Below are 55,971 nucleotides of genomic sequence, written 5' to 3'. Positions count from 1 at the left end.
AGGTAAGTGGCCCGCCGGGGCCAGTCCCGGCTGGCATCCACGAAGAACGAACAGACCTGAATCACCGAAGAGAAGAAAACCCAGCAACGCAACAACTACCAGCCCAGGCACCCCCATGCTAGAAATCCTCTCCGAACACCCTTGCTTCAACGGCATCCAATCCTTCTACCGCCACGACTCGGAAGCCACCGGCCTCCCCATGCAATTCTCCGTCTTCCATCCCCCGGTGGAAGAACACCAGCTCGTCCCCGTCCTCTTCTACCTCGCCGGCCTTACCTGCACAGAAGAGACATTCATGATCAAGGCCGGCGCCCAACGCGCCGCCGCCCAGCGCGGCATCATGCTCGTCACCTGCGACACCAGCCCCCGCAACACCGGCATACCCGATGCCACCAAGGACTGGGACTTCGGCCAAGGCGCAGGTTTCTACCTCGACGCCACCCAGGCACCATGGAGCAAGCACTTCCGCATGGAAAGCTACGTCACGCAGGAACTGCATTCGCTCATCTTCAGCGAATTCAACGCCGACCAAACCCGCACCGGCATCTTCGGCCACTCAATGGGCGGACACGGCGCATTGACATTGGCACTGCGCCACCCCGACAAATACAAATCCGTATCCGCCTTCGCCCCGATTGCCGCGCCTAGCCGTTGCCCCTGGGGACAAAAGGCGTTCACCGGCTACCTCGGCAACGATCAGGAAAGCTGGCTGGAACACGATGCCACCGAACTGATGAAGAAGCGGCAGACACCTTTCCCGCAAGGCATCCTGATCGACCAGGGTCTGGGCGACAAATTCCTGAAAGAGCAGCTGCTGCCTGAACAATTCGAGCAAGCCTGTGCCCAGGCCAAGCAACCGCTTACGTTACGCCGGCATGAAGGATATGACCACGGCTATTACTTCATCTCGACCTTCATCGACGATCATCTCGCTTTCCATGAGCGGATTCTGAAAAGCGATTAACCTGGCAAGACGATACGAAGCCGAAAATAAAAAACGCGGAGTGCATCACATGCATTCCGCGTTTTTTATTATGAGGACGCTGTCGCGACGATGATTACAGCAAGGTCTTCGCCAACGCTTCCAGTTGCAAGCGATACTGCCTTGCATCAACCGGCTTGCGCGCCACCCCACTCTCCTGCGCCGCCGCCGCAATCCGCGGTGTCACTCCGATCAACAAGCGCTTGTCCAGCAAAGTCGGCACGATGTAATCGCGGCCGAACTGTTCGTCGCTGCGCGCCATCTCGGCAAGCGCCACCACGCAGGCGCGCTTCATGTCCTGGTTGATGGTCGTTGCGCCGGTATCGAGCGCGGCACGGAACAGGTACGGAAAGCACAATGCATTATTGATCTGGTTCGGATAGTCTGACCGGCCGGTGGCGATGATCGCGTCAGGTGCGACTTCGCGAATCAGCTCCGGGCGCAACTCGGGCTCCGGATTGGCCAGCGCGAACACGATGGGTCGGGCAGCCATCTTCTTAACATCCTCCTGGCTGAGCAAGCCGGGGCCGGACAAGCCGAGGAATACATCTGCCATGCCGATCACGTCGGACAGTGTCTTCGCATCGGTCGTCTGGGCCCATGCACGCTTCTCCTCGGTCAGTTCGCGGTCGGTTGTCAGTACGCCGCGGCTGTCGCAGACATACACGTTTTCACGACGCACACCCAGGTCAACCAGCATATCGAGGCAGGCAATCGCCGCCGCACCCGCGCCCGAGCACACCACCTTGGCCAGAGAAATGTCGCGGCCGGTCAGGTGCAGGGCATTCAGGAAGCCGGTGCCGACGACGATCGCAGTGCCATGCTGGTCGTCATGAAAGACCGGAATGGACAGGCGTTCGCGCAGCTTGCGCTCGACATAAAAACATTCCGGCGCCTTGATGTCTTCGAGGTTGATGCCGCCAAAGGTGGGATGCAGTGCGGCGATGATCTCGACCAGCTTTTCAGGATCGTTCTCGTCGATCTCGATATCGAAGGAGTCGATGCCGGCAAATTTCTTGAACAACACTGCCTTGCCTTCCATGACCGGCTTGCCGGCCAGTGCGCCGATGTCGCCCAGGCCCAGCACCGCGGTGCCATTGGTGATGACGCCGACCAGGTTGCCTTTTGCGGTGTACTCATATGCTTTGGCCGGGTCCTTGTTGATCTCGATGCAGGGCACGGCGACGCCCGGCGAATAGGCCAGCGAGAGGTCCGCCTGACTGGCGACCGGCTTGGTGACCTGGATAGCGATTTTGCCGCGCTGCGCGCCGGCGTGATATTCAAGTGCGTCTTGTTCCAGCTTGTTCATGGTTGTATTTTCTAAGAATAAGTTTCCGTACCGGCCGCTGTCCGATGCGGCCGATGAAAAAAGCCGCGGCAATAACGCCTTCAGCGCGTGCCGAAAAACGGCCGCGCGGCAATTTTCATTCTGGTCTGGCGCATTACATCGCCAAGGAATGCATTCCCTCGGCCGCATCGGTAAAGCAGACCGGGGACACAACAGGCATTGTTGTGCAAACGTTTCGCCATCGTTTGCGGTGCGTCTCCGGCCTGGTAAGGCCGGACGTTCCGTGGACAGGTCGGTGCCGCAAACCAGCGCGGTCCCGCCTTGTATTTCCCGTGATCGGGGAAGTGATCAAACAGCGTTTCCCATCGCCGCACATGCTCGGTGACCATGTTGACAACGGGAATCGTAGACTAGCACAAACCTGCAATGTGGCCAATCGAACATGGCCGGAATGCAGATGGCAGCACTTCGTTGCCGGTTTTGGGAGCGCCAGGCCGGATGGCTATTGCCTTATGCACATCTTTCCAGCTGCTATGCGCGAAGAGATATTGCGCCACCCTACATGTCCGAAGTTTATGGCTCCCTTCATGCCTTTTTATACCGGGTCGAGTCGTTTCACTCGGACTTAACGAAACGCTTCCGCTAGCGACATCACTCTCGGCGTGAATGTCACATTGAACTTGCCCAGCACGTCCTGCATCTGCGCGAGATTCGCTTCCTTCTCGGACTCCTTCCAGCCTTCGAAGATATCGGTTCCACCCTTCTGGAAATGGATGTCCATGATCTTCTTGCCGTCATGATGGGTATAAGGCTTGGTAAGCACTTGCTTGAAACCCATGTCCTCGATGGCACCAATGAAGTCGGCTGGCGGGTTGGCCGCATCGACGGCGATATAGATCATGAAGGTTTTACCCGGCGGCTTGGCGGCAACATCCACCGTAAATACACCTGGTGCGACCGGCGCTGCCGTACTTTTCAAAAATAGCATTGGATATCCCCCTGTTCCTCTTCTCTGTCTGGCAACACCGACGCGTGACGCGCTCGAAAAACGTTTATCTATAGCAATATGCCATAAATATGTTATGGCTTAAACCTTTGTGTTCCGGTTTAATCGCCGCAGGGAGCGAACGTGCAGGCTGCCCGCAACAGAGTTGACACGTTCCGCAAAAAAAGGAGGAAAACCATGTTCATCGGACATTATTCGGCAGCGTTTGCCGCCAAAAGGCTGGCACCGGAGTTGCCGTTGCCGGCTCTCTTTATCGCCTGCCAGCTGATCGACTTGTTCTGGGGTGGGCTGGTCTTGCTGGGCGTCGAAAAGCTAAGGATCATCCCCGGTTTCAACGCTTCAAACGACCTCGATCTGTACTTCATGCCGTACACCCATAGCCTGAGTTCGGCATTGGCCTGGGCACTGGCGGCCGCCTTCCTATGCTGGCTACTCCTTCCCAAAAACAATGCACGTAACCGGATAACGGCGGTCGTTGGGTTGACCGTGCTATCGCACTGGCTCCTCGACTTGCTGGTCCATATGCCGGACTTGCCGCTCTGGTTTGACAGCGCCAAGGTCGGCCTCGGCTGGTGGAATTACAAGGTCTTTGCCTTGCTGCTCGAGCTTGCGCTGCTGTGGATGGGTATCGCCTGGTGCCTGCCGCTGGCTGGGGATTACAACAAACGCTATCTGCTGCTCGGCCTCGCCATGAGCGCTGTCCAGGTCTACAGTTTGCTGGAGCAGCCGGATAACGGTACTGCCGTCGCGCAGCAATTGTTGCTGACCTATCTCGTGCTCGCCGGTGCGGCCTGGTGGATGCACCCGGTCCCGTTTAGAAGCACGCGGACCGCATGAGCTGCATCGTTCGGCAGACACTTGCATGCATGTGCAGACATGTGCAGACACTCGCATCGTCCAGATTTTGCATTGCCGCGCGTAGTTCTTACCTGACATGTAATTCAGCGACTGCAAAAGTTTCATCTGCATCCAGTGCGCTATAGAGGAGCCGATGACTTGGCGTGCATCGGCGCGGGCCTGGCACAAACGCTGCATGCACCGCGGATGCGGCAAGCGTGCGCAGGCAGCGGAAGATTTCGTCTAGCCGGTATAGATAGCCGCCCAGCCGCTGGTGTCGGCGGCGATTTCGGAGAGATGCCATGTGGCCATACAACTTCGTTCCTCAAGATATCCGCATTCGCCTGACTCGCGGTGTCGCGTTACTAACGTTGTTTGGCGTGACGGCCTGCGGCGGTGGCGGCGGCGATAGTGGCACTGGCAACGCAGCACTCACTCCCGCAGCAACGCAACCGGCGGTTCAGGTAGCGCAGGAAACTTTCGCGGCAACCCTGACGGGCTTGGATGAAGTGCCTCCTCGCGCAACGACAGCACAGGGTGCCGCAGTCGTGGTCGCCAATGCTTCAAGCCGACAGGCGCTGATCGTAACAACCACGACCAATCTTGCCGGCAGCTTGCTGCAGCTCGGGCAGGCGCCTCCGGGCACACTGGGACCAGTGGTCCTTTCGATTGCGGAAGCCTTGCCGGGCAGCGGCATCTGGGCAGCCAACACGGTGCTCACCGCAGACCAATACAGCAACCTGATCGCAGGCAACCTGCATTTGAACGCCCTGAGCCAGCAGTTTCCCGAAGGCGAAATACGCGGTCAGATCATTCCACAAGTGGCCGGTGCGGGCACTGCCACTTCTGTTGTCGGTACCGTTCTGCCTTCCACCGTCAGTTTTATTGCAGCGCTGAGCGGCGCGCAGGCCATACCAGCTACGACTACCGCGGCACAAGGTGCGGCGGCAATCACGATCAATCCGGTGAACCGGATATTTAGCGCTGCAGTGCTGACGACCGGCATGGTGAGCAATGGCGCTGAACTTCGGGAAAACCCAACAGGCTTCACTGTACCAGCGGTCATTGCTCTCGCCGAAACAAGTGCGGGCAGCGGCGTCTGGACCGCGCGCGGCACGCTGACGGAAACACAGTATGCGGCGCTCCGGCAAGGTAATTTCTTTATCAATGTGCGCAGCACATCTTTCCCCGCGGGAGAAATACGCGGCGCGGTATTGCCACAGACACGCTTTGCATCGAGTACCGTTCCCGCCAGTGCCACCGGAACGATTGGTGCCGGTGCGGGAACCCTCCCTACTGGTATTGGAAATGTCACTACGGGTATAGGGACCGGCGCCACCGGTACGGGAGTCGGCGCAGTAGGTAGCGGCTTTGGAACATCCGGCATCGGTACAGGCGTGACCGCGATTGGCAGCGGCACCCCTGGGGCTGCGACAGGGACGGGCATAACCGGAATCGGCACATCGGGACTGGGCGCCAGTCCGAGCGGGTTTACGACCGGCACCGGAGGGCTGGGCATCGGAACTATCGGGGTCGGGACGACCGGGATTGGCACTACGGGAATTGGTACTACCGGCATTGGTACTACTGGCATTGGTACCGGGACAACCGGCATCGTAGGAACCGGGACCAGTGCAGGCTTTAACACAACCCTGACTGGGACAGGAACCGGTACCGGCATGACTACTACCGGCCTGAACGTCAACTCAGGAGCGGCGTCACTTTTGGGCTTTTAGCGAGGCAAGCGAATTAATCGACCTTGCAACAAGCGCCGTCAGGTCCCCTCCCCCTGTTAGGAGGAAGGAGCCGTACATTCAAGAGCGAACGTACCTTAATTGCATTTGGACGCTCGGTCGCCGGCCATTTAAGTATTCTCTTTAGCGGTCAGGCTTCTGGCCCAACACAGATTAACGCCCTCCTGCCATCCCTTGCGCTTCATCCAGCTTGAACACGCTGACGACCCGTGCCAGGTTCGCCGCCTGATCCTGCAACGACTGCGCGGCTGCAGCGGCTTCTTCCACCAGCGCGGCGTTCTGCTGTGTCGCATTGTCCATCTGCGTGATCGTGAGATTGACCTGACCGATGCCGTCACTCTGTTCATGGCTCGCCGTGGTGATCTCGCTCATGATGGCCGTGACATTCTTGACTGACGCCACGATCTCCTCCATGGTTGTTCCGGCTTGGTCGACCAGTGTGCTGCCGGCCTCTACCTTGTCCACCGAGTCGTCGATCAGTGCCTTGATCTCCTTCGCGGCACCCGCGCTGCGTTGCGCAAGAGTACGCACTTCCGCGGCGACCACCGCAAAGCCCCGGCCCTGTTCACCTGCGCGCGCAGCTTCGACAGCGGCATTCAATGCGAGGATATTGGTCTGGAATGCGATGCTGTCGATAACGCCGATGATGTCGACGATCTTGCGTGAGCTGTCCTTGATGGACCCCATCGTCTGCACCACTTGGTCGACCACCTCCCCACCTTTGACGGCCTGGCTCGACGCCGTCATCACAAGGCGATTCGCTTGTTCTGCGCTTTCGGCATTGGCCCTTACCGTCGCGGTCAGTTCTTCCATGGCGGATGCGGTTTCCTCGAGGCTCGATGCTTGTGCTTCCGTGCGCGAGGAAAGGTCCATATTGCCCGCCGCGATCTGCGTTGAAGCAGCAGCAATCGTATCGGAGCTCTTGCGGATTTCACCCACCGTCTGGTTGAGTGATGAGACGAAGCGATTGAACGCATCGGCCAGTGCGCCGATTTCGTCAGCCGATTCCACCTTCATGCGACGGCTCAGGTCGCCGTTGCCGTCGGCGATTTCGCCCAACATGTTGGCAGCGCGCGCCACCGGCGCGGCAATCGCGCGACTGATCAGAAAGATCACCAGAAGGCCGATGCCTCCCCCAACCAGTGCAGCAACCAGCGCGGAAATCATCGCTGATCGGGCGACATTGCCCAGCACTTCCGCCTCGGGCACTTCAGCGATCACGTACAGGTTCAACTCGGGCACGAAGGACGACGCAACGATTTGCGTCCCATTCTTTGCCGAATAGGTGGCATGCGTAAATTTTGCGCCGCCCAGCAGCTTGCTGCTCAACTCTGCCGAAAATCCCGGACTATCCTTGATGAAGTGGTTACCGTCGATGACGGTCGGGTCGCGATGCACAAGGTAGCTGCCGTCGGCACGTACCAGGTACACAAATCCGGACTCACCGACGCGATAAGAGCGGATGGCATTCGCAAGGGCGTCGATAGACAGGCCGAGGCCAGCCACCACCGGTTTGTCGGTGCCGGCGTCGGCCCGCGTGTTGATGAACAACATGTAGGAATTGGCGCCCACATCCTTATTGACGTTGAGGGTATAGGGTTTGCCGCTGGACAGAAAGGAGTACAACCATTGATCTCTCGCTGCGTTCTTGTCGAGGGTGCGGTTCAGGCCCGCCTCCGTAAAATACTTGCCGGTCGCACCCGATACCCAGAACACTGACGCAGCCTTGTTCTTGTCCTTGATTTGTCTGGCGTAACGCAGCCAGGCATCCATGCCTGCATCAGGCAGGTCCTGCGCTTCCCAATCCAGCAAAAAGCTGTTCTGGGCAATGCTGCGCGACATGGCGAGCGGATCACCGATCTGACGCAGAATGTCGTTGCGAATCTCGCCGACCACCGCAGGCAATTCCTGTTCAACCACTCTTTCCCGGGCTCCCTTGCCGGTCAGGATGACACTCAGCGCGGACGAGATAATCGCATAGAGGAATAGGCATAAAGCCATGCTGCACAAAAGCTTTTGCTTGATGGAGAGTCGGCTTATCAGATTCACTACAAGGCTCCAGATGACGATGTGACGGTAGGAACGCATTAAAATTAGCCGTCCAATGGTGTAACGTGTATTTTATTTTTTGTATACAAATATTGCCGTAACTCAAGCGCTCCGTATACCGGCAACCGCTGAAAGTTGTCACACTGTTGTGGCAAACACACCTTCGTTGAAAGGCTGATTACAAGCCGGGGTACGAAAAGGAGCAGGCGGCAAGTGCGCTAGCTGTCAGGAAAAGTTCGTGTGCAGGCAGGACGAGGTGTCAGGCTTGCCAGACGCCATAACCGGATTCACGCAAGCCGATCGCCAGTTCGACTTCCATGTCGCGCGCACCGTTGTAGGGCATGGGGTTATACATGGCATAGAGTTGCGGCAGCAATCGCAGGCCGTACTCTTGTACAAAGCGATTGGCCTGTATGCCGGCCTTGTGCTTGTCAAAGCGCAGATCGGGATTCAAGCCCGTCATCCCGACATAGACACATGGCTTGCCGCTGACATAGTCGGGATTGGCTTTACGAAAACGTGCTTCGTACAGCACGTCGCCGGACAATTCAACGACGTAGACGTGATAGTGGTAACGGCGGCCCATGAATGACCAGCGCTCAGGCGGGCCAGGTCGGTTCGCGCAGTTCTTCGAAGGCCGGCCGCCCCAGCAGGTAGCCCTGGAACAGTTCGATGCCCATATCCTCCAGCGTGTAAAGCTCCTCTTCGGTTTCGACACCTTCCGCAATCACCCGGATACCGAGATCGTGGCATACCAGCATGACGCCGGAAACGATGGAGCGTCGCACGCGATCCTTGTCGATGTTGCGGGTGAGCGCCATATCGAGCTTGATGATGTCGGGCTGGAAGTTGGCCAACAGATTGAGGCCGGAATAGCCAGCGCCAAAATCATCGATCGCAGTCGAGAAACCTTGTCTCCGGTATTCCGTGAAAATGCCGTGCAGATGCGCTTCATCGTGCACCTGTTCGCCTTCGGTGACCTCGAACACCAGCCGACTGGTGGGTATGTTGAATTCCTGCGCGGCTTGCAGCGTGGCCCGGATGCATGTTTCAGGGCGGTACACGGCGTTAGGCAGAAAATTGATATGCAAAAGGCAATCCGGTTTGTCGGCAAGGCCCAGTCTGGCCGCAAGTTCGATGGCCTTGACACGGCAAGCCTGATCGAAACGATACCGGTTGCTTTCATTTACCTGTCCGAGCACCCAGCCTGCAGACTGCTGATCCACGCCGCGGACCAAGGCTTCATAGCCATAAACAGTGCGATGCTTGATATTCACGATAGGCTGAAATGCCATGGTGAAATCAAATTCGAGTCCCGCGCCGTCGCGGCATTCACGGCAGCCCAAGGGGACAAAGGTCGTGGAATTCATGCAGGCTTTCCGTATATATTAGTGCTGTCGTACTGCTGTTGCCTGTCTTGCACGGTTTGCCGACATAGCATTGTTGCATTCTATCAAACCGATGGCATTCGTCATCACCTTCCACCGGTTCGACGTTGTGTCCCCGCAAATTGCCGGTTCGACATGCATGATATGCTTGCGGGTCGCTTTTCCTACCGCCTATGTACACAGAATTCTTCCAGCTGCGCCAGGCACCGTTTTCCATTTCGCCCGATCCGCGTTACCTTTTTATGAGTGACCGGCACCGCGAGGCCCTTGCGCATCTGCTGTATGGCATCGACAGTGGCGGCGGTGTAGTGGTGCTGACCGGCGATATCGGGACCGGCAAGACCACCATATGCCGTTGTTTCCTCGAGCAGGTGCCGCCGAATTGCAATGTCGCTTATATCTTCAATCCCAAGCTCAGTGTCAGTGAGTTGCTGCAATCGGTCTGTGATGAATTCCATATTACGCTGGCCGACGATGCGCGTGGCGTACGTGGCAACAAGCATTACATCGATGCACTGAACAGCTTCCTGCTGACAGCGCATGCGGAGGGGCGCAACAACGTCCTCATCATCGATGAGGCGCAGAACCTGTCGGCAGAGGTACTGGAACAGTTGCGCTTGCTGACCAACTTGGAAACCAATGAGCGCAAGCTGCTGCAGATCATCCTGATCGGCCAGCCTGAATTGCGCACCATGCTGGCGCGCCCGGACCTGGAACAACTCGCCCAGCGCGTCATTGCGCATTACCACCTGACCGCGCTGACCGAAGAGGAAACCGCCAGCTATATCCAGCACCGCCTTGCCACTGCAGGCCTGAACACGACGTCGCCATTCCAGCCGGCGCTGATCAGGCAAATCCACCGGCTGACCGGCGGTGTTCCGCGCCGGATCAACCTGCTTTGCGACCGCGCGATGCTGGGCGCTTATGCCAACAATACCCAGGTGATCGACCGCAATATCATCGAGATGGCGGGTGAGGAGCTGCTGATCAATGAAGGCCGCATGCAGGCAGCGAAGCCAAAGCCCGCATGGCGAGGCGCGCTGGTTGGCGTGCTCGCGGGCGCGATTATCGCGGGCGGGATTGGCTATGCCGTCACTTCGCCGGACTTGCGGCAATCGCTTGCGATGAAACCGGCCACGACCAGCGGTGCTGCTGATCGTGAACGTGATCGCGCACGGACAACGCCGGCAAATCCGAAAAGTGCCGACACCGCGATTGCAGAGAAGGCTGCGCCGGCGCCATCGCCAGTCGCCGAGGTGACACTCGCAACATCAACGGAGGCGCGTGCCGACAGCGTTGGTGCTGGCACTGACACTGTACCTGCCCCCGCTGATTCGCAGGCCTTGTTTTCCGAGCAGGATGGCAGCTCGAGCGCCGGCCTTCGCGACGAACATGCGGCGGTCAGCCAGCTTGCCCGTTTCTGGGGTGTGACGCTGGAAGGTGACGACCCTTGCGAAGCCGCGAAAAAAATCGGCGTGCGATGCCACTGGAGCACTGGCGGCTTTGGTGAAATCCGCGCTCTCGACCGACCGGTCGCCATCAAGCTGCAGGATCAGCGCAAGCAGGTATTCCACCTTCTGCTCACCGAATTGAGCGACACCGAAGCGACGTTACGTGCAGGCGATGTTAAACAAAAGGTCAAGCTCGCCGTGCTGGGACGTTACTTCCGGGGCGACTTTGTTACCTTGTGGCGTACTCCCCCCGGCTTCACCGGCGCAGTCAAACTTGGCGATTCAGGAACACATGTAGACTGGCTGGCAACACAACTGTCGACCCTGAACGGCGTCGAACCACCGGTAGCCGGCACCACATATGGTCCACGCATGGTGAAACAGGTAGACATGTTCCAGCAGGCGCATGGACTGCATGTCGACGGCGTCCTCGGCCCCGTAACTGCGATGCATATCAATCGTGCCGTGGGCGTCGACGAACCGCGTCTGCGCGACACGATGAAGTGAGATACCGATGTCCTATATTCTCGACGCACTGAAAAAAGCTGAAGCCGAACGACGCGGCACCACGCCGCCGGTGACCCCAGCCCCCGCAACGTATTACGAACGCACGCAACGTGACTCGGTCTGGCACAAGCCATGGCCGTGGGCATTGCTATCGGCAGCCGTGGTCACGGTAGCAGGCGCAACGTGGTTCGCCACGCGTTCTGATCAAGCGGTGCAGGTACCTTCGCCTGAAACACCGCAAGTTGTTGCGCAAGCGCCGGTCGTCCCTGTCACGCCGCAGATGCCAGCACCTGCAGTCACGCAATCGGCCCCGCCCGCCGCTGCGCCACCGGCCCAGATTGCATCGCCAGCACCGGCGACTACGCAACCCGCACCACCGTCCCCTGCGCCGACCAAGGCGGAAGCAGCGCAGGTACCGCCTTCAGCCGTGACACCACCCAAGGCAACACGTGAAAGCCCGCCCGAAGCACCGCAGGCACGTACAGAAAAACCTGCGCGCAAACCAGTCGAGAAAAAGCCGGCGCGCGAGCCCGAGGCTCCGAAGAAATCCGTCCCGGCAACTGCGCCCGCCGCTTCTTCCAACGCTGCCAACTCTGATACCGCTACGGCCAGCACGACTCCAGCCGCTCCAGCCACCGAGCCGGCGGTGGGAAGCGTGCGCGATTTACCGCCGCAGATACAGCAGCAAATTCCGGCACTCACGATTGGTGGTTACATCTATTCGGCAAACAAGGCCGACCGTTCCGTGTTGATCAATAAGCGTTTATTACGCGATGGCGACGAGATAGCCCCCGGGCTGACCCTCGAACGCATGACCCCCAGCGGGATGATCCTCAATTACAAGGGGTATCGGTACAGGTCGTCGTATTAAGCCAGGCGACGTCCCCCAAAGCCGGCACAAGGAACAGCTGGAGCAGAGGTCCGCTGCCTGGACTCAATAACGCAGGAGGGTTCGTGCTGCTGACTGCGCGTAATCGTAAAACCCGACCCTGAGGTAAAGCCGGCGTGCTGCGGCACTGTGCGACATGACGCGCAGGAACGGACGTTGGCCTTGCAGAAGTTGATGCTGGAGAATCTTGATTACGAGGCGTCGCGCCAGACCTCTTCCCGTAAAGTCGGGATGGGTACAGACCCCGGTGATTTCACTGAATCCGCCTGCGCATCCGCGACTACCGGCCATTGCCACCAGCCGCATGCCATCAAAGATGCCGAAGTACTCTCCCAGCTCAAGGGCCCGGCCGGTAAATGGGCCCGGGTTAGTCAGGCCTGCCAATTCGACCGCTGCGGCGGCACTGCGTGAATCGAGCCTGACCGCTTCCGGCGCGGGGTCGTGCTCCATATCCACAGAACCTTGCCAGATCATCTTGTTCAGAAGGCTTTCCGAACTGATGCACCATCCCTCCGGCGCGCTGCTCGCAAAGCCATCGCAATACACACGTTCGCCCGGGTCCACCAGCCGGCCCAAGGCATGCCAGTCCGGATCCCGGGTATCGCGGAACGCCGCAATGGGTGGAAATCCCCGAGCGTACCGGCGCACCGAGTGGCCGCCAATCGTGTACGGATAATGGGGACCGACAAGGGTATGCCAGACGATATTGTCGAAGAGTGACATCGTCATGCCGCTAGCGGATCGCGATCCACATCTGACCTGGCAACACCTTCGCTCACACTTGCGCGCGACATTGCCGGGCCTTGTCGCTGTCGGCTGGGCCACAGCCCGGCAGGACGCACCAGCATGATCAGCACCATTGCCAGTCCAAGCAGCAACTGGCGCAGCACTTCGGGCAGCACTGCCAGAGTGACACTGCCCATCACCACCCCGGGCACATGCCCCATACCGCCAAGAACGACCATTGAAAGCACCGCAATGGACTCGTTCAGGGTGAAGGACTCGGGTGAAACGTAGCCCTGGAACACGGCGAACATGGCGCCGGAAACCCCGCCAAAGGACGCACCAAGTGCGAACGCCAGTAGCTTCACATTGCGGGTGTGGATACCCATGGCGCTGGCGGCGACTTCGTCTTCACGGATGGCGATAAAGGCACGTCCCATGCGCGACTGTGCAAGCCGGACCGACACGACCACGATGACGGCACACAGCGTCAGGAACAGGAAGTAATAAGCATTCACCGAGGGCATCGCATACCCCAAGATGTCGAGCGTAGCCCGCGAACCAGGTTCACCGGCAAGCGACACGCCGAAGACGCGTATCGGGTCGATCATGTTGATCCCCTTGGGCCCGTCCGTAATGTTGACAGGCGCATTGAGATTGATGATGAAGAGTCGCAGGATTTCACCGAATCCCAGCGTTACGACGGCCAGGTAATCGCCGTGCAGCTTGAGCGTCGGAGCGCCCAGCAGCACGCCGAAGAACGCGGCCAGCGCGGCATTGAGCGGGACGATAGCCCAGACGGATAAATGGATGCCGTGCAAGGCGATGCCCGGTCCCAGCAGATCCAGCATTGCATGGCCAAGGGCCGGGTAGGTATTGATTACCGACTCGAGCACGATCGCAAACTGCGGCGACGCCAGCAATGCCGTCGTGTACGCTCCGACCGCATAAAAGGCGATGTAGCCAAGGTCCAGGAGGCCAGCGTAGCCGACCACGATGTTCAGGCCAAGGGCGAGCATGATATAGAGAAGCGCCATGTCGGCGATGCGGACCCAGGAGTTGCCGAACGGCGCGGCGACGAAAGGAAAGAGGATCAGGAACAGCATGAGACCGATCGGAGCCAGGTAAGCGACTGCATTGGTCGTCAGTTTTTTGCGAGCACTAAAGTCCGGCATGATGTCCTTTGAACGAGATCTGTCCGCCATCTTAGAAAGCATGGCCGAGAACGGCTATCAAGATCTTGCTCAACTGTCTTCGCCAGCGGATGTGGTCAAACGAGACCAACAAGAGAACGAACAAAACGGCACAAACAGGAAATCAGCGATGGCCTGTCCGGCGGCGCCATTCGGCAGGCGCCAAACCGAAGTGCGAGCGGAAGCTCGACGTAAAGTGACTGTGATGAGAAAAACCGGAGTCGTGTGCGATTGTCGTCAGCGGCATGCGGGTCGCCTGCATGGCTTCCAGGGCTTTCCCGAGCCGCGTGCGAATGAGGTAGCGATGCACAGGCATGCCGACCTCCTCCCTGAATACGCGCGCCAGGTGATAGGGCGATGTGTTTGCCTGGTGAGCAAGGGCATCGAGCGTCCACGCCCGTTCAGGGAACAGCGTGATCATTTCCTTCACCGCCTCGACCTGGCGACGCCGGCGGTTCCGGGTATCGGCGGGGGTTTCCATCCGGTTGTCGGTGCGAGCCGCCCGGACGGCTGCTTCCATCATGGCGAGACTGATCTCTTCGATCGCCAGCGCACAGGGTGCGCCTTGCAGTAACTCCATGCACAGAAGGTGTCGGTCAAGCACGCAAGCAGCGGCGAGCAGGCAATGGGACTCGATGCGAGGCGAGAGCAGGTCCTCGACGCCAGCCACTTCGCCCAGCATGCGTGTCAGCACGCGTTTTGAAAACCTGAGGACGAGGCATTCGTCGCCGATACGCCCGGGAAAGCTCATGCGGTACGGCTGCCCCAGTCCAAGGAAGACCCCATGGTTGGGATTGGCGATGAAATGCTGACGTGGCGCTTCATGCAGGGCAAACACACCGGAGATCGGCAATAACAACAGGTCATCGGCCGCATAGGCGAGGTCACTGCACACAGCCGAAGTCGGGCGAGCGATCGCGTGGCGAACTGCCAGGAGTTCGTTTTCGAACAGGGTGCGCTCAATCAGATGCATAGGCCGGGTGCGTGAATGACTGCAATCTTAGCTGCCCTTTCGCCGGTGAAGTTTTCTCGGTTTCTCGTATCAGCGAAGTGTAGTTTAGTCGATTCAGCGCCTGTTGTTGCAGACGTCACAACAGTACCGGACACATGCTCGCATTACCTGCCCTGACTACACTTGATGTCACAGCCTCGCAACTGGCCGCGACATCAAGCCGTCACCGCTTTCAACTTCCGACGCACCGGCATGAACGCGAGCACGTTTCCTCCTAACACACAAACCAGTCCGGCAACCGCGAGCAGACTCCATACATAGCCTTCGTAGAACGTGGAGATCGTCAGCGCCACTACCGGGAACAACACTGTGCAGTACGCAGCGCGCTCCGGGCCCAATCTTCCCACCAGCAGCAGGTAGGCGGTAAAGCCGATCACCGAACCCGGAATCGCCAGGTACAACAACGATCCCATATAGAGTGGACTGGGATCGATCTCGAACGGCAGGCCGAGCACAAGGCCGATAATGGTAAGGATGGCGGCACCGAAAAACATCGCCCAGGTATTGGTGAGCCAGGGAGTCAGGCCAAGCGATTGCATGCGGCTCGACAGCAGGTTCCCGGTGGAAAAAAACAGCGTGCCAAGAAAAGCCAAGCCGAGTCCGCGCAGCATCGCCGTATCGCCCCAGTGCCCGCGCATTTGCGGCAGGAACAGCAGCACGATGCCCGTCAGGCCAAACAAGGCCCCCAGGATGACCTGCGGCTGGATTGCCCTGCCAAGAAAAATCTTTCCATTGATCGAATTCCACAACGGCGCAGTCGAAAATACCACGGCCACCAGTCCGCTCGGTACCCATTGGCTGGCGTAGTAGAAGCAAAGGAAATTGCAGCAAAACAGTGCCGCGCCTTGCGCCAGCAGATAACCCCATGCGGCGCGCGGCGGGCGTACCGGCTTGCGCATGACGACAAGGATCATCAGCAGAACCGCGGCCGCAATCCAGAAACGAAAGGCAATGGATACCGGTGCGGGCACCACGCCGAGCTGCCATTTGATGGCGATCCAGGTTGAACCCCAGATCAGCACGGTAAGAAGGTAGAGAAAGGCATTCATGGCGGCATCCTGTGAGAATTTCAGTATTTTGTGCAGGATGCCTTGCCGGCGTCGGCGCGACTTGTCTGGAATTGCTGCATTGTGTGCGGTGGAGACAAGGTGAAGACAAACGTCCCGACACTTGCCAAAAAGACCATTGGCGAGCTTGTCCATTCTTGCGCACTTTGTTGTACAGCGACGGACGGTCAGGACGCAAACGGCGTGAAAGTGATACATTTGACTTCACATTTCCAGGTATCCGACATGCATGTTCCTCCCGACACTGCGGCAAACCCGTCGCCTGACCCAGGCGGAATCACCCATGCGGTATTCAGGACGCTGCATGCGACCAATGCGGAACTGGAACGCTTTGCCTGGCTCGGCGACGAACTGGCAATCGCCATCTGGCGTCGGCAGACCGAGGAGGAAGAGACCGCTTATATCCGCCCCGGCCACCATACCCTGTCGTATTACCTCGGCGGCGGCTATCGTACCGAGCGCAATGAATTACCCGGCCTCTTCGGCAGCCCCGGACGTTTGTGTACGCTGCCCGATGAACATGAATCACGTTGGGTGGTACGCGACAAGCTACGCTTCCTGCACATCTATTTCCTGCCTGAGCATTTCACGCGACGTGCGGTGGTCGAACTTGACCGCGAACCGCGCGAACTGACGCTGGCCGACAGAACGTATTTCGAGCATCAACACATTGCTCAGCTCTGCGCGTCGCTGGAGCACATGCCCTGGCAAGGCCCGGATGCGCTGTTACGCGTCAATGAAACAACGCATGAGGCTTTGAGTCATTTGCTGCGATCCCAGGGCGCACTGCGCCGCGATCCGGTCTTGAAGGGCGGCCTGTCGCCGGCGGTGCGACGGCGCCTCGCCGATTACATCGAAGCACGGCTGGATCAGCCGATTACGCTTGGCATGCTTGCCGGCATTGCCTGCCTGTCGGAATACCATCTCGCCCGCATGTTCCGCATTTCCTTCGGCATGCCGCCTTACGCATGGATCGCCTCACGCCGCGTCGATCGTGCCCGCCAATTACTCAGGACAAGTGAATTGCCATTACAGCAAGTCGCCGATGCCTGCGGTTACGCTGATCTTAGCCATTTCAGCCATCGCTTTCGTAGCAGCGTGGGCGCATCTCCCCGGCAATATCGCAGCTTGCTGACCTGAATAGAGTTGGCTAACTGATCGAAAAGGTATTGTTACAACGCATAACACTAGTCCGCGTTGTATTCAGCACACAGGTATGCCTCGCACGGCACTTGGCGCTTTCATTTCTGCTTTGCAAGTGTTCTTCATCAGATAAGATGACACGGGGTCGGGCGATCAAATGCAGACGTAACAAGCCTGCCCATGGAATGGAAGACCATGGACGTATTAACCGCTGGCACCGCGTTAATTGTGGTGCAGCTTTGTGTTTCACTGCTGATGGGCGGCATCTTCACTGCCGCACCGACCGAAAAATGTACCCGCTACTGGGCACTGTCCGGTCTGTTCATTGCCGTCGGCGTGTTGATGGTCATCCTGAATGCTGGAGCGCCGCGTTTTGCCATTCTTATCATTGGCAATAACGCCCTGATACTCGGGGTAGTCCTGCAATGGTGCGGCATTCGCGCTTTTTTCCGCAAGCGACAGGGTTGGTTTGGATGGGCAATCGCCCTCGCCTTTTTCCTCGCATTCAACGGCTTATTGATGACAGGCGCATCGGTTGGTCTGCGCGCATTGCTTTCCGCCGTTGCCATCCTTGCGATGCTGCTTTTGAATACTTATGAAGTCTGGACTGGCCACGGACTACGGCGCAGCTTCGCGCGGCTGCTGACGCTCGGCGCCTTGCTGCTGCTGATTATCAGCTACGGTTGCCGGGTTTTCGCAACCATGTTTCAGATTGCCGAATTGCTGCCCAGCTCCAGCAATCCGATTGCCATCACCCTGCTGTACTTCATACCCATCATTGGCACGCTGCTGCTGTCCGATGGCTTGCTGCTGCTCTATTTCGAACGGGTGGTCGCTGACAAGCATCATCTCGCCACGCATGATGACCTGACCGGCTTGCTAAACCGGCGTGCCACCGTGACTGGGGGCGAACGCGAACTCGCGCTTGCGACGCGACTGCGCTCGCCCGTCACTGTCGCCTTTGCCGACATCGATCATTTCAAACAGATTAACGATACGCTCGGTCATGAAGCCGGCGACAGCGTGATTGTCGAAGTGTCCAACAAACTGGCAGAAACTTGTCGCAGCGTGGATTTGATCGGGCGCTATGGCGGTGAGGAATTTTGCATTGTCCTTCCCGGCGTCGATAGCGATGCTGCCGCAATTGTCGGCGAGCGACTCGTACAGGCGGTTGCCGGTCACACCTTCAGTATTGGTCGCCCGGTCACGATCAGCGTCGGTCTTGCCTCCCTGTCACCAGCTGAGGCAGAACGTGGCTGGAGCAAATTGATTCAGCGCGCCGACAAGGTGTTGTACGAAGCAAAACAGTCAGGGCGCAACCGTTTCCGCATCAACCTTGAAGGCAAGGTACCGCAAGAATCACTCACTTGATATCAGTTTTGATATCAGTTGATTTGTGATGGCGCCGGGAACACATGGCTGTTCTGTCCTCGCAGTTCCGCGCCCACTGCGGTTGCAGCTTGGTCAATCCCCGCCAGCACTTCTTCCGGTGCCAGGTGATGGATCATGTGACCGCCTTGGCGAGTGATATGCAGCGTGCTGTGCGGCAGCTCGCCATGCAACTGTTCCGACTGCACATGGGTATCGACTATTTTGTCGCTATCGCCGGCCATGATAACCACCGGTATGGTCAGTTCATGATATCGCTTGCGCAAGGAAAGTGCGGCGGGGATCATGAGTGCGGCTTCGGCGGCGCTGGCGCGCAATTGCGAGGGACGCAGGCTCATCCATGTCGGATATTCCATCCTGAAGCGCTCCGACACCGGCGCCGGTCCGAATACCCTGCGCAGTACTCCTGGCCAGATGGCACGACCAATCAAGGGCGACACCGTAAAACGCATCAGGTCGCCGATGACAGGAATGGCCGGGGGCGATACCAGCGGCACATCCATGCGGACCGTCGGATAGTAATAGCCGGACAGCAGCACCAGGCTCCTAACGTAATCCGGCTGTTCGAGCGCCAGTGACAAGGCAACCAGCGTGCCCCAGGAGTGGCCGACGAGAATAGGATTCTCGATGCCCATATGCAGCAAGGCCCGATGAATCAGACGAGCCTGTGCCTGCGGCGTCCAGATGGTCGTGCGCGGACGCTCACTGTAGCCATAGCCTGGCCGGTCGAAGGCAATCACGCGATAGTTGCGTGAGGCCAGATCGATCAGGCCGCTGGTTTCATAATCCTGAATCATCAGGCCATTGCCATGCAGCAGGACCACAGTCTGGCCCTGGCCTCGTTCTACATAATGCAGGCGTACACCGTCGACCTGGACGAATTCACCGGTCGGCGGATTATCGTGCTCGGCCTGGCGCGTCTTTTGCCGGACAATCAGAGCGGCAGCTGCAAGGGCGGCGGCACCGCCGATCAGCCAGGTGTTGCGGCGAGAACCGGAACGAGCAAGCGGTATATGCTGCATAGTCTGAGGCATTATTTTGCTCCCGAAATATTATTGAACTGGTTTGAAGTGCGCTTGATGCATGAAGTTCAATGTTGCCTTAGGCGCAAATCGCCAGTCTGTAAATGCCTGGTGTATGCATGATTCGGGAAAGCATCGACCCCCGGGCTAGTTTGACAATAGGTGTACATGCATATATATTCGGCGCATTCACATCCTTCCGAGCCCTATTTCGTGGAACCCCTGCGACTACCCTGCTACTGCGGTTCAATCCGACAGGCGTCACGTGTCGTAACGCAAATGTACGACCAGGCCTTAAAACCTTCCGGACTGAAGATTACCCAGTTCAGCATCCTGCGGGTCCTGCTTGCCTATCCCGGCCTGACGACCGGCGCCATGGCCAACATGCTGGCGATGGACAGCACCACGCTGACACGCACGCTGAAGATCATCCATGAAAGTGGCTGGATTATTTCGGCCCCGGGCGAGGATCGCCGTGAGCGTCACTGGAAGGTCACTGAAGCTGGTGAAGAGAAGGTGAAGCAAGCTATTCCTCTCTGGAAGAGTGCGCAGAAAGAATTTGCTCAAATAGCGGACGGCATCGACATGGATGCGCTGACACGAACCGTATTTCAACTGGTAAAGAAGGCGGCCTGAGCGCCGCGCATGGAGCACGCATGGAACCGTCAATGGGTTTGGCGCATTACAACAAGATCGGTGAGGGTTATCTGCCCGGTCTGCTCGGCATAGCCGTGACCGCAGTCGGCAAGGGCTTTCTGAATGCGGAATTCGCCGTCCAGCGCTCGCACCTGGCGCCCAATGGTTACCTGCACGCGGGCAGCGTGGTGACGCTGGCGGATACGGCCTGCGGTTATGCCTGCGTGGCGAACCTGCCGGATGGCGCACAGAACTTCACTACTATCGAACTGAAGATCAATTTCCTTGGCACCGCGCGTGAAGGCATCGTGGAATGTGAAGCCAAGGCGGTACACCTCGGCCGGAACACCCAGGTCTGGGACGCGCTGGTGCGTCATCGCGATACAGGCAAGCTGATCGCGACCTTCCGTTGTACCCAGATGATCCTGTGGCCGAAGTAAGGCATCTGTTACTGGCTTGTCCTGACAACGTGGGCAGCAAATCCACTTCTGCCGAAGGACAGTTTCCCCGAAGACGCAGGCTTACCATGTGGACTTTCTTTTACTGCATTCCAGCGAACATCCATGTCCTTTTCCAGTCTGCCCCCCGGTATCTACGAGCATTACAAGGGCAAGAAATACTTTGTACTTGGCTTGTCGCGCAATACCGAAACCAACGAAGTTTGCGTGGTGTACCGTCCCTTGTATGAAACCGACTGGCCACAACTGGTACATCGGAACGCCGATATGTTTTTTGAAAATGTCACCATTGATGGAAAAACCATGCCGCGTTTTCGCTTGATAGGCTGACTCACTGAATCACCGAATTACAAAAACACAATCAAGGCTCGTGGTAGCGCTGTGGCATGAATCAGACATATTCCCTCTTTGACGACGCGCCATCTGGCCTGGAAACCATCCCCATGGTCGACGCCGATGTGAAATTCATGCATGGTTTTTATCGGCCGCCGCAATCCACCGTGTTGCTGAAGTCGCTGCTTGAAGAAACGCAGTGGCGGCAAGAAAGTATCGTGCTATGGGAGCAGGAGCGCTTGCAGCCACGATTGTCGGCCTGGTATGGCGATCCGCTGAGTGTGTACACCTATTCCGGAAAGCGATTTCACCCCTTGCCGTGGACCGCAACGCTGCTCGCCATCAGGGACGATATCGAACGTGCAACGGCGCAGCGGTTCAACAGCGTATTGCTGAACCTGTACCGTGATGAAAACGATAGTGTGGGATGGCACAGCGACGCCGAGCAGGAGCTCGGCCGCATGCCTGTGATTGCTTCATTGAGCCTTGGTGAAACAAGGACTTTCCGCTTTCGGCACAAGACGCGCAAGGAAGTGAAGCCAGTCTCGATAGAACTGACCGATGGCAGCCTGCTGCTGATGGCAGGCGAGACGCAGAAAAAATGGCAGCACACGATCACCAAGGAGCGCGCGCCGCGGGAGGCGAGAATCAACCTGACATTCAGGACGATCCGGGCTCCCGTGTAGTGCATGGCGTGCCTGTTGCGCAACGCCGTATCGACAAAGCAAGGCCTTTGTCGATGGGTCTGATGTGACCTAAGCTGCTGCAGTACTGCTGTCCTACTGTAATGCCGTACTTCTAAATCGACAGATTAGTCGATGTCGCGTGCGGCGATAGCGCGCAGCTCTTGTGCCAGGTTCGGCTGGATGGAATCGAAGCCGCGTGCGAGGCGATAGAGTTCTGCGACGGAACCGGCATTGCGTTTAGCTTTTGCATTTTCTGTAACCGGCTTTGCTTCCGGTGTGATGGCGAGCAGAGCAGTCAGGAAAGCGCGCGCTGCGCGGCCAAGGTTCTCGGTATAGCTGAGGCCGGCATTCTGTACCGACGGATTAAATGTAGTGCTGGACATGATGATTTTCCTCTCAATAGTGCCTTAGTACGTTACTAGTGTAGGGACGCCCCAGATATAAATCCAATTCGAAGTACAGATAACAGACATTCGACATACACATATCTACCGGGAAGAAATCATGCTGATGAGAATGTCGTTTTCAGGATGTCAATGCCTTGATGAATGCGTGATATACGGCAAGCTTATGAGACAGTAAGACTTGCTAGAATGGCAGTCCGCGCGAGGACATGTATATTGCCCTTCGTCATCCATCTCAACCTCTGAATGCCTTCCATGAGCTATCTCGCAGTCAAGCATCTCCATATGACCTTTGTCGCGCTCAGCGGCAGCCTGTTTCTATTACGCGGCATGCTGATGCTGGCCGACTCGCGGGCCTTGCAACGGCGCGTTTTCAAGATTGCGCCGCACGTCATCGATACCCTGCTGCTCGTCAGTGCATTGGTGATGGTGGTATGGAGTGCACAATACCCCTTCGTGCAATCGTGGCTGACGGCAAAAGTGATTGCCCTGGTCGCCTATATCGGCGTAGGCACCGTTGCGCTCAAGACGGGCAAGACCAAGGCGGTCCGCACTACAGCATTTGTTGCAGCCCTGGTGATTTTTGCCTATATCGTAAAAGTCGCGATCACACGCCAGGTTTGGTAAGGGCACACCGTCCGCGCGAACCATGACGGCGAATGCCGGTCTTGAATGACATCCTTTCCATGACACTCCTGCCCTGACGAGACATGTTTACCATTTACGAATACACGAATCAGCCGCGTTACTGGATCGTACGCGATGACCAAGGTTACTGGCTGGTGCCTGCACGCGACAACGGATGGCAGGAACGCAGCCCGTTCGTTGGACATACGACTTCGCTGCGCGAGGTGACCGATGCCGGCGGCATTGATCTTGGCATCGCCAGCACAGCGATTGCTTCCAGTGATGGTTTCAGCGGCGGTTTCAGCGAAACACTGCAACAGTTGCCCGGCCTATCCTTGTCGAACCCGCTTGGTGAAAGCGCCTTCGTCACGCGCCAGGGCGCACAGGTCGTGTCGTGGAAAACCGCCGAAGGCAAAGAGCGCATGTACCTGTCATCGATGACCGGTGGCATGACCGTCACCAACCCTGCTGTGCCTGCGGCGGCGATACGCGCCGGGATTCCGGTCTGCTTTCCGCAATTCTCGGACCGTGGCCCCATCGTCAAGCACGGCTTTGTACGCAGCATGCCATGGTCTCTGTCCGACGGCCGTACGGAGTCAGCCGCAACCCTGTTCATCGATGACGATGCAATGACACGCGGCATCTGGCCGCATGCCTTCCATGCCGAGGTGAATGTGACGCTTGAAGCCGGTCGCCTGATCGTCTCGCTCACCGCCGTCAACCGCGGTGACCAGCCATGGCAATTCACCGCTGCGCTGCATACCTATCTGCATGTGGATGATGTTCGCCAAGTCGGGCTGGAAGGATTGCAATATGTGCGCTATCAAGATGCGACCGCAAACTGTGTCGTGGTCGAGCAGCAGGACCCGGCGATCAGGATTACGGCGGAACTCGACCGTGTCTACATGTCGCCGCCAAAGAAATTGACGCTGGTCGAACACGGCAAACCTTCGCTGCAGATTGAACAGGAAGGCTTTGAAGACACCGTGGTCTGGAACCCCGGCCCCGAAAAGGCAGCCGCCCTGACGGATTTCCCGGACGAAGACTGGCTGCACATGTTATGCGTGGAAGCGGCCTGCGTCATCGAGCCGGTAAAACTGCAGCCCGGAGAAAGCTGGACCGGCAGGCAGATACTGAGCGTGCCAGTCTGAGCGTGCCGGTGGCCTGATCTTCATCGCAATGTCACAAACCGGAAGGCTGCGTCGTCTTATGGTGGAAGTACCCTTTTTGTCGATAACACCAGAGAGAAACCACCATGTCCGCGCTTCGCCTTCCCTATCAAACCCTTGCCCCTGAACTGTACCGTGCGCTTTCCGGAGTCAACATTGCCTTGCAGGAATCGACACTCGGCAAATCACTGATCGAACTGGTTTTCCTGCGCGTATCGCAAATCAACGGCTGTGCGTTTTGTGTCGACATGCATGCCCGCGACCTGCTCGCCCAAGAAGAGGATTTCCAGCGCATCAACAGCCTCGTCACCTGGCGCGAAACGAGCTTGTATAGCGAGCGCGAACGCGCAGCTCTGGCATGGGCTGAAGCCATCACCCTGATCGCCGGCAATCATGCGAGCGATGCCTTGTTCGAAGCCTTGCGGCAGCATTTTTCAGAGCGGGAAATCGTCGATCTTGAATTCGCAATTGCGATCATCAACGCATGGAACCGCATTGCGATCGGGTTCAGGCAACCGGTGAAGAAGGCATCGCTGCTGCCACACTGAACTGGACGGCAATTAACTGCTCGCATGCCGCGTGAGGCTTCACCGGAGAGCGTCCTCGTTTGTGTTATAAAAACACGTCGTGACATTCCCGCTCTTCACTGAGCGCACCACCGGAGGAGCCTCAACATGCAAGAAGCCACCTTGTCGTCATTACGCGCATTCCCGCAACAGTTGCAGCAATTTTATGAAGCCGTTCCGGCTGAGTATGTGCGCTGGACACCAGCCTCGTGGGAAGGCATTCCAAGCGAAACCTTCACTGCGATCGAACAGATTTGCCATGTCCGCGATATCGAAATCGATGGCTATCATGTCCGTTTCCGTCGCCTGCTGGAGCAGGACAGGCCAGAGCTGGAATCCATCGACGGCTATCAGCTTGCGATCGAACGGCGGTATGCGGAGGCGAGCGCGTCCGATGTATTTGAAGTCATTCACAGGGCACGTGAAAAGACCGTCGCACTTCTGGAAAGCCTCGATGCACATCAGTGGACCCGGCGCGGTTACTTTGAAGGCTATGGTCATGTCACGGTGAAGAGCCTTGCCCATTACCTGTGCAGCCACGATCAGCAACATCTGGCCGGCATACAGTGGCTGCTCGGACAAATCGACAGCAACAGTAACCAGTAATCCACAGGAAGAGACCGATGGGTGATTTCGCTCCCAATCGCGTTGCAGAAGGACCGCCGATGCTGCTCGGCGGCCTGCCCCGGGAAGGCAGTCAGGGCTCATACTTTGATGGCATTACTTCAACCGCTCAAAAACTTCCCGCGAACTGATACCGGGTCCCCGGATGCCACATCGTTACCACAGAGGCTACCTGCCCTTTCGACAGGGTGCGGCGCTTGAGCACCAGGCAGGGCTCTTTCTGGATGTGCAGCATGTCGGCAATGTCACGCGGCGGGCTCAGCGCCTCGATGCTGTAATTCACGCCTTGCAGTGGCGCAGCCGCCATCAGATATTCATTTGGCGTGACCGTGGAAAAATCCTGTTGCATGTAATCGGGTGCGACCTCCGGGTTGACCCAGCGGTCTTCGACCTGGATCGGGACATCGTTTTCGAAGTGTACGATCACGGAGTGGAACAGCGGATGGCCGACCTTGACTTCAAAAGGCGGCGCCATGTGTTCGGAGGCCTTGCTGCGTTCCAGTAAATGCAACTCGCTGCGATGCACATGGCCACGCATTCTGACTTCATCAGCAATGCTCTTGATCGCAACCAGTGTCGACTGGTACTTCTGTTGGGCGACGTAAGTGCCTGAGCCCTGTATCCGGCTCAGTACCTGCTCGTCGGTCAGCGCGCGCACGGCACGGTTGACCGTCATGCGCGACACGCCGAACTGTTTTGCGAGCGCCTGTTCGGACGGGATAGCGTCGCCTTCCTTCCAGTGCCCGGCATGGATTTCCGCCAGCAAATAATTCTTGATGTGCTGGAAAGCCGGGATCCGTTCCGCTTCGCCGCTTTCTTCTTCTTGCACCCGCACACCCTTCTCCTTGTGACAAACAATGATAGATGACAATTTTTAATCACCTTGATTCGATGCGCCCGATTCTAGGGATTTAATTTGTCTTGTCAACTTACATTTTACTTGCGTAAGTTGTCTATACAACTTACACTTCAATTCGCAGGCATTCCCAACGGCTGAAGGTGGGATTGCCAGGCAGAGTTCAACTATTGAACACGTGCCGCACCGTCGGCGCGTGCAGACATCAGCATCCAGAGGAGACACTAGATGGCAACGTTTCAACGTAAGCAACTACTTACTGCCGCATTGGTTTTGTCGGCTTTTTCCGCACCGGCATTCGCCGACATCAAGATTGGTTTCAATGTGCCTTTAACCGGCTTTGCCGCTGCCGATGGCAAGTCGGCACTGGAAGGTGCAAAGCTGGCCGTTGCGCAAGCTAATGCCAAAGGCGGCGTTGCGGGCCAGAAGGTGGAACTGGTAATTTACGACGATCAGGCTTCACCGAAAGAAGCCGTACCGGTCGCAACCAAGCTGGTCGAAAAAGACAAGGTGGTCGGTGCCGTATCCGGCTCATATTCCGGTTCGACCCGTGCCGCTGCGGCGATTTTCCAGCAAGGCAAAGTACCTTACGTGGTCGCCTATGCAATCCATCCTGAAATCACGCAGACCGGCGACTATATGTTCCGCACCGCCGCGATGGGCGAGGTACAGGGGCGTGCCGGCTCGATGCTGGTGCACAACCTTGGCAAGAAGCGCGTTGCCGTGATCACCCTGAAAAACGACTTTGGCCAGGCGCTTGCCGCCGGCTTCAAGGAAGGCGCCGCCAAGTTTGGCCTGCAGATCGTCAATGAGTATGAATACGGCATGCAGGACCGCCAGTTTGGCGCGCTGGTGTCGAAGGTCAAGTCCGACAATCCTGACATCATCTATGCATCCGGCTACTTCTTCACCGCCGGCCCGCTGGTCAGCCAGTTGCGGGCCGCTGGGATAACCGCTCCCATCATCGGCCAGGAAGGTTACGACTCGGACAAGTTCATCGAGATTGCCGGTGCCGCTGCGGAAGGCACTTACCTGACGACGTCACTGGACCGCGACTCTGATGCGCCGGCGACCAAGACCTTCATGAGCGAATTCCGTAAAGCCACTGGCGTCAATGCCGACATGGTGGCTGCCGGTACCTATACCGCGACAAGCGTACTCATTGAAGGTTTGCAGAAAACCGGTGGCAAGGGTGGCGAAGCGCTGAAGAATGCACTGGCGGGCGGCACCTTCGATACACCGATCGGCAAGCTGGCGTTCAATGACCTGCATGAAGTCAAGAAAGATGTGCAGGTGCAGATAGTGAAGGACAAGGCGTTTCATCGTCATTCGGTGATTTCGGGTCCGTTGCTGTCGCCGCCGAGCAAGGCGAAGTAATCTGGTTTTACCATCGCTGACCTGCTCCTTCCCCCTCTTAGGGGGAAGGTTGGGATGGGGGTGAAGTGGTTATGCAGAAGCAGTCGCTTGCTCGAGCTTCACACCCCCACCCTAACCCTCCCCCTACAAGGGGGAGGGGACTCGGTCCGCGAAGCCGCGAACGCTCTGTATCACTTGTTCCGTTTCACCCTTCTTAACACCAAGGAACCATCATGCTCTTCTTCGAGCTGATCGCACAGGGCCTGGTCCAGGGAAGCATCTACGCGCTCGTCGCGCTGGGGCTGACACTGGTCTACGGTTTGCTGCGTATTCTCCACGTCGCCCATGCGGCACTATTCACTCTCGGCGGTTATCTCGGCGTCATGATCACCAATGCCACCGGCAGCCTCGCGCTGGCATTCCTGATCGCCATGCTGGCTTCCGGGCTGACCGGCGTTGCCATGTATCGCCTCTGCTACGAGCCCATGCTCAAGCAACCGCCTTTCGTCGCGTTGATCGCCTCGATCGGCCTGTACATCGCCTTTGAAGAAGTCTTTCGCATCGTGTTCGGCGCATCGGGTTTGTCCTATGTCGCCCCACCCTTGCAGCAGCAGATCGCGCTGTTCGGCGGATTGCAATTCAAAATGGCGGAGCTGCTGGTCATGGCCGGTACTGCGGGAATCATTGCCGTGCTGTTCTACCTGCAGACGCGCACCCGCATCGGCGTCGCATGCCAGGCAACGGTTTCCGATCCGCAGATGGCCCAATCCTTCGGCATCAAGCTGCAGCAGGTACGCGACATCAACTTCTTCGTCGGTTCCGCACTGGCTGGCTTTGCCGGCGTCTGGGTGGCATTGCTCAATAACCTCGTTGAGCCAACGATGGGTAGCGTGCCTTCCTACAAGGGCCTGGCGATCATCGTCCTGGGCGGCATGGGTTCGGTACGCGGCACGCTGATGGCTGCGCTGGTACTGGGCGTGGTCGAATCCTTCGGCACGATTTATCTCGGCAAACTGCTCGACCGCAATGCGATTGCCTTCGCTTTCCTGATCGTGGTGCTGATGATGCGCCCGCAGGGTTTGTTTGCGCGGAGCTGAAAGGACTGACATGGAATACGAAATTTCTCTTCTGACGTCGATGTGCATCAGCGTGCTGTTCGCGTTGTCGCTCAACCTGATTACCGGCTTCTGCGGCCAGATCAGTCTCGGTCACGCGGCGTTCCTCGGGATCGGCGCTTACCTGTCGGCACTGTTGTGCAAAGCCGGCCTGCCATTCCTCGCCACCCTGCCGCTGGCAATGCTGCTGGCAGGATGCATCGGTATTGTGGTCGGCCTTGCCAGCCTGCGGGTACGTGCCGATTTTCTGGCGATTACGACTATGGGTGTGGGCTTCCTGTTCGTTGGCATCGTCCGTCAGCAAGACTGGCTGGGCGGTGAAATGGGCGTGTCGGCGATTCCCGATTCGGGTTTGTCGAAGATGGGCTTCATGCTGCTGACGCTGGTGCTGTGCATCGCCACCGCCCTGCTCTGCGTGTACATCCGCCGCTCCTGGATGGGCAGGGTGTTCAATGGTGTAGCGGAAGACGAAGACACCATGCGCGTGCTCGGCATTGACGTCCCGCGCTACAAGCTGGCGGCATTCGCGATCGGTACCGCACTGGCGGGGCTGGCCGGCGCCCTGTACGCACAGAACCTGAAGTTTATCGGGCCGGACAGCTTTGGCTTTGTCGAATCCGTCACCGTGCTTTCCATGGTGGTAGTCGGCGGTATCGGTTCGGTCGTCGGCGTGGCAGTCGGCGCAGCGGTCCTGAGCGCCCTGCCCGCCTGGTTCCAGTTCATCGGCGATTACAAGCTGCTGGTGTATGGCGGCCTGCTGTTCCTGATGATGCGCTTTTCGCCGGGCGGTATGGCCGCACTGGTGACCCGGATGGTCGGTGCAGCCAAAGGAGGACGGGCATGAATCCCTTGTTGAAAGTCGACGGCGTGACAGTCCGCTTCGGTGGCCTGACCGCAATCGATAAGGTGTCTTTCGAGGTACATGAAGGCGAACTGCTCGGACTGATCGGCCCCAACGGCGCCGGCAAGACGACGATGCTGCGCTCGATTACCGGCGTGGTACGCGTCACCGAAGGCAAGGTCGAACTGGCCGGTGAAAGCCTTAATGCGCTGCCAACGCACAAACGCATCCGCAAGGGCTTATCGCTGTCGCAACAGCTGGTCAAACCCTTCCGTGAAATCTCGGTGCTCGACAACGTCGCACTGGCAGCAGGCGCGCAATACACACGTTCACCCTTGCGCGCACTGATGCATGTATCGCAAGAGAAGGAAGCCGCCATCGGTCGCGAACTGCTCAAGCGGGTCGGCATCGAAGCGTATGCCGACCAAAAGCCTGGCATTCAGCCGCTGGGCATTCTGAAGCGCCTGGAAATGGCCCGTGCACTGGCGCTCAATCCGAAGCTGCTGCTGCTCGACGAACCGCTGGCCGGTCTCAATTCGAAAGAAGCGCATGCGCTGGCGAGCACCATTGCCGATATCAATCGCCAGGGTGTGACGATTGTCCTGATTGAACACAACCTCGGTGAAGTGATGCGCATCTGCCAACGCCTCGTGGTGCTCGACAATGGCCGCAAGATTGCCAGCGGCGATCCGCGCGAGGTCATGAATGATCCGGTGGTGCGCAGTGCCTACCTCGGCGGCGACACCGTCGCGGACCAGCAGGCACAACCCACCCTTGCAGGAGGCGTCCATGCTTGAACTGAATAATTTGTCCTGTGGTTATGGCGCTTTCCATGCGGTTGGCGACCTGTCGCTGTCGCTGCAGCCCGGCACCATCACCGGCCTGCTCGGCGCCAACGGCGCGGGCAAGTCGTCGACACTGATGTGCATTGCCGGCCATGTCGCCTTGCAAGGCGGCAGCATCCGCTTCGAAGGCCACGACATCAGCAAACTCGCGCCCAATGAACGCGTGCGTCGCGGCATCGCGATTTCGCCGGAAGGCCGGCGCCTGTTCAAGGACCTGACGGTCGAAGACAACCTGCGTGTCGGTGGACTGGTGCAACCGGCCAGCCATTTCACGAAGGATCGCGATTACGTGCTCGGTCTGTTTCCGCGACTCGGCGAACGCCTGCATTCGCTGGCCGGCAACCTGTCCGGCGGCGAACAGCAGATGCTGGCCATTGGCCGTGCACTGATGACGCGTCCCAAGCTCATCATGATCGATGAACTCTCGCTCGGATTGATGCCCAAGGTCATCGACCTCTGCTACGCCGCGCTGCGGCAGCTGCAGGCCGACGGCATGACGATTTTACTGGTGGAACAAAACACGGAGCGCGTGCTGTCTGTCGCGCAGGATGTGTGCGTGCTGGAATCCGGTCGCACTGTCTGGCAAGGCAAGGCCGTCGATGCCCGCAATAACCCTGAACTCACGGAAGCCTATCTCGGCTTGCATTAATGGAAGGAAGACAAGAATGAATACCGTTACCGACAATATTGAACTCGCCAATGATCCGCGCTGGGATGCAAGCCGCGTAATCCGCTCGCCGCGCGGCAGCGAGAAGGTCTGCAAGAGCTGGCTGACCGAAGCTGCCTATCGCATGCTGCAGAACAACCTGGATCCGGAAGTCGCGGAAAACCCGAAGCACCTGGTGGTCTACGGCGGCATCGGCCGTGCGGCGCGCAACTGGGAATGCTTCGACAAGATCCTCGAAACCCTGCGCGACCTGAACGATGACGAGACCCTGCTGGTGCAGTCCGGCAAACCGGTCGGCGTTTTCCAGACGCATCCCGATGCACCGCGCGTACTGATCGCCAATTCCAACCTGGTGCCGAAGTGGGGCAACTGGGAACACTTCAACGAACTCGACCGCAAGGGTCTGTTCATGTACGGCCAGATGACTGCCGGCAGCTGGATCTACATTGGCAGCCAGGGCATCGTACAAGGCACCTACGAAACCTTCGTCGAAGCCGGTCGCCAGCACTACAACGACGACTGGGCCGGTCGCTGGATTCTTACAGCAGGCCTCGGCGGCATGGGCGGCGCGCAGCCTCTGGCCGCAACGCTCGCCGGTGCGGTATCGCTGAACATCGAATGCCAGCAGAGCAGCATCGACTTCCGTCTGCGCACACGTTACCTCGACAAGCAGGCGAAGGACATCGACGACGCGCTGGCACTGGTGAAATACCACACCGAGCGCAAGGAAGCGGTATCGATCGGTCTGCTCGGCAACGCGGCGGAGATCCTGCCAGAACTGGTGAAGCGCGCGAAAGCCGGCGGCATCAAACCCGACCTCGTCACCGACCAGACCTCGGCGCACGACCTGATCAACGGCTACCTGCCGATCGGCTGGACCGTCGCGCAGTGGAAGGCGGCGCAGCAGGACCACGAGCAGCAACAGAAGCTGACCGCCGACGCAGCCAAATCCTGCGCGGTGCATGTACAGGCCATGCTCGACTTCCATGCCATGGGCATCCCGACGGTCGACTACGGCAACAACATCCGCCAGGTCGCCTTCGACACCGGCGTGAAGAACGCTTTTGATTTCCCCGGCTTCGTCCCGGCGTACATCCGTCCGTTGTTCTGCGAAGGCAAGGGTCCGTTCCGCTGGGCTGCCCTGTCCGGCGATCCGGAAGACATCTACAAGACCGACGCGAAGATCAAGGAACTGTTCCCGGACAACAAGCACGTGCATCACTGGCTCGACATGGCACGCGATCGCATCGCCTTCCAGGGCTTGCCGGCACGTATCTGCTGGCTGGGTCTGGGCGAGCGCCACATCGCTGGCCTGGCATTCAACGAGATGGTCAAGAACGGTGAACTGAAAGCCCCGATCGTCATCGGTCGTGACCACCTTGACACGGGTTCGGTGGCAAGCCCGAACCGCGAGACCGAAAGCATGAAGGACGGCACGGATGCGGTTTCCGACTGGCCATTGCTGAATGCGCTGCTGAATACCGCAGGCGGCGCAACCTGGGTGTCGTTGCACCACGGTGGCGGTGTCGGCATGGGATACTCGCAGCATGCGGGCATGGTGATCGTTGCGGATGGTAGCGAAGCGGCATCGAAGCGCCTGGCGCGCGTGCTGGTCAACGACAGCGGGTCGGGCGTGATGCGTCACGCGGATGCAGGGTATGAAAGTGCGGCGGCGTGTGCGAAGCGTAATGGCTTGAAGTTGCCGATGGTGAAGTAAGTGGGAAACGTAGGGTGTGCATTGCAAATGCAAATGCAAATGCAAATGCAAACACACCCTACAACAAACCAGTAGCAAAGCGATCACCTGAAGCAAACTGACCAGGCAAGCACAAAGAGGCTGTGGTGGTAGTTCCCCTCTGCCGACGCCAAAAGAGTGCATGCCAAAACGGAAAAAGAAGCGAAACCTGTTTGAGCCGAAGGCGAGTTTGTTTCGCTTCCCGTTTTGGCATGCACTCTTTTGGGCACCCGAAGGGCGGCGGTAGCGGGGTCGCCTTTCTTGGCTTACTTTCTTTGGCGAAGCAAAGAAAGTAAGTGGCCCGCCGGGGCCAGTCCCGGCCAGGTTGATCGGAGAGGTAAGCGTGTTGAAATACCGAAGAAAATGCGTTGTTTTCTGCGTCAAACTTAGGTGATGGTTCGACCGCACTACCCCTACCCTAGCCCTCCCCCAGCATGGGAGAGGGAACCGGACGGTGGTTGATCCGACGTTAGTCAAATAGCGCATTCGACATTAAGTAGTCAACACCCGGCAACGCATCGCAAACCCACACAGCACAAGCACCTGTAAAAGTTAAGAGAGCAACCATGACCAAACTCACCATCACCCCCGGCAACCTGACCCTCGCCGACCTCCGCCAAATCTGGCGCGGCACAGTCAGCCTGGAACTCACTCCCAGCGCCTACACCGCGATCAACACCTCCGCCGCCACGATCAGCAAGATCGTCGAACGCGGCGCCCCCGCCTACGGCATCAACACCGGTTTCGGCAAACTCGCCAAGACCCACATCCCCAACGACCAGCTGGAAGAGCTGCAACGCAACCTCATCCTCTCCCACTCGGTCGGCAGCGGCGAGCTGATCGACGACAGCGTCGCCCGCCTGATTCTTGCGACCAAGATTGGCAGCCTCGCGCGCGGCTACTCCGGTATCCGTGCGTCGATCATCGACACCATGATCGCGCTGTACAACGCCGGCATCATGCCCTGCATCCCCAGCAAGGGTTCGGTCGGCGCATCCGGCGACCTCGCCCCGCTGTCGCACATGACGCTTGCGCTGATGGGCGAAGGCGAGGTTCGTGTTGACGGCCGCATCGTGCCCGCCAAACAGGCACTGGAAAAAGCCGGCATTACCCCTGTCACGCTGGCCGCCAAGGAAGGCCTCGCGCTGATCAACGGCACCCAGGTATCGACCGCGCTGACGCTCAACGGCCTGTTCCTCGCCGAGCGCATGCTCGAAGCCGCCACCGTCGCCGGCGCACTCTCTGTCGACGCCGCCAAAGGCAGCGACGCGCCGTTCGATCCGCGTGTGCATACCGTACGCGGCCAGCCCGGCCAGATCGCCTCCGCAAAAATCTATCGCGAACTGCTCAAGGGCAGCGAGATCCGCCGCTCCCACATCGACAACGATGAACGCGTGCAAGACCCGTACAGCCTGCGCTGTCAGCCGCAAGTCATGGGTGCCTGCGCCGACCTGATCGTTAATGCCGCACGCACGCTGCTGATCGAAGCCAACGCCGTCACCGACAACCCGCTGGTCTATGCGGAAGAAGGCGATGTGATCTCCGGCGGCAACTTCCATGCGGAGCCGGTCGCCTTCGCCGCCGACACGCTGGCACTCGCCATCGCGGAAATCGGTGCATTGTCCGAGCGCCGCATCGCGCTGCTGATCGATGCCACACTGTCCGGCCTGCCGCCTTTCCTCGTCGCCTCATCCGGCCTGAATTCCGGCTTCATGATCGCGCATGTGACCGCAGCGGCACTGGCCTCGGAAAACAAATCGCATGCCCATCCGGCAAGCGTCGACAGCCTGCCCACCTCGGCCAACCAGGAAGACCATGTCAGCATGGCGACCTTCGCCGGCCGCCGCCTGCACGAGATGGCGCACAACACTGCGACCATCGTCGGCATCGAACTGCTGGCTGCGGCACAGGGCGTCGACTTCCATCGCCCACTGACGACTTCACCCTTGCTCGCCGATGTGCATCAGCGCCTGCGCCAGCGTGTTGCCTTCTACGAGAAGGATCGTTTCTTCGCACCCGACATCGAAGCGGCCAAGCAGATGGTATTGCGCGGCGATCTGAGCACCAGCCTGCAGGATCTGTTCGGGGAACTCTACGTTCATTAAGGAGGCATGATGATCCACTCCCCGGACATGACACGCTGGCAAGGCCGCGTAGATGCGGAAGAAGGCGCGAGCGGACGCCGCTGGCATCAGATCGTCAAGCCCCTTGCACCACCGGCACCGCTGGCACCACTTGCGCCGCTTGCCGGTGAAGCCAGCAACGATGGAAAAGGCATCGCCCTGATCGGCTTTGCCTGCGATGCGGGCGTCGCACGCAATCACGGCCGCACCGGTGCCAAGGAAGGTCCGGCGACGCTGCGCCGCGTGTTGGGCAACATGCCGGTACGACGCTGTACCGCCATTACGGATGCAGGCGACGTCAGTTGCACCGGCGACGCGCTGGAAAGCGCGCAACAGGAGTTGTCGGACACGGTCGCAAATGTCCTTGGACGAGGCTTCCTTCCGCTGGTCATGGGTGGCGGGCACGAGATTGCTTACGGCTCCTTTGGTGGCCTGGCACAGCACCTTGCGTCTCGCGAACCGGCACCGCGTATCGGCGTCATCAACCTCGACGCGCATTTCGATTTGCGCATGGCGGAGCGTGCCAGTTCAGGCACACCGTTCCGCCAGATTGCGGAGGATTGTGAACGACGCGGCTGGCCGTTCCACTATTGCTGTCTGGGCATTAGTGATTTCGCCAACACGCAAGCGCTGTTCGACCGTGCAAAGCAGCTGGGCGTGCGCTGGCTGCGTGATGAAGAAATGCCGCCGGCACAGTTGCCGCAAGTGCAGGCTTTCGTCGCGGACTTCCTGAAGGATGTCGATCATGTCTATTTCACGATCTGCCTGGATGTTCTGCCAGCAGCAGTGGCTCCTGGCGTAAGCGCACCTGCTGCGCGTGGCGTACCATTGGAGGTAGTCGAACCGGTGCTGGACCAGATCGCCGCCAGCGGCAAACTGCGCGTTGCCGATGTGGCGGAGTTCAACCCCGGTTACGATATCGATCAACGCACCGCCCGCGTTGCGGCCCGCCTCCTGACCCGGATCGCGGAGCACGCGGGTCACTGATTCATTGAGTCCTGAGGCCCCATGCAAAAATTCACGTCCGACGATTTCGTTACGATGCCCTGGAAGAACGGTGGCGGCACGACCGTCCAGCTCGCTTCCTATCCTGCCGGTGCCGACCATGCTTCATTCGAATGGAGGGTCAGCGCGGCGGACATCACCACGGCTGGTCCGTTCTCGCTGTTTGCCGGCTATGACCGTTCGATTGCGATCCTGCAAGGCAACGGCATCGCGCTTGAACTCGACAGCCTGCATGCGACCATGCTGACGCCGGACAACAAGCCCTTTGCATTTCGTGGCGAACAGCAAGTGCATGTGTCGCTGCTCGACGGACCGGTCAAGGACCTCAACATCATGACCCGGCGCACGAGCTGGACGCATACCCTGGAAAAGCTGCAGTTCAGCGGCAGCATGCAATGTGCGATGCAGGCGGACCAGATTTTTATTTACAACACGCGCGGTGCGACAGTGCATTGCCGCACCCTGGCAGGCCGTGAACTGGAGTGCGGGATCGGCGAGGCCGTACTGATCGACGCGACCGACGGCGATCATGTCGATCTGTCCGCCTCCGGCACGGCGACGCTCTACATCGCGCGCCTTACTGCGAGACGCAATGACCAATAAAGAAAATTCCGACTGGGATGCACTGTGGTGCAATGTGCACCTTGCCACGCTCGACCCCCTCACCGATGCCAACGGCTACGGTGAAATCCATGATGCCGCAATCGCGGTACGGGACGGGCGCATTGCTTGGATGGGCCCACGTGCAGATCTGCCTGCGGGTTACCAGGCCAAGGTTCAATACGACGGCGAAGCTTGCTGGCTGACGCCGGGCCTGATCGATTGCCATACCCACATCGTCTACGCGGGCAACCGTAGCGAAGAATTCGAAGCGCGCTTGAACGGCGCAAATTATGAAGAGATTGCGCGGCGTGGCGGCGGCATCATGTCGACGGTACGCGCCACCCGTGCCGCAAGCGAAGACGCGCTGTATCAGGCCAGCCTGCCGCGTGTGCTCGCATTGCTCGCAGAAGGCGTGACCACGCTTGAAATTAAATCCGGTTACGGGCTCGACAAGGACAACGAGCGCAAGATGCTGGCGGTCGCCCGTCGCATCGGCAACGAACTGCCGGTTCAGGTGCGCAAGACTTTCCTTGGCGCGCATGCGTTACCGCCCGAGTACGCGGATGCAGCGGACCGCTATGTCGACAGCGTCTGCAATGACATGCTGCCGGCGCTGGTCAGCGAAGGCCTGGTCGATGCGGTCGATGCCTTTTGCGAAAAGATCGGTTTCTCTGCCAGTCAAACCGAGCGCGTGTTCCAGGCGGCACAGAAACACAACTTGCCGGTCAAACTCCATGCGGAACAATTGTCCGACCAGGGTGGCGCCGAACTGACCGCGCGCTATCGCGGCCTGTCCGCCGACCACCTTGAATACCTGTCGCAATCCGGCATCGATGCAATGAAAGCGGCGGGGACAGTGGCTGTGCTGCTGCCCGGTGCATTCTATTTTTTGCGCGAGACGAAATACCCGCCGATAGCGGCACTGCGCGAAGCGGGTGTTCCCATTGCCATATCGACAGACTGCAATCCCGGCACCTCGCCAATGACTTCCCTGCTGCTGGCGATGAACATGGCATGCACGCTGTTTCGCATGACACCGCTCGAAGCGCTCAGCGGCGTCACCCGCCATGCGGCCACGGCTTTAGGCTTGCAGGCTGAAACGGGTACGCTCGAAGTCGGCAAGCGGGCCGATTTCGCGCTGTGGCAAATTGACCGTCCCGGCGACCTGGCCTATGGCATTGGTGGTAATCCTTGCCGCTGGGTGGTCAATGGCGGTGTTCGGCGGGAACGAGCGGTAACGCCCGGCTGATTACCGACAACGCAAATCAACCCGGCAAGCCTATTCCCCGCTGCTCACCCTTGCCGGATAGCGCACGGCCGGCCTGCCGGCCGTGCAGCATGTCGATGATGTTACGGTTGAATGCCGGAAGATCGTCGGGTTTGCGGCTGCTGACCCAGTTGCCGTCGACGACGACTTCTTCGTCAACCCAGTTGCCGCCGGCATTGCGGATGTCATCCCGCAGCGTCGGCCAGCTGGTCATGGTGCGGCCATCGACCAGGCCTGCCGATACCAGCAGCCATCCGCCGTGGCAGATGACGAACACCGGCTTACCGGCGTCATCGATCTGTTCCACGAAGCGCTGCGCCTCCGGAATCATGCGGATCTGGTCGCCGTTGATGACTCCGCCCGGAAGCAGTACGCCATCGAAGTCATCCGGGTCTGCATCGGCAAGACCCAGGTCGGCGTCGAACTGATCGCCCTTGTCATGGTGCTTGTATCCCTGCACCTTGCCCGGCTGCTGTGTAACGATCCGGGTAGTGACTCCTTCCTTTTCCAGCGCCTCTTGCGGGCCGGTCAGTTCGATCTGCTCGAAGCCTTCGGTCACCAGAATGGCAATGCGCGTGCCGCGCAAACTTGAATCACTCGCGTTCATTTTCTACTCCTCAAAAGTAAGTCGTTGAGTACGGCGCCCTCATGTGTCATGTGTACAGCGTCTGGTGCATGGGATCTCAGCGCTCCGGGCGCTCGTAAGTGCCAATCAGGCAACCGCTGGCAATCGCGGTTTGGCGCAGTGCGGCCATCACCTCGTCACGCCCGGGTGCGTCGGAAAACACCGGTGTGCTGTCGAGCGTAAACACCTGAAATGCATAGCGATGCACACCATGACCTGTAGGCGGGTCGGGTGGCAACCAGGCGGCCTGCAGATACGAATTCTTTCCTGTTCTGGCATTCACGTCATTGCTGCCGCCGTGCTTGATCGCCCCTTCAGGCAAGACGCCCTCCTTCGGCAAGAGATCGACAACGATCAAATGGACCAGCGGTTGGGGCATGGGCGCGTCGGCATCTTCCACGATCAGCGCCACGCCGGTTGCACCGTTGGAAATATTGCTCCAAGTAAGCGGAGGCGAGATACCGGCGCCGTCCGCGGTATAGATTGCCGGTATGTTTTCCTGTTCGCGAAAGGCTGGACTGCTGACGGTAATCGAGCCAGTGCCTGCCCCCAGGTCAAGCTGGTTGAAGACAATCTTTTCGAGGCCGGCACGTTGCGCATGCAAGGCATGACCGATGGCGGCAGGAAGTTTTTCGAACATGATGATTCCTCGTCTAATGCAGGAAGGCATGACTCCTGCGTTTGAATCCGGATGTCCTTGCATAAGCTGTGCCGAAAGCGCATGCGGCGGCTTGCGCAGTGAGGGAGAAGCGGCAGACGTGGTACAGGTAATAAACAGTTGATGCAGTAAAGGCAGTAAAGGCGGGCGACGCGCAAACGAGAAAGTAAAAGCTGCAGTTGCCTGCAAAGCCAGGCAGCCTCTTTTCTGCCTATGAATGCATGTTGCTGTAGGAGTCCAGAATAGACCAAAAGCAATATGCCGATTTTTTCACGGCCCGTAGTAAGAAATGCATACGACGCCTGCGGCAAGCCGGGATGCCAGCGTGCTGTCCATGGCCATGGGCATACTTATCCTGCGTTGCATGCAAATTTCAACGCGTCGTGAGCATGGCATTGACAGGTTGCCACACCATGTCAGCCGAAATGTCACGCATGCAACGATGATGTCCGAGCGGACATTCGCGCTGCCTGCAAGGAGAGCATTCAATGCCGAGAAACAGGGATTGTGCGATATCCGAAAACGGCGGTGCGTGATTGGGATCAGTCGGGCCATAGACCGCGACGATGGGACGGTTCAGCGCGGAGGCGATATGCAGCAAGCCGGAGTCGTTGCTCACCATGACATCGGCTCGCCCGATCAGCGCAACCGCTTCGTCAAGCGCGGTGACGCCTGCCAGGTTCACCAGACCCGGGGTGAGCGCGATGATGTCGTCGCAGACTTCCTTGTCCTTGCCGGAACCCATCAACGCGATCTGCACTTCCGGGCGTTTGCTGGCCACGATCCTGGCCAGCTCCGCAAAATGCGATACCGGCCAGCGCTTGGCCGATCCGAATTCGGCGCCTGGCGCAAACAGCACCAGCGGCCTGTCCATGCTCAGGCCGACGCGAGCGAGTACCTGCCGCATGCGTTCGGCCGAAACCTGCAGTGCCGGACGTGGCAGCGCGGATGGCGGCGGCACGTCGGCGCGCGGTGCCTCGGCCAGGGCCGCATAGAAGGACACCATGGGCCGGGGCGCATCGCGATTGTCGTGGTGCAGCACATTGAGCAGGCCGTAGCGCATTTCGCCCTTGTAACCTACCCGTTTCGGAATCCGGGCCAGCCAGGGGATCAGCGCAAACTTCAAGGTATTGGGCAGCACATAGGCATCGGCATATCCGCGCTGGCGCAACATGCGTGCATACTCGCGGCGCTCGCGCCATTGCAACGCGCCGTGCCGGAACGGCGCTTCGAGCACGGTATCGACTTCAGCCATCGCCCGCCACACGGGTGCGACCCATTTCGGCGCCAGCACATCGATCGGGCGGTGCGGATTTTTTTCCTTCAGCAGACGCAGCAATGGCTGCGCCATCACCGCATCGCCGATCCAGTTGGGGGAGATGACGAGCGTGCGCATAACTCCCTGTACGCCCTGTACCGGCACCGTCATTTGCGCGGCACGCGGCCCATCAGGAAAAACTCTTCATTCGGGCGCATTGAAATCGCATTCGCGACGCGGTTTGACAGACCGAAGAAGGCGGTAATGGCAGCAATGTCCCAGATGTCTTCATCGTCGAAACCATGGCTGTGCAGCGTCGCGTAATCGGTGTCGTCGACCTCTTGCGAATTCAGGCAGACCTTGATCGCAAAATCCAGCATGGCCTTCTGGCGCGGGGTGATATCTGCTTTCAGGTGGTTGACCGCTACCTGATCGGCGACCAGCGGCTGCTTGGAATAGATACGCAGCAAGGCGCCATGCGCGACGACACAGTACAGGCATTGATTCTTCGCACTGGTGGCGGTGACAATCATTTCGCGGTCGGCCTTGGTCAGGCTGCCTGTTTCCTTCAGCATCAGCGCATCGTGGTACGCAAAGAAGGCACGGAATTCGGCCGGACGGTGCGCCAGTGTAATGAACACATTGGGCACGAAGCCAGCCTTCTCCTGTACGGCGAGAATGGTTTCGCGTATATCGTCCGGCAAGTCTTTCAGTTCAGGGACAGGAAAGCGGGAGATCGGCTGGCTCATGATGCGGTTTCCTTTGCAAATTGCAGGTGGTAGAGGTTGGCATACACGCCGTTCTTATCCAGCAGTCCGGCATGTGTACCGCTTTCGACAATATGCCCGCCGACCAGTACGACGATGCGGTCGGCGCGTTCGATGGTGGACAGGCGGTGCGCGATGACCAGTGTGGTCCTGCCCTTCATCAGTTCATCCAGCGCGGCCTGGACCGCGCGCTCGGATTCGGTATCGAGTGCGGAAGTTGCCTCGTCGAGAATCAGGATCGGTGCGTTCTTGTAGATTGCGCGTGCAATCGCAAGACGCTGGCGCTGGCCGCCGGACAAGCGGCTGCCGTTGTCGCCCACCATGGTATCGAGCCCCTGCGGCAGGCGCGCGACCACATCCGATAGATGGGCAGCACGTACCGCGGCTTCGATGCGGGCACGGTCGGGATTGACTTCGCCATAGGCAATGTTGGACGCGACGGTGTCGTCGAACAACACGACGTTCTGGCTCACCATCGCGATCTGTGCGCGCAGGCTGTCGAGCGCAATATCGCCGATCGGCTGTCCGTCGAGCAGGATCTCGCCCGTGGTGACGCGATGGAATTCCGGCACCAGGTTGACCAGGGTCGATTTGCCGCCGCCCGACATGCCGACAAACGCGACCGTCTCACCCGGCTTGATGTTCAGGTTGATGCCGGCCAGCGCAGGCTGCGTCTGTCCCGGGTAAGTAAAGCCGACATCGACAAAATCGACACGCCCGGAGGCACGCCTGTCGAGCCGCTTGCCATTGGTGCGCTCGGATACCGCATCGATCAGGTTGAACACCGCTTCGGCAGCGGCCAGCCCGCGCTGCAGCGGACCGTTGACTTCAGCCACGCGTTTGAGCGGTGCCAGCAGCATCAGCATGGCGGTGATAAACGACACGAATCCGCCGACCGTGGTCTGGTTCTGGCTCGACTGAATCAGCGCAATCACGATCACCACGGCCACCGCGCAGGCCGCCATGACCTGGGTGATCGGCACGGTTGCCGCATAGGTGCTGGCCATGCGCATCGAATAGCGGCGCAGTTTGTTCGCGCGACGCTCGAAACGTTCCTGCTCATACTGGCTGCCGCCAAAAATCTTGATCACCTGATTGGCCCGGGTCGTCTCTTCGATCACCTGGGTCAGTTCATTGTTGACTTCCTGGTATTCCTTGGTCAGCCGGCGCAGGCGCTTGCCGGTCTGGCGTACCACGACCGCGGTCAGCGGCAGCAGGATCAGCGCGACGATCGTAAGCCGCCAGTTCAGCCAGATCAGAAACGCCATCAGGCCCACCACGGTCAGTGCATCGCGAATCGCCGACGTCAGCACGTTACGGATCATGTCGACGATCTGCTGCACTTCAAACATCATCGAGTTGATGATCTTGCCCATCGAGTTAGTCGTGTAATAACTTGCGGGGACATGCAGCATGCGCGCAAACATCTGGCCGCGCAGCAGGCTGAGCAATTGCGTGGTGATCCAGGTCATCAGATAACTGGTCGCGAAGGTCGACAGGCCGCGCAGCACAAAGATGCCGACCACGGCGACCGGTACCAGCCACAGCTGAAAATTGGGCTTGCCGGTAAAACCGTTGTCGAGCAATTCTTTCATCACGGCGGGAAACATCGGTTCGGTCGCGGCGGTGATGATCATGCCGACGAATGCCAGCAACAGGCGCCCCTTGTACGGCCCTACCATGCGAAATAGTCGTACCAGGTTTGGGGGCAAATTCATAAGTCGGCTCGATACTTGTTTGCAGGTTGCCTTGCGGCGACCATGCGGAATGCTTGAACAAAAGGAAACCCGGGATAACCCGGGTCACTGGCCTGAGATTATAGAGGATGCCATGGCAGGCAACACTTATTGCGTGCACAGGTCCGCAACACTGTCTGCTGCCGGGCTTGTGCTGCGCTCCGGTATACTGCGTGGCTGCCTGATTTGCTTCGCAGGAATACCGCTGCTCACCCTTACCAAAGAACCAACATGCTGATTTCGGTCATCGTCACCACCTATAACCGGCCGGATGCCCTTGGCGCCGTGGTCCGCGCGCTGCTGGACCAGACCGACCCGGAGTTTGAAGTCATCATCGCCGACGACGGATCGAAACAATCGACCCGTAATGCGCTTGATGCCTTTGCGTCCACACCCCATGCGCCCGGACTGAAGCGGCTGGTGCATGCGTGGCAGCCGGACGACGGCTTCCGCGCTTCGGCGGCGCGTAACCTGGGCGTCTATGCGGCGCGTGGCGAGTATCTAGTGTTCCTCGACGGCGACTGCATTCCCCGGCCCAACTATGTCCAGCGCCATCGCGAACTGGCCGAACGAGGGTTCATGGTGTCGGGCAGCCGGGTATTGCTGTCCGAGCAATTCACCGCGGAGCTGCTGAGCGATGCATCGCCGTTACCCGCCCATCAACGTGGACTGGCCTACTGGCTGAAGCAGCGGCTGGCTGGCAAGACCAACAAGATCGTGCCGTTGCTGCAGTTTCCCGATACGCCGATGCGGCATTACCGCGCGGTCAAATGGAATCGCATCAAGAGTTGCAACCTTGCCATCTGGCGCGACGACTATGCGGCAGTCAACGGCTTCGATGAAAGCTTCGTCGGCTGGGGGCATGAAGACGCGGACCTGGTACTGCGCCTGGCCCGTCACGGAGTACGCCGCAAGGGTGGCGCGTTCGCCACCGAGGTATTCCACCTCTGGCATCGGGAAAACACCCGCGCCACTGAATCGGAAAACCGCAAGCGTGTCGAAGAGCGCATGAAAACCGGTGTCACGCAGGCGGATATTGGATTGCGAGACCATCCAAAGCCCGAGGACAGGATAGACGCGATCGTTGCATAGCGCGATACCGTCTGAAGGAATTGCAGATCAACAGGCCATGGGCCAGACAAGTTATTTCAATTTTAAAGATTCGCTCGCTCAAACACGGAACCGGAACGATGTTGCCGGACAAAAATTCCGCGTAAAGTCATTGTTTCATCACGAAAGATTCGCGGACTTATTCGCCGACATGGCGCACACTGTCGAATTGACATTGATGCCGACTCTCCGGAGATGAAAATGAAAACGGTTTTAATCCAAAACAACAGAAAGCCCGCTTCGGATGATGCCCTGTCGAAACTGCTAGGCCTGCCGAAGGACGCTGAAACAGACCAGAATTCGACCATGTGGTTCGGCATTGAAAATGACTCGGGAGAAGTGTACCGGCTCATTGGCGTCGACGGCGTCGCCGACTATGTCAAAACCCTCAAACAATTGAGCAGCGCAGGATACTGGGTGGAGTCGCTTGAAGCCGAGATGGCGGGAGCATTACATGCAGTGGTCAAGGCGCAGGGAGATAGGCAGCCGCTTTGAAGCAGAGTTATCGCACAAGCCGCAGCATCCCCGCATGAAAGCGCATATATTCCCGAGCCCGCCCCAATACGCCGGGCGCTCACTTTAGTGCAAGCGCCTGATGCACGATATGGTTGTCATACGTACGCCACCGCACATACATCTTCGTGAAACTGGCGCATCTTCTTCCTACCGAATCCCGAAGCAGACATCCGCACGCGCCCCCGCAACGGGCACCCCACCACGGAGCCAACATGAACCAGCATGAAGCGGGCAATACGCAATCATCATCTGATCCTTTTGAAGGATCATGGAAGGTACTGCGAAGCACCACAAAACGCACGGCGGCACAGTCGCAACGGCTATTGCTGGATGACACGGCGGCAGGCAAAGGAAAAGTTCTGACAGCCAGCAACCTAAAGGAGAGTTCTCATGACCAAGAGTGATTCCAGGATCAGCCAGGATGCCATGAATGAATTACGTTCAGACCGAACCGTCAATCCCGCATCGGTTATTGTCAGTTGCGTGGACGGCGTCGCCTCCCTCAACGGCTGGGTGGAAACTCCCGCCGAGAAGTGGCTGGTCGAGCGTGCCGTCCGGCGTATCGCCGGCGTCAAGAGTATCAAGTGCCAGCTCGACGTCAGACCTCCGCAGCGCGAAACAAGCACGGATGACGAGATTGGCCGGGAGTGTGAAAAGGCACTCGACGTCTCAATGCCCGGACCCAACCATGACATTAGGGTCATGGTGTCAAACGGTTGGGTGACACTGTCGGGCAAAGTCGCCTGGGGATATGAGCGCTGGGCCGCCGAAGCCGTTGTGAGCAGTCTCAGGGGAGTTACCGGTGTCAACAGCCAGGTTACCGTGCGGCCGATCGTCGCGCAGCGTGAAGTGGAAAACAATCTGAATTCCATATTGTCGGAACTGTTTGGCAAAGGCGGCGGCATACCTTCCAGCCTGTACGCTGAAGTTTTGCGCGGCAAGGTTACCCTGAGCGGCACCGTTCAATCGCATTCGGATCGCAGAGCGGCACGCAATGCGGTCTTGTCCACGCCGGGAGTCAACAAGCTGATTGATCATACCGTTCTGCCGGAAGGCGCGCAGTAGAACAGGGGCGACAAGACACATTCAGGCACACTCGGCACATGCGCGCGGCAAGCGGCGCGTCGGGTTACAGGACAGTCTGCTGAGGCAATAGCCGGTCAGATTCACGCTTTACAACGGCGTAACACTCACACGCCCTCGCTTCCAGGCCGGCGCGGTCCAGCACCGTAATATGTCCGCGACGATACTGAATCAACCCGGCGTTTTGCAATTTACGCGCAGCTTCCGTTACACCTTCCCGGCGTACACCAAGCATGTTGGAAATCAACTCCTGCGTCATGACCAGCTCTTGCGAAGGCAAGCGGTCGAGGCTGAGCAACAGCCAGCGACATAACTGCTGGTCCACCGAATGGTGGCGGTTACAGACTGCCGTTTGCGTCATCTGTGTGATCAGCGCCTGGGTATAGCGCAACAGCAAGTGCAGCAAGGGGCCCGCACGGTTAAATTCATTCTTGAACAGCTGAGCCTTCAGGCGATATCCGTAACCGGCGCTTTGCACGACCGCGCGGCTGGGCGTGGTTTCCCCGCCCATGAACAAAGCAATGCCGAGCATGCCTTCATTGCCGACGACAGCAATTTCTGCGGAAGCGCCATCTTCCAGCACATACAGCAGGGACACGATACTGGTGGTGGGAAAGTAGACATGATGCAATTGGCTACCTGACTCATACAGAACCTCGCCGAGGGCCATCGGAACGTACTCAAGGTCTGGCAACAAACGAGCTAATTCAGCAGGGGACAAGGCCGCCAGTAGATGATTTTGCTGAGGGCGAACTACGACAGCCATCATGAGCTTTCGATCGTCGGTATCAAGTGCCGGACAGAATGAGCATACACCACTCCTGAATGCGGGTTTTGCGCCAGCTACCCTGCTTTACCGAGAGAAGTGTTATTGGTCTCTAGCAAGCCCCTGGTCCTTTGTAACGGGAGACAGAAGATCAGTTGGTAGTATTTCATGCATGTTATGTGTGCTTGCGCACCGACAGCCATCCGACCTTGGCGGATTCTGTCTGGACAGGCTGAAATGGAGGACCTGACCATGGACAAACGACTTACTCCGGAGTTGCTCGATGAACGCGACAAGTATTCGATTTCACAGAAATCCAGCATGCAGGACACAGCCCATCGTGAGGATGCATTGGACGAGGCACTGCGTTGCACCTTCCCTGCAAGCGATCCGATCGCATTGAGTTTTCGCTTGCCGAGGTATGGCATCGGCAGTGTAAAAGACCGCTAAAAGAACGCTCACAACGACGTTCTCGACTGAACCAGCGGGGGTCACCTGTTTGCACGTTTGCCGGAGAACGCCCGTAGAGATTGTCTGTGTCTCCGCGACACAGAAGTCCGCGCGATGCTAAAGACGGAGACACGGGGACACGACAAGAAGTCCTTGTGTCACATTGGTATTGCGCGCATTATGAATCCACGCGCTTTTCCTGACCGCCTCCCTCGCGCGAAACACGCACTACCGCATTGACGGTCAGCTTCTTTTCAGGAGCACATCATGACCATCCCCACAATGCAGTATAGAGGACACGAACTACGTGCATACTCGACGCAGGTCTATCCTCTTTATCGCGATCCTTATGCCGGTGGCACTAAACAATTTTCCGCAGTCGTGCGTATTGACACAATGCCGCTATCTGACGAGCATGCTCATCGTTATGCGGTGTTGTTTGATCAAACCGTGCCGTCAAGCGCCGACGATGCCATATCGTGTGCAATCCAATATGGCAAGGACATCATCGACGGCAAGGTACGTGCAATTGAGCTTTGACGTTCCGGTTTGCCAGCACGTGTGGCTCAATTGGTTTTTAGCTGCGCATGTTCAGCAACGAGGCTCCTCTCCTTACTTAACGGTGGCACGACTTCCTGCCATCTTGGCAATGTTTGCCGCAAACGTGGACGGCTCCACAGGTTTGGTCATATACAGGTTAAATCCTGCCTGCAGCGCACGCTGGTGGTCTTCGGCACGCGTGAACGCCGTCAATGCCAGCGCCGGCACCGTGCCGCCACATACTTCGCCGAGCGCCCTGATGCGGCGAATCAGTTCGAAGCCATCCACATCCGGCATGCCGATATCGCTGACCACGATGTCGGGGCGCTCGCGTTCCACCAGCGACAGGGCCTCGATCGCATTGCTCACGCGGCAAATCGTCGCGCCGCATTCCCTGAGTATCCACTCCATCAGGTCGAGCGCATCGACTTCGTCATCGACTACGAGCACCTTGATGCCGGACAGGTAGGTGCGGGTGAAATCGGAATCGATAGTGGGGCGGTAAGCTCCTGGCACCATCTGGTGGCGAGCGACCGCGGCGTTGGGATTGAGCAGCGGGAAATCCAGGGTAAAGGCCGCGCCGTTGCCGTCACCCCGACTGGCAACGGTGACAGTCCCGCCCTGCAGTTCCACCAGCTGCTTGACGATCGACAGACCCAGGCCGAGTCCGCTGTAGCGTCGCGTCGTCGAGGCATCCGCCTGCCGGAAACGGTCGAATACATAGGGCAGAAATTCGGGCTGGATGCCGATGCCGGAGTCCACTACCCTGATCGCAATGCCTGCAGCAGACCTGTTGAGCGACACATGAATGTGCCCGCCATTCGGCGTGAACTTGACGGCATTCGATAGCAGGTTCCACATTATCTGCTGCAGCCGGTTCGGATCACCGGCGATCTGGCCGGCCTGCGGATCAAGCGTGGTTTCGAGGCGAATGTTCTTTGCCATGGCGGCGGGCCGGACCGTCTCAAGTGCCGCCTCGATAAAGTTTGCCGGATCTATTGGCCGCACATCGAGGCGCACTTTGCCCGAAATGATCTGGCTCATGTCGAGCAGGTCCTCGATCAGTTGCGCTTGGGCACGCGCGTTTCTTTCGATCGTCTCCAGTCCCTTGACGAGGGTGGCTTCATCCCTGGCGCCGCCGCCCAGGATCTGCGCCCAGCCAAGAATGGCGTTGAGCGGGGTGCGCAGTTCATGCGACAGTGTGGCGAGAAATTCATCTTTCAGCGCGCTCATACTTTCAGCCTGCGTGCGGGCGGCCCGCTCACGCAGCAACAGGATCTGCCGTTCCTCGGCGATAGCCTGCGATGCGGCGAGAACTTGCGAACGCGATTCCAGGCGGGCGTCAAATACTGACGTCAGCAATGCCACCGTCAATACTCCGAAGCTGGCGAGGATGACCATGAGGGCAAGCTCGTCCTGGTCGAAACCATTGCCTGCTGCCATGCAGATACTATTTTCCGGAAAACCGGCTGCGGCCATGCCGGTGTAATGCATGCCGACGATGGCCACACCCATGATGACCGAAGCGCCGGCACGCGGCAGCCATACCTGCGGCACGTTTCCGCGCAGGCGAAAAGCGATCCAGAGCGCAGCAGCCGATGCAACAACGGCAATGATCACCGATGCCGCAAACAGCAAGGGATCGTAGCGGATGCCAGGCGCCATGCGCATGGCAAACATACCGGTGTAGTGCATCGCATTGATGCCGATGCCCATCAGTACAGCGCCTGCGATCAGTCGCTGCACCGGCAATTCAGGCCGGCTGACCTGGTGCAGCGCCATGCCCGACACGACCACCGGCAGCAGCAAGGAGAGAAACGTGATCCAGAAATCGTACCCGACCGGGATAGGCAGGCGGAACGCCAGCATGCCGATGAAGTGCATTGCCCAGATACCAATTCCCATGGCGAGCGCGCCGCCGCCTATCCACAGTCGCTCGGCGGTACCGTGGGAAGTCGTCACACGGCCGGCCATGCTGAGCGCGGTATAGGAAGCAAAGATGGCAACCAGTATCGATACAAGTACCAGGGGAGTGTCGTAATAACCGGTCAACATTGCTTGCAGTGGAGTGTTTTAGATGGAATCGCTAGATGGAGTGGCGCGATGCAATGATAAAAATGGTCAACATTGTAGATGGTCAATCGGTAGCTAACCATGTTGTGACACCAGAATCCGGCGATGGATCGTTCCAATGGCTTTGCATCCGGAAAATAGTTCGCTTGACAAACGCCGTACTACGTACTTGGGTATAGCCTGTCAAATACGGCTTGCGGGAAAGATTATGCACGACAAGGCCGCTTGCCTGCTTGGCATGTACCCCATGGTGGAGGCACACACCCTAGACATCCACCAGCTATGGAAGACGCGGCGCTGATAGATCTGACAACAGCACCCTCATCCGTACCGGCAGCGTCAGACTTCAACGGTTTTTTTGTCCTGCAGTATGTTCAGTACCTGTTTCGCAATGCGATCCCAGGTCAGACCACGTGCAAATGCCAGGTTATCGGCGCTGACCTGCTCCCAGTAGTCGCGCTCCTCGAAGCGAACAATTTCCTGCAGCCACGACGTCGCATCGAGATGCGCTGCATAGCGTGGATGCTTTCCGGCCCAGATCGTGACGCTGTCAAGCGCGTGCGTGATCACGGGCAATCCCGCGGCCATGCCTTCGAGGATGGTCAGGCCAAAGCTTTCAAGGTCGGTGGGATGCAACAGAAGGAAAGCGTCGTGCAAGATGGCTGCCACCTGGTCCGCGCGCTGGCGGCCAAGCAAGCGGATGCCAGAATCCGGTCCGCATGCAGCCTGCAAACTGGAAAACAACGGACCATCGCCGATGATATCGAGCCGGTAACCCTTTTGTGCCAGACCGCTGCCGGCAAAGAATCCGGCGAGCCAGTCGACATGCTTGCTCTGGTCGAGGCGACCGACGAATACCAGTCGCTTTTCTCGCGGATAAGCGCGCGGCGCGGCAGGAAAGAACTGGTCATCGACGCCCAGCGGAAGCGACTGCACGTCCACGCCCCATTTGCGCTTGGCCCGTGGCGCCGCGCGATAACCGAAGAACACCACATCCTCTGCAGGCACCCGGCGGAAGAAGCCCCGCATCGAAACGCCCGGCAGCAGATGCCGGAAGCGTTTGCGCAGTGACGGATACTGCTTGTGCAACAGCAGGGCATCGGCTTCGTAAAACGTGGCGATGACATCGAAACGTGTCAGGTCGATGCCGCTTCTGCGCAGCGACCGAAAAAAACTGAAGCTTTCGATCTTGAAGCGGCTGGTCATCAGCAGCTTGCTCAGCACGCGGTTGGCGCGGGAATCACGCCCCAGAAAAGGCAGGGTCAACAGTTCATAGCCACGGGTGTCGATCAACACTTCGCCGCCGGGTGGCACGGCGCTCAGTACGGTTAAGGCGACGCTATCCTTCAGGCGCTGGCTGAGCTGGCTGACGACGGTCTCCGTGCCGCCGATATATCCGGCCACGGTCGGACTGATCAGGAGCACTTTCATTTGTGCGCTCATGCCGGTTGCCTTTGCCGCTGCTCGGACTCTGCTGCGCTTTGCAAAGCCACCCGCCGCACCGCCGGATGCTGCAGACTCCCCTGCAGACCGATGAACAGCATCACCCAGGTATGACTGACCGCGCCCATGAACATGGTATTGGTTACGCTGCCCACAATACAGACCACGGCAAAGGCAAACACCACGCCGCCTTCCATCGTATGCCGGTGGCACCAGCCGGTCCATAACATTGCCGCATACAGCCACACCAGCGCCGCAAGCCCGATCAGGCCAAAGGCGGAAGCGAAAAACAGGAAAGCATTGTGCGGTTCGATGAAACTTTGTGCTTGGCCTTTCGGATGGCGCGCATGCCATGCCTTCTCAAAACCGGCCTGGCCGGCTCCAAACACCGGATGCGCGCGTACCACATCGGCCGCCGTCTGCCACATATCCAGACGGTAACCGAGCGACGTATCCTTGCGGTCCTGCTGCATCAGCTTCAGGTCGTTGATGCCGGCATTAATACGCTTTTGCACACGCGGCGCCATCGCGGTTGCCAGCAGGCCGGCCAGGCAAACGACCAGCACCAGGCGCCTGTTCTTTTTCGAGACCATGTTGCCCGCTACCAGCGGAAACAGCAACAGAAGAGACAGCAGCCCGCTACGACCATCCCCGGACACCAGTCCGAAGAAAAATACCGCCATGCCGGCAACGCATATCAGGCGCAGTATCCGGCGAGTTTCATGTTTGTAGAGAATCGACAGCAGCACGACCGCGATCGCCAGCAGCTGCGAGTAAAGGATGTAATTACCGAGCGCCGCCAGGCCAGTCGCCAGTTCCACTTGTCCGGGAAAGCGGATCTGCACATAGCAGAACACAATGAATATTCCGGCCACGAAGGCCCACAGCCACGGCACGATGCGCATGCGGCTGGACGCCAGGTAAACCAGGAAGGCGGCCAGCCAGTAATAGCTGAGATTGAGTTCGGTCTGCGTCGGGTCGTCATGCAGTAGCAGCGACAGGCCCGGCAGGATCGAGAGGATCAGCGCCGGCAGCAGCCAGGATTGCAGGGTCGCCTGGCGCCAGGCTTCACTGAACCGATCACTGGCAAGAAACAATACGATGGCCGCCAGCAGCGACAGAAACATCACGGGTTTGAACAGCGGGAGGAAGAAAAATGCCGCTGTCAGCGCATGTTGCGCGGCTACGCCCGATTTCACCAGCTCCTTCATGTAGTCGACCGATCCTTCTGATTCCCGTTGATATGCTGCTGGTCGTCCTGCATGTTGTGTAATGGCACTTCTGACCGGCACGCGGATTATAGAGTGCTTTGGGCTTGACCGGGCCAGGCCGGAAGCACTCTGGCGGTCCAGAGCCCGCAACGCCGGGATGTCAATGACTCCGGCGCGTGGCAACTTCACCCAATAAAAAAGGCAGGCGTGGCCTGCCTTGCAACCGAGGGCGTTCGGCTTGTTATTCGCTTACTTGGAAGCGTTGTCCGCCTTCTTTTCGGCCTTGTCAGCCTTTGCATCCGCGGCTGCTGACGCCTGGTCAGCTTTCGCATCTGCCTTCTTCTTCGAAGCCTTTGCATCGGCTTTGGCTTTCTGCTTGTCGGCCTTGGCTTCAGCCTTGGCAGCTTTTTCTTCGGCCTTGGCGTCAGCCTTGGTGTCGTTGCTCATGGTGGATGAGCTAGTGGAACCGGTAGAGCCGGCCGGTGCTGCAGTGTGGGTGGCGGCAAATGCGGAACCTGCGAAGACGCTTGCAACCAGCATGGCGATCAGTTTGTTCATAAGGGCTATCCTTTCGTCTTTGTTGACTTATGTTGTTATTGGCATTGCGTATAAATAGTCTAGACATTTGCCAAAAAGTGTACTTAATAAAACATAAAAAGTTACAAGTTTTGTTATGGCATTTTCCTCGCGCTTTTTTGGGATTGCGTGTTGCCGAGTTATTGTTTTGAGCCGCCGCATACGATGCATCATGATTCCTGCAGGCGACAGATAGCGTGTGACCGCATCGCATGCAACGGTGATCAGGGGCAAGGATCAGAACTGGTCCCAATGCGGATCCGGTCCGAAGTGCTCCAGCAAATGATCAATGAATGCCCTCACCTTCGGCTGCATGTAGCGGTTCGGCATATACACGGCATACATGTTCATGCCGGGGCTGGCGACGACATCCGGCAGGATCTGCTTCAAGCGCCCATCCTTCAGGTACTTGCTGAGAATGTAGGTCGGGAAGAGTACGATGCCAAGTCCCTCCAGCGCCATCTGTAGCAGCACGGAAGAATTATTGACGCGGCATTTGCCGTTGATCACAGGGGTGATCTCCTTGCTGCCGGACTGGTAGCGCCAGCCGCTACGCGCGGTAGGCATGCCCAGATACACCAAGCACTGATGCTGGGTCAGTTCCTGCGGTGTACGCGGCGTGCCGTATCGTTCAAGATAGGCCGGCGATGCACACGTTACCCAGCGTACCGGTGCAATCTTGCGGGCAATCATATTCGGCGGCGGATTGTCGCTGATACGAATGGCCACGTCGTACGCTTCCTCGACAATCTCGACTGGCCGGTCGGTGACATCGAGCTCGACTTCGACTTCGTCATAGCGCTGCAGGAAGGTCTGCAACGCGGGGGCCAGATGCAACGCGGCAAAGATGACTGGCGAAGTCAGCTTCAGCACGCCCCGTGGCTCGACCTGCAGTTGCGTCACCGTTTCCTTTGCTGCGTCGATTTCCTGGGTGATGCGCGCACAGTGCTCATAGTAGGCTGTGCCAATCTCGGTCAGACTCATGCGCCGCGTAGTGCGATTCAACAAGCGCACGCCGAGCGCGCTCTCAAGATTGCTGACCTGCTTGCTGACCAGCGACTTGGAAGTATTGAGTTTCTGCGCGGCCGCTGAAAAGCTGCGGGTTTCCACGACTTTGGCAAACGCCATCATCTCCACCAAAAGCTCCATGGTTCCTCCTGTAGAGCGGCTAACGAGCTTATACGACACCTGATCCTACCCATATTCAGGAGCACGAAATTGTCCATATACAGAAACAATCTTATTCCATTTTGATGGATTGTAAATATCTGAGCACAAACGATAATGTGCTTCATGGAGGCAATACCCGTCGCCTTCCTTACGCGATCACAGGAGATCACCATGAATGCCCGAGTTCACAAGACTTTTGCCACCGACGCCGCCGGCCAGGCCGGCATGATTCCACTTAACCCATGCGGCGAAACCATCGCACTGGACGCAACGCAGACCGCCCATCTGCGTGAGGCTTCAGGCTGGACCATCCGTGCGCTCGACGGCAGCGTCTGGATCACGCAGGACGGCGATATCCGTGACGTCGTGCTCGAGGCAGGCGAAACCTTCGTACTCGACCGCAACGTACCTACCCTGCTGTCGCCATTCGGCAAGGCCCGCATCAGCGTGCGGCTCGATACTTGCCACAATCCGGCACAACCACGTCGCGTTGCCGCCCCGACGCTGCAGTCCGGCGCGCGCCTGTCGATCGCATGAAACGGAGCGCGCCATGGGCTTCCAATTTCCTTTTTCCCTCAGCTGGAAGGATTATCTTCCTTTTGACCTGAGCGGCACCGATGCCGACACCACCTATGCACCGGAAACCGGCGGCGAAGTACGCGACATCCTGCGCCTGAAGAACGGCACCGCAGTCACCCTGCGCGCCGCCCACGCCGGCGATGCCGAACGCATTCAGCAACTGGTGCGCGGCTTGTCCCTCGAGAGCCGTTACCATCGCTTCTTTTATCCACTGCAGGAAGTGCCGCCCGATATGCTGGCACGTTTTACATTGAGCGATCCGACCGGCGCCATGACCCTGCTGGCTGTCATCCAGCGCGACGGTCAGGAAATAGCGATCGGCATGGCACAGTATGTCGCCGATCCCTATCCTGTAAGCGGCGAATTTGCGGTATTAGTGGCCGATGAATGGCATCGCAGCGGCCTCGGCACCAGACTGATCCAGACACTGATCTGCGTGGCGCGCGCTGCGGGCATCATGCGATTGCAGGGAGACGTTCTTGCGGAAAACGAACCGATGGTCAGGCTCATGGTCAGCATGGGGTTCGAACTGGATACGCATGCCGACGGCGCTTATCTGTGGAAGGCATCGAAGATGCTGGAAGCACCGGAATGGAATTGTTCACCGCTGACCATACTGGCGAGGCAGGCGAAGGCCGGTGCGATGCGAGGGAGCCGCGCGAGCGTGGCCTGACACGAATGCGGAGGAGGTCGTCGCGGATTATTTAATCGTCTGCGACGACTTCATCATTCACCCCCGAACCGACAAGTCCGCACAGGAGGAACAACGTCCCGCCCGACAAGGCCACCATGGCCCCCTCAGTCAAATGAAATTTCGCGGCGAGAATGCCGGCGCAACCGAGGACAGCACCGGCTAGTTTCATGCATTTGTACTTGTCGAGCGGCATACGGCGTCATTAATTTATTGTTAAGGAATTAAACCTTAACTCGCTCGTCAGTGCATGCCATAAGTATGGTATTTCGGCTTCAGAACGGTGTGGATTCCATCCCGTTTGTGCCACAAAGGTGGCTTATGGCATCGCCTTGTCTCGAAAACGGCAAGGGACTTCACTTTTCATCTTGAGTACGCTTACTGATCTACTGATGCCGCCAGCCCTTTTCGGATCTGTGTCAGAAGCGACGTGTACCACATCCAATTTGTGTCTTCTTTAGTCCAGTTGGACCCGGTTTCCATTTCAATCCGCTTCGTGAGCGGATGCTCTCTGTTACTTTCCATCTCTTTCAACAGTCTCAGTAACGATGGCAATATATTGGGTGTGGTATTTTTAGACAGCCTTTCAAGTGAACATTCGGCGTGTTCATCGGGTTCCATATATTCCGGACTTCCCCAGACCGTCCTCGGTATGTAATACGTCCGAAATTCATCGCGGATAATATCTTCTGCCGTTTCTGGGGATCGGGTTTTATACATCCAAACAACTTCGGTATTGCCAATATCAGGGAGCGTTTGACCAGACGTTAGCTGTACATGCTCGGTAGGTAGCGTTGTGCATATCCAGATACCACTATACGTAGCGATGCGCCCCGACCGTGCAACAGCATAATTGTTCTCAATCTCGACTGAGAGATCCTCTAAAAAATCACGAATATCTTGGTCATTGTCGCTTGGTTCGGGGTCGGCTACCAGACTGCTCAAATCAATTTCCAAATCTGACAATGCAACAATCTGACCTGCTACCTTAATTTAGTACGGCGCTAAGATGGAAACTGCCTAGTGAAGGAGGCAGTCATGAAACAGCGTTTTACTGAAGAGCAAATAATTGGCGTATTGAAAGAGGTTGAGGCCGGCCTGAA

Annotated in this window: 58 protein-coding genes; 33 read left to right on the top strand and 25 right to left on the bottom strand. The window is 58.3% G+C overall.

From position 1 onward, the window contains the following. Positions 1 to 115 precede the first annotated feature (115 nt). On the top strand, positions 116 to 964 hold the full coding sequence (gene fghA, locus ACFQUU_RS07175) for an S-formylglutathione hydrolase (RefSeq protein WP_382244767.1): 849 nt from the start codon (positions 116 to 118) through the stop codon (positions 962 to 964). Between the two features lie 94 nt (positions 965 to 1,058). Here fghA and ACFQUU_RS07170 read toward each other — a convergent pair whose 3' ends face one another. Beyond that, the gene (locus tag ACFQUU_RS07170) at positions 1,059 to 2,291 is read right to left on the bottom strand and encodes a malic enzyme-like NAD(P)-binding protein (RefSeq protein ID WP_382244764.1); all 1,233 of its coding nucleotides are present in this window, start codon (positions 2,289 to 2,291) and stop codon (positions 1,059 to 1,061) included. Between the two features lie 604 nt (positions 2,292 to 2,895). Further along, positions 2,896 to 3,258, bottom strand: a complete 363-nt coding sequence (locus ACFQUU_RS07165) for a hypothetical protein (RefSeq protein WP_382244761.1) — start codon at positions 3,256 to 3,258, stop codon at positions 2,896 to 2,898. Positions 3,259 to 3,453: 195 nt separating this feature from the next. Here ACFQUU_RS07165 and ACFQUU_RS07160 point away from each other — a divergent pair, with 195 nt between their 5' ends. Then, positions 3,454 to 4,113 carry a hypothetical protein gene (locus ACFQUU_RS07160; protein ID WP_382244758.1) on the top strand — a complete coding sequence of 220 codons (660 nt, stop codon included), beginning with the start codon at positions 3,454 to 3,456 and terminating at the stop codon, positions 4,111 to 4,113. Between the two features lie 302 nt (positions 4,114 to 4,415). Beyond that, positions 4,416 to 5,849, top strand: coding sequence for a CHRD domain-containing protein (locus ACFQUU_RS07155; RefSeq protein ID WP_382244755.1), 1,434 nt, complete (start codon positions 4,416 to 4,418; stop codon positions 5,847 to 5,849). 171 nt (positions 5,850 to 6,020) lie between these two features. On the opposite strand, the gene ACFQUU_RS07150 is transcribed toward ACFQUU_RS07155, so the two are convergent. From ACFQUU_RS07150 to ACFQUU_RS07140, 3 genes are all read right to left on the bottom strand, one after another. Beyond that, positions 6,021 to 7,916, bottom strand: a complete 1,896-nt coding sequence (locus ACFQUU_RS07150; protein ID WP_382244752.1) for a methyl-accepting chemotaxis protein — start codon at positions 7,914 to 7,916, stop codon at positions 6,021 to 6,023. Between the two features lie 259 nt (positions 7,917 to 8,175). Continuing rightward, entirely contained in the window at positions 8,176 to 8,502 is a 327-nt protein-coding gene (locus tag ACFQUU_RS07145) for a hypothetical protein (protein WP_382244749.1), read from the bottom strand. A gap of 13 nt (positions 8,503 to 8,515) precedes the next feature. Then, positions 8,516 to 9,286, bottom strand: a complete 771-nt coding sequence (locus tag ACFQUU_RS07140) for an EAL domain-containing protein (protein ID WP_382244746.1) — start codon at positions 9,284 to 9,286, stop codon at positions 8,516 to 8,518. A 191-nt stretch (positions 9,287 to 9,477) separates the two neighbouring features. Between ACFQUU_RS07140 and ACFQUU_RS07135 the strand changes: the two genes are divergently transcribed. Beyond that, positions 9,478 to 11,262 carry an AAA family ATPase gene (locus tag ACFQUU_RS07135; RefSeq protein ID WP_382244743.1) on the top strand — a complete coding sequence of 595 codons (1,785 nt, stop codon included), beginning with the start codon at positions 9,478 to 9,480 and terminating at the stop codon, positions 11,260 to 11,262. Between the two features lie 7 nt (positions 11,263 to 11,269). Further along, positions 11,270 to 12,133, top strand: coding sequence for a general secretion pathway protein GspB (locus ACFQUU_RS07130; protein ID WP_382244740.1), 864 nt, complete (start codon positions 11,270 to 11,272; stop codon positions 12,131 to 12,133). Positions 12,134 to 12,196: 63 nt separating this feature from the next. Here ACFQUU_RS07130 and ACFQUU_RS07125 read toward each other — a convergent pair whose 3' ends face one another. The 4 genes from ACFQUU_RS07125 to ACFQUU_RS07110 form a co-directional block, all read right to left on the bottom strand. Further along, positions 12,197 to 12,880: a GNAT family N-acetyltransferase gene (locus tag ACFQUU_RS07125; RefSeq protein WP_382244737.1), complete on the bottom strand. Its 684-nt coding sequence runs from the start codon at positions 12,878 to 12,880 to the stop codon at positions 12,197 to 12,199. Beyond that, the gene (locus tag ACFQUU_RS07120) at positions 12,877 to 14,049 is read right to left on the bottom strand and encodes an ABC transporter ATP-binding protein (protein ID WP_382244734.1); all 1,173 of its coding nucleotides are present in this window, start codon (positions 14,047 to 14,049) and stop codon (positions 12,877 to 12,879) included. The genes ACFQUU_RS07125 and ACFQUU_RS07120 overlap by 4 nt, the downstream gene beginning before the upstream one ends. Before the next feature lie 142 nt (positions 14,050 to 14,191). Next, positions 14,192 to 15,040 carry an AraC family transcriptional regulator gene (locus ACFQUU_RS07115; RefSeq protein WP_382244731.1) on the bottom strand — a complete coding sequence of 283 codons (849 nt, stop codon included), beginning with the start codon at positions 15,038 to 15,040 and terminating at the stop codon, positions 14,192 to 14,194. A gap of 194 nt (positions 15,041 to 15,234) precedes the next feature. After that, on the bottom strand, positions 15,235 to 16,128 hold the full coding sequence (locus tag ACFQUU_RS07110) for a DMT family transporter (protein ID WP_382244728.1): 894 nt from the start codon (positions 16,126 to 16,128) through the stop codon (positions 15,235 to 15,237). 243 nt (positions 16,129 to 16,371) lie between these two features. On the opposite strand from ACFQUU_RS07110, the gene ACFQUU_RS07105 reads away from it, so the two are divergent. After that, positions 16,372 to 17,286: a helix-turn-helix domain-containing protein gene (locus tag ACFQUU_RS07105; protein ID WP_382245742.1), complete on the top strand. Its 915-nt coding sequence runs from the start codon at positions 16,372 to 16,374 to the stop codon at positions 17,284 to 17,286. A 183-nt stretch (positions 17,287 to 17,469) separates the two neighbouring features. Next, on the top strand, positions 17,470 to 18,660 hold the full coding sequence (locus ACFQUU_RS07100) for a diguanylate cyclase (protein WP_382244725.1): 1,191 nt from the start codon (positions 17,470 to 17,472) through the stop codon (positions 18,658 to 18,660). A gap of 14 nt (positions 18,661 to 18,674) precedes the next feature. Here ACFQUU_RS07100 and ACFQUU_RS07095 read toward each other — a convergent pair whose 3' ends face one another. Beyond that, positions 18,675 to 19,712 (bottom strand): alpha/beta fold hydrolase, encoded by a 1,038-nt coding sequence (locus ACFQUU_RS07095; protein WP_382244722.1) that lies wholly within the window; start codon positions 19,710 to 19,712, stop codon positions 18,675 to 18,677. Between the two features lie 267 nt (positions 19,713 to 19,979). Between ACFQUU_RS07095 and ACFQUU_RS07090 the strand changes: the two genes are divergently transcribed. The 4 genes from ACFQUU_RS07090 to ACFQUU_RS07075 all read left to right on the top strand — a co-directional run bounded on the left by ACFQUU_RS07090 (position 19,980) and on the right by ACFQUU_RS07075 (position 21,813). Next, entirely contained in the window at positions 19,980 to 20,336 is a 357-nt protein-coding gene (locus tag ACFQUU_RS07090; RefSeq protein ID WP_382244719.1) for a MarR family winged helix-turn-helix transcriptional regulator, read from the top strand. Between the two features lie 20 nt (positions 20,337 to 20,356). Continuing rightward, positions 20,357 to 20,776 carry a PaaI family thioesterase gene (locus ACFQUU_RS07085; protein WP_382244716.1) on the top strand — a complete coding sequence of 140 codons (420 nt, stop codon included), beginning with the start codon at positions 20,357 to 20,359 and terminating at the stop codon, positions 20,774 to 20,776. A gap of 123 nt (positions 20,777 to 20,899) precedes the next feature. Continuing rightward, complete coding sequence (locus ACFQUU_RS07080; protein WP_382244713.1) at positions 20,900 to 21,124, top strand: DUF1653 domain-containing protein; 225 nt, start codon at positions 20,900 to 20,902, stop codon at positions 21,122 to 21,124. 56 nt (positions 21,125 to 21,180) lie between these two features. After that, positions 21,181 to 21,813: an alpha-ketoglutarate-dependent dioxygenase AlkB family protein gene (locus ACFQUU_RS07075; RefSeq protein WP_382244710.1), complete on the top strand. Its 633-nt coding sequence runs from the start codon at positions 21,181 to 21,183 to the stop codon at positions 21,811 to 21,813. A gap of 125 nt (positions 21,814 to 21,938) precedes the next feature. On the opposite strand, the gene ACFQUU_RS07070 is transcribed toward ACFQUU_RS07075, so the two are convergent. Then, positions 21,939 to 22,196, bottom strand: coding sequence for a hypothetical protein (locus tag ACFQUU_RS07070; RefSeq protein ID WP_382244707.1), 258 nt, complete (start codon positions 22,194 to 22,196; stop codon positions 21,939 to 21,941). A gap of 276 nt (positions 22,197 to 22,472) precedes the next feature. Between ACFQUU_RS07070 and ACFQUU_RS07065 the strand changes: the two genes are divergently transcribed. The 4 genes from ACFQUU_RS07065 (at position 22,473) to ACFQUU_RS07050 (ending at position 25,185) form a co-directional block, all read left to right on the top strand. Further along, complete coding sequence (locus ACFQUU_RS07065) at positions 22,473 to 22,844, top strand: SirB2 family protein (RefSeq protein WP_382244704.1); 372 nt, start codon at positions 22,473 to 22,475, stop codon at positions 22,842 to 22,844. An 83-nt stretch (positions 22,845 to 22,927) separates the two neighbouring features. Next, complete coding sequence (locus tag ACFQUU_RS07060; RefSeq protein ID WP_382244701.1) at positions 22,928 to 23,995, top strand: D-hexose-6-phosphate mutarotase; 1,068 nt, start codon at positions 22,928 to 22,930, stop codon at positions 23,993 to 23,995. Positions 23,996 to 24,099: 104 nt separating this feature from the next. Further along, positions 24,100 to 24,561 carry a carboxymuconolactone decarboxylase family protein gene (locus tag ACFQUU_RS07055; protein ID WP_382244699.1) on the top strand — a complete coding sequence of 154 codons (462 nt, stop codon included), beginning with the start codon at positions 24,100 to 24,102 and terminating at the stop codon, positions 24,559 to 24,561. 126 nt (positions 24,562 to 24,687) lie between these two features. Beyond that, positions 24,688 to 25,185, top strand: a complete 498-nt coding sequence (locus ACFQUU_RS07050; protein WP_382244696.1) for a DinB family protein — start codon at positions 24,688 to 24,690, stop codon at positions 25,183 to 25,185. A gap of 127 nt (positions 25,186 to 25,312) precedes the next feature. On the opposite strand, the gene hutC is transcribed toward ACFQUU_RS07050, so the two are convergent. Continuing rightward, the gene (hutC, locus tag ACFQUU_RS07045; RefSeq protein ID WP_382244693.1) at positions 25,313 to 26,038 is read right to left on the bottom strand and encodes a histidine utilization repressor; all 726 of its coding nucleotides are present in this window, start codon (positions 26,036 to 26,038) and stop codon (positions 25,313 to 25,315) included. Between the two features lie 249 nt (positions 26,039 to 26,287). Between hutC and ACFQUU_RS07040 the strand changes: the two genes are divergently transcribed. The 10 genes from ACFQUU_RS07040 (at position 26,288) to hutI (ending at position 37,598) form a co-directional block, all read left to right on the top strand. After that, entirely contained in the window at positions 26,288 to 27,436 is a 1,149-nt protein-coding gene (locus ACFQUU_RS07040) for an ABC transporter substrate-binding protein (protein ID WP_382244690.1), read from the top strand. Between the two features lie 212 nt (positions 27,437 to 27,648). Further along, entirely contained in the window at positions 27,649 to 28,512 is an 864-nt protein-coding gene (locus tag ACFQUU_RS07035) for a branched-chain amino acid ABC transporter permease (RefSeq protein ID WP_382244687.1), read from the top strand. A 10-nt stretch (positions 28,513 to 28,522) separates the two neighbouring features. Beyond that, positions 28,523 to 29,374, top strand: a complete 852-nt coding sequence (locus ACFQUU_RS07030) for a branched-chain amino acid ABC transporter permease (protein WP_382244684.1) — start codon at positions 28,523 to 28,525, stop codon at positions 29,372 to 29,374. Continuing rightward, positions 29,371 to 30,168, top strand: a complete 798-nt coding sequence (locus ACFQUU_RS07025; RefSeq protein ID WP_382244680.1) for an ABC transporter ATP-binding protein — start codon at positions 29,371 to 29,373, stop codon at positions 30,166 to 30,168. Before ACFQUU_RS07030 ends, ACFQUU_RS07025 begins: the two co-directional genes overlap by 4 nt. After that, positions 30,161 to 30,865, top strand: coding sequence for an ABC transporter ATP-binding protein (locus ACFQUU_RS07020; protein ID WP_382244677.1), 705 nt, complete (start codon positions 30,161 to 30,163; stop codon positions 30,863 to 30,865). Before ACFQUU_RS07025 ends, ACFQUU_RS07020 begins: the two co-directional genes overlap by 8 nt. Before the next feature lie 16 nt (positions 30,866 to 30,881). Next, positions 30,882 to 32,600, top strand: a complete 1,719-nt coding sequence (gene hutU, locus ACFQUU_RS07015; RefSeq protein ID WP_057291398.1) for a urocanate hydratase — start codon at positions 30,882 to 30,884, stop codon at positions 32,598 to 32,600. Between the two features lie 584 nt (positions 32,601 to 33,184). After that, on the top strand, positions 33,185 to 34,723 hold the full coding sequence (gene hutH / locus ACFQUU_RS07010; protein ID WP_382244674.1) for a histidine ammonia-lyase: 1,539 nt from the start codon (positions 33,185 to 33,187) through the stop codon (positions 34,721 to 34,723). Between the two features lie 6 nt (positions 34,724 to 34,729). Further along, positions 34,730 to 35,728, top strand: coding sequence for a formimidoylglutamase (gene hutG, locus ACFQUU_RS07005; protein ID WP_382244671.1), 999 nt, complete (start codon positions 34,730 to 34,732; stop codon positions 35,726 to 35,728). A gap of 21 nt (positions 35,729 to 35,749) precedes the next feature. Beyond that, complete coding sequence (locus ACFQUU_RS07000; protein WP_382244669.1) at positions 35,750 to 36,349, top strand: HutD family protein; 600 nt, start codon at positions 35,750 to 35,752, stop codon at positions 36,347 to 36,349. Beyond that, positions 36,339 to 37,598, top strand: coding sequence for an imidazolonepropionase (gene hutI / locus ACFQUU_RS06995; protein ID WP_382244667.1), 1,260 nt, complete (start codon positions 36,339 to 36,341; stop codon positions 37,596 to 37,598). The genes ACFQUU_RS07000 and hutI overlap by 11 nt, the downstream gene beginning before the upstream one ends. 16 nt (positions 37,599 to 37,614) lie before the next feature. On the opposite strand, the gene ACFQUU_RS06990 is transcribed toward hutI, so the two are convergent. The 5 genes from ACFQUU_RS06990 to msbA all read right to left on the bottom strand — a co-directional run bounded on the left by ACFQUU_RS06990 (position 37,615) and on the right by msbA (position 42,642). Continuing rightward, positions 37,615 to 38,223 carry a type 1 glutamine amidotransferase domain-containing protein gene (locus ACFQUU_RS06990; RefSeq protein ID WP_382244664.1) on the bottom strand — a complete coding sequence of 203 codons (609 nt, stop codon included), beginning with the start codon at positions 38,221 to 38,223 and terminating at the stop codon, positions 37,615 to 37,617. A 76-nt stretch (positions 38,224 to 38,299) separates the two neighbouring features. Further along, the gene (locus tag ACFQUU_RS06985; RefSeq protein WP_382244661.1) at positions 38,300 to 38,881 is read right to left on the bottom strand and encodes a YbhB/YbcL family Raf kinase inhibitor-like protein; all 582 of its coding nucleotides are present in this window, start codon (positions 38,879 to 38,881) and stop codon (positions 38,300 to 38,302) included. A 391-nt stretch (positions 38,882 to 39,272) separates the two neighbouring features. Further along, positions 39,273 to 40,328, bottom strand: coding sequence for a lipopolysaccharide heptosyltransferase II (waaF, locus tag ACFQUU_RS06980; protein ID WP_382244658.1), 1,056 nt, complete (start codon positions 40,326 to 40,328; stop codon positions 39,273 to 39,275). Then, complete coding sequence (locus tag ACFQUU_RS06975) at positions 40,325 to 40,906, bottom strand: peroxidase-related enzyme (RefSeq protein WP_382244655.1); 582 nt, start codon at positions 40,904 to 40,906, stop codon at positions 40,325 to 40,327. Before ACFQUU_RS06975 ends, waaF begins: the two co-directional genes overlap by 4 nt. Beyond that, on the bottom strand, positions 40,903 to 42,642 hold the full coding sequence (gene msbA / locus ACFQUU_RS06970; RefSeq protein WP_382244652.1) for a lipid A export permease/ATP-binding protein MsbA: 1,740 nt from the start codon (positions 42,640 to 42,642) through the stop codon (positions 40,903 to 40,905). The genes ACFQUU_RS06975 and msbA overlap by 4 nt, the downstream gene beginning before the upstream one ends. 249 nt (positions 42,643 to 42,891) lie before the next feature. On the opposite strand from msbA, the gene ACFQUU_RS06965 reads away from it, so the two are divergent. The 4 genes from ACFQUU_RS06965 (at position 42,892) to ACFQUU_RS06950 (ending at position 45,351) form a co-directional block, all read left to right on the top strand. Further along, entirely contained in the window at positions 42,892 to 43,752 is an 861-nt protein-coding gene (locus tag ACFQUU_RS06965; protein ID WP_382244649.1) for a glycosyltransferase family 2 protein, read from the top strand. Between the two features lie 219 nt (positions 43,753 to 43,971). Further along, positions 43,972 to 44,265, top strand: coding sequence for a hypothetical protein (locus ACFQUU_RS06960; RefSeq protein WP_382244647.1), 294 nt, complete (start codon positions 43,972 to 43,974; stop codon positions 44,263 to 44,265). Between the two features lie 233 nt (positions 44,266 to 44,498). Next, a complete protein-coding gene (locus ACFQUU_RS06955) occupies positions 44,499 to 44,690 on the top strand; it encodes a hypothetical protein (protein ID WP_382244644.1) in 192 nt (63 codons plus the stop codon). Beyond that, positions 44,677 to 45,351, top strand: a complete 675-nt coding sequence (locus ACFQUU_RS06950) for a BON domain-containing protein (RefSeq protein WP_382244641.1) — start codon at positions 44,677 to 44,679, stop codon at positions 45,349 to 45,351. Before ACFQUU_RS06955 ends, ACFQUU_RS06950 begins: the two co-directional genes overlap by 14 nt. A 64-nt stretch (positions 45,352 to 45,415) precedes the next feature. On the opposite strand, the gene ACFQUU_RS06945 is transcribed toward ACFQUU_RS06950, so the two are convergent. Next, positions 45,416 to 46,135 (bottom strand): Crp/Fnr family transcriptional regulator, encoded by a 720-nt coding sequence (locus ACFQUU_RS06945; RefSeq protein WP_382245739.1) that lies wholly within the window; start codon positions 46,133 to 46,135, stop codon positions 45,416 to 45,418. A 252-nt stretch (positions 46,136 to 46,387) separates the two neighbouring features. Between ACFQUU_RS06945 and ACFQUU_RS06940 the strand changes: the two genes are divergently transcribed. Both ACFQUU_RS06940 and ACFQUU_RS06935 read left to right on the top strand, forming a co-directional pair. Next, the gene (locus ACFQUU_RS06940) at positions 46,388 to 46,585 is read left to right on the top strand and encodes a hypothetical protein (protein ID WP_382244638.1); all 198 of its coding nucleotides are present in this window, start codon (positions 46,388 to 46,390) and stop codon (positions 46,583 to 46,585) included. A 267-nt stretch (positions 46,586 to 46,852) separates the two neighbouring features. Next, entirely contained in the window at positions 46,853 to 47,125 is a 273-nt protein-coding gene (locus ACFQUU_RS06935; RefSeq protein ID WP_382244636.1) for a hypothetical protein, read from the top strand. Between the two features lie 72 nt (positions 47,126 to 47,197). On the opposite strand, the gene ACFQUU_RS06930 is transcribed toward ACFQUU_RS06935, so the two are convergent. From ACFQUU_RS06930 to ACFQUU_RS06910, 5 genes are all read right to left on the bottom strand, one after another. After that, positions 47,198 to 49,180 carry an MHYT domain-containing protein gene (locus ACFQUU_RS06930; RefSeq protein WP_382244633.1) on the bottom strand — a complete coding sequence of 661 codons (1,983 nt, stop codon included), beginning with the start codon at positions 49,178 to 49,180 and terminating at the stop codon, positions 47,198 to 47,200. 357 nt (positions 49,181 to 49,537) lie between these two features. Then, the gene (locus tag ACFQUU_RS06925; protein ID WP_382244630.1) at positions 49,538 to 50,641 is read right to left on the bottom strand and encodes a glycosyltransferase family 4 protein; all 1,104 of its coding nucleotides are present in this window, start codon (positions 50,639 to 50,641) and stop codon (positions 49,538 to 49,540) included. After that, on the bottom strand, positions 50,638 to 51,852 hold the full coding sequence (locus tag ACFQUU_RS06920) for an O-antigen ligase family protein (protein WP_382244628.1): 1,215 nt from the start codon (positions 51,850 to 51,852) through the stop codon (positions 50,638 to 50,640). The genes ACFQUU_RS06925 and ACFQUU_RS06920 overlap by 4 nt, the downstream gene beginning before the upstream one ends. 249 nt (positions 51,853 to 52,101) lie before the next feature. Next, positions 52,102 to 52,410: a hypothetical protein gene (locus ACFQUU_RS06915; RefSeq protein WP_382244625.1), complete on the bottom strand. Its 309-nt coding sequence runs from the start codon at positions 52,408 to 52,410 to the stop codon at positions 52,102 to 52,104. A 255-nt stretch (positions 52,411 to 52,665) separates the two neighbouring features. Next, positions 52,666 to 53,577, bottom strand: a complete 912-nt coding sequence (locus tag ACFQUU_RS06910) for a LysR family transcriptional regulator (protein ID WP_382244622.1) — start codon at positions 53,575 to 53,577, stop codon at positions 52,666 to 52,668. A 192-nt stretch (positions 53,578 to 53,769) separates the two neighbouring features. On the opposite strand from ACFQUU_RS06910, the gene ACFQUU_RS06905 reads away from it, so the two are divergent. Beyond that, complete coding sequence (locus ACFQUU_RS06905) at positions 53,770 to 54,135, top strand: DUF2917 domain-containing protein (protein WP_382244619.1); 366 nt, start codon at positions 53,770 to 53,772, stop codon at positions 54,133 to 54,135. Positions 54,136 to 54,148: 13 nt separating this feature from the next. Next, a complete protein-coding gene (locus ACFQUU_RS06900) occupies positions 54,149 to 54,850 on the top strand; it encodes a GNAT family N-acetyltransferase (RefSeq protein WP_382244616.1) in 702 nt (233 codons plus the stop codon). Between the two features lie 31 nt (positions 54,851 to 54,881). On the opposite strand, the gene ACFQUU_RS06895 is transcribed toward ACFQUU_RS06900, so the two are convergent. Both ACFQUU_RS06895 and ACFQUU_RS06890 read right to left on the bottom strand, forming a co-directional pair. Beyond that, complete coding sequence (locus tag ACFQUU_RS06895; RefSeq protein WP_382244613.1) at positions 54,882 to 55,040, bottom strand: hypothetical protein; 159 nt, start codon at positions 55,038 to 55,040, stop codon at positions 54,882 to 54,884. A gap of 206 nt (positions 55,041 to 55,246) precedes the next feature. Further along, entirely contained in the window at positions 55,247 to 55,813 is a 567-nt protein-coding gene (locus tag ACFQUU_RS06890) for a hypothetical protein (RefSeq protein WP_382244610.1), read from the bottom strand. Positions 55,814 to 55,971 lie beyond the last annotated feature (158 nt).

Origin of the sequence: Herbaspirillum sp. GCM10030257, from assembly GCF_042666555.1 — a bacterium.
In the GTDB taxonomy this organism is placed as follows: Bacteria; Pseudomonadota; Gammaproteobacteria; order Burkholderiales; family Burkholderiaceae_D; genus Noviherbaspirillum.
Note: the sequence above shows the minus strand (reverse complement) of the source record. Positions and strands in the feature narration are given on the sequence as shown.

Coding starts and splice junctions, on each gene's coding strand:
- ACFQUU_RS07145 (WP_382244749.1), bottom strand. CDS start 8,502: ATGGGCCGCCGTTACCACTATCACGTCTACGTCGTTGAATTGTCCGGC.
- ACFQUU_RS07105 (WP_382245742.1), top strand. CDS start 16,372: ATGCATGTTCCTCCCGACACTGCGGCAAACCCGTCGCCTGACCCAGGC.
- ACFQUU_RS06950 (WP_382244641.1), top strand. CDS start 44,677: ATGACCAAGAGTGATTCCAGGATCAGCCAGGATGCCATGAATGAATTA.
- ACFQUU_RS06925 (WP_382244630.1), bottom strand. CDS start 50,641: ATGAGCGCACAAATGAAAGTGCTCCTGATCAGTCCGACCGTGGCCGGA.
- ACFQUU_RS06895 (WP_382244613.1), bottom strand. CDS start 55,040: ATGAAACTAGCCGGTGCTGTCCTCGGTTGCGCCGGCATTCTCGCCGCG.
- ACFQUU_RS07095 (WP_382244722.1), bottom strand. CDS start 19,712: ATGCCTCAGACTATGCAGCATATACCGCTTGCTCGTTCCGGTTCTCGC.
- ACFQUU_RS07165 (WP_382244761.1), bottom strand. CDS start 3,258: ATGCTATTTTTGAAAAGTACGGCAGCGCCGGTCGCACCAGGTGTATTT.
- ACFQUU_RS07120 (WP_382244734.1), bottom strand. CDS start 14,049: ATGCCGGACTTTAGTGCTCGCAAAAAACTGACGACCAATGCAGTCGCT.
- ACFQUU_RS06905 (WP_382244619.1), top strand. CDS start 53,770: ATGAATGCCCGAGTTCACAAGACTTTTGCCACCGACGCCGCCGGCCAG.
- ACFQUU_RS07050 (WP_382244696.1), top strand. CDS start 24,688: ATGCAAGAAGCCACCTTGTCGTCATTACGCGCATTCCCGCAACAGTTG.
- hutU (WP_057291398.1), top strand. CDS start 30,882: ATGAATACCGTTACCGACAATATTGAACTCGCCAATGATCCGCGCTGG.
- ACFQUU_RS06945 (WP_382245739.1), bottom strand. CDS start 46,135: ATGGCTGTCGTAGTTCGCCCTCAGCAAAATCATCTACTGGCGGCCTTG.
- ACFQUU_RS07085 (WP_382244716.1), top strand. CDS start 20,357: ATGGAACCGTCAATGGGTTTGGCGCATTACAACAAGATCGGTGAGGGT.
- hutI (WP_382244667.1), top strand. CDS start 36,339: ATGACCAATAAAGAAAATTCCGACTGGGATGCACTGTGGTGCAATGTG.
- ACFQUU_RS07140 (WP_382244746.1), bottom strand. CDS start 9,286: ATGAATTCCACGACCTTTGTCCCCTTGGGCTGCCGTGAATGCCGCGAC.
- ACFQUU_RS07035 (WP_382244687.1), top strand. CDS start 27,649: ATGCTCTTCTTCGAGCTGATCGCACAGGGCCTGGTCCAGGGAAGCATC.
- ACFQUU_RS07160 (WP_382244758.1), top strand. CDS start 3,454: ATGTTCATCGGACATTATTCGGCAGCGTTTGCCGCCAAAAGGCTGGCA.
- ACFQUU_RS07060 (WP_382244701.1), top strand. CDS start 22,928: ATGTTTACCATTTACGAATACACGAATCAGCCGCGTTACTGGATCGTA.
- ACFQUU_RS07020 (WP_382244677.1), top strand. CDS start 30,161: ATGCTTGAACTGAATAATTTGTCCTGTGGTTATGGCGCTTTCCATGCG.
- ACFQUU_RS07025 (WP_382244680.1), top strand. CDS start 29,371: ATGAATCCCTTGTTGAAAGTCGACGGCGTGACAGTCCGCTTCGGTGGC.
- hutG (WP_382244671.1), top strand. CDS start 34,730: ATGATGATCCACTCCCCGGACATGACACGCTGGCAAGGCCGCGTAGAT.
- ACFQUU_RS07135 (WP_382244743.1), top strand. CDS start 9,478: ATGTACACAGAATTCTTCCAGCTGCGCCAGGCACCGTTTTCCATTTCG.
- ACFQUU_RS06975 (WP_382244655.1), bottom strand. CDS start 40,906: ATGAGCCAGCCGATCTCCCGCTTTCCTGTCCCTGAACTGAAAGACTTG.
- ACFQUU_RS06955 (WP_382244644.1), top strand. CDS start 44,499: ATGAACCAGCATGAAGCGGGCAATACGCAATCATCATCTGATCCTTTT.
- ACFQUU_RS06930 (WP_382244633.1), bottom strand. CDS start 49,180: ATGTTGACCGGTTATTACGACACTCCCCTGGTACTTGTATCGATACTG.
- ACFQUU_RS07080 (WP_382244713.1), top strand. CDS start 20,900: ATGTCCTTTTCCAGTCTGCCCCCCGGTATCTACGAGCATTACAAGGGC.
- ACFQUU_RS07065 (WP_382244704.1), top strand. CDS start 22,473: ATGAGCTATCTCGCAGTCAAGCATCTCCATATGACCTTTGTCGCGCTC.
- fghA (WP_382244767.1), top strand. CDS start 116: ATGCTAGAAATCCTCTCCGAACACCCTTGCTTCAACGGCATCCAATCC.
- ACFQUU_RS07170 (WP_382244764.1), bottom strand. CDS start 2,291: ATGAACAAGCTGGAACAAGACGCACTTGAATATCACGCCGGCGCGCAG.
- ACFQUU_RS07070 (WP_382244707.1), bottom strand. CDS start 22,196: ATGTCCAGCACTACATTTAATCCGTCGGTACAGAATGCCGGCCTCAGC.
- ACFQUU_RS07125 (WP_382244737.1), bottom strand. CDS start 12,880: ATGACGATGTCACTCTTCGACAATATCGTCTGGCATACCCTTGTCGGT.
- hutH (WP_382244674.1), top strand. CDS start 33,185: ATGACCAAACTCACCATCACCCCCGGCAACCTGACCCTCGCCGACCTC.
- ACFQUU_RS06960 (WP_382244647.1), top strand. CDS start 43,972: ATGAAAACGGTTTTAATCCAAAACAACAGAAAGCCCGCTTCGGATGAT.
- ACFQUU_RS06915 (WP_382244625.1), bottom strand. CDS start 52,410: ATGAACAAACTGATCGCCATGCTGGTTGCAAGCGTCTTCGCAGGTTCC.
- ACFQUU_RS07100 (WP_382244725.1), top strand. CDS start 17,470: ATGGAATGGAAGACCATGGACGTATTAACCGCTGGCACCGCGTTAATT.
- ACFQUU_RS06920 (WP_382244628.1), bottom strand. CDS start 51,852: ATGAAGGAGCTGGTGAAATCGGGCGTAGCCGCGCAACATGCGCTGACA.
- ACFQUU_RS07000 (WP_382244669.1), top strand. CDS start 35,750: ATGCAAAAATTCACGTCCGACGATTTCGTTACGATGCCCTGGAAGAAC.
- ACFQUU_RS07090 (WP_382244719.1), top strand. CDS start 19,980: ATGTACGACCAGGCCTTAAAACCTTCCGGACTGAAGATTACCCAGTTC.
- ACFQUU_RS07115 (WP_382244731.1), bottom strand. CDS start 15,040: ATGCATCTGATTGAGCGCACCCTGTTCGAAAACGAACTCCTGGCAGTT.
- ACFQUU_RS06940 (WP_382244638.1), top strand. CDS start 46,388: ATGGACAAACGACTTACTCCGGAGTTGCTCGATGAACGCGACAAGTAT.
- ACFQUU_RS07075 (WP_382244710.1), top strand. CDS start 21,181: ATGAATCAGACATATTCCCTCTTTGACGACGCGCCATCTGGCCTGGAA.
- ACFQUU_RS07130 (WP_382244740.1), top strand. CDS start 11,270: ATGTCCTATATTCTCGACGCACTGAAAAAAGCTGAAGCCGAACGACGC.
- ACFQUU_RS07040 (WP_382244690.1), top strand. CDS start 26,288: ATGGCAACGTTTCAACGTAAGCAACTACTTACTGCCGCATTGGTTTTG.
- ACFQUU_RS06935 (WP_382244636.1), top strand. CDS start 46,853: ATGACCATCCCCACAATGCAGTATAGAGGACACGAACTACGTGCATAC.
- ACFQUU_RS06985 (WP_382244661.1), bottom strand. CDS start 38,881: ATGTTCGAAAAACTTCCTGCCGCCATCGGTCATGCCTTGCATGCGCAA.
- ACFQUU_RS06990 (WP_382244664.1), bottom strand. CDS start 38,223: ATGAACGCGAGTGATTCAAGTTTGCGCGGCACGCGCATTGCCATTCTG.
- ACFQUU_RS06965 (WP_382244649.1), top strand. CDS start 42,892: ATGCTGATTTCGGTCATCGTCACCACCTATAACCGGCCGGATGCCCTT.
- ACFQUU_RS07030 (WP_382244684.1), top strand. CDS start 28,523: ATGGAATACGAAATTTCTCTTCTGACGTCGATGTGCATCAGCGTGCTG.
- msbA (WP_382244652.1), bottom strand. CDS start 42,642: ATGAATTTGCCCCCAAACCTGGTACGACTATTTCGCATGGTAGGGCCG.
- waaF (WP_382244658.1), bottom strand. CDS start 40,328: ATGACGGTGCCGGTACAGGGCGTACAGGGAGTTATGCGCACGCTCGTC.
- ACFQUU_RS06910 (WP_382244622.1), bottom strand. CDS start 53,577: ATGGAGCTTTTGGTGGAGATGATGGCGTTTGCCAAAGTCGTGGAAACC.
- ACFQUU_RS07155 (WP_382244755.1), top strand. CDS start 4,416: ATGTGGCCATACAACTTCGTTCCTCAAGATATCCGCATTCGCCTGACT.
- ACFQUU_RS06900 (WP_382244616.1), top strand. CDS start 54,149: ATGGGCTTCCAATTTCCTTTTTCCCTCAGCTGGAAGGATTATCTTCCT.
- ACFQUU_RS07055 (WP_382244699.1), top strand. CDS start 24,100: ATGTCCGCGCTTCGCCTTCCCTATCAAACCCTTGCCCCTGAACTGTAC.
- ACFQUU_RS07110 (WP_382244728.1), bottom strand. CDS start 16,128: ATGAATGCCTTTCTCTACCTTCTTACCGTGCTGATCTGGGGTTCAACC.